Below are 47,822 nucleotides of genomic sequence, written 5' to 3'. Positions count from 1 at the left end.
ACTGCTGCTTCTTTCGAAGCTGCTGTTTTGGTCACTCTTCAAGACTTCTCAAAAATAATATTTTGCGATATGTCCTGTGAGTGCCCACACAGATTGTCTGATAAATTGTTAAAGAGCGTTGCAAACACACGCTGCCGTTGCCGGTCTTCTGCGTTGTTGCGAGGCTGCGTATATTACGTTTCCAGCCCCTTCGAGTCAAGCGTTGTTTTTCAACTTTTTCCGCTTTCCTCTACTGTCGGCGCGCTTGTCGGCGTGTTGTTCCGTGTCAGTGAGGGCGCATTATAGGGAGTTTCTGTCTGACCGCAAGGGGTAATTTCAATTTTTTTTCTGTTTGCAGAGAAATTACCCAATCCGGATGTTTTTTTAGATGATTTTGCGATTTTTTTATACAGCTTTAAGCAGTGCCGGTAGATCTGCAATACTATTAATGACTATGTCCGCTGCCGCTTCGGCTTCTTCCGTCAGTGGTTTACCGGTGCGTACCAGAACCGTTTTCCCCACTTTCGCTGCACGACCGGCCTGCATGTCTTCAAATTTATCGCCTACCATATAAGAGTTACTCATATCTATATCAAGCTGCTGCTGTGCATCCAGTAACATGCCCGGCTCAGGTTTGCGGCAATTACATACCTGGCGGTACTCTTCAACGGTGCCTTCAGGATGATGAGGACAATAATAGATACCATCCAAATCAACGCCGCGGTCAGCCAGTGACCAGTCCATCCACTCAGTAAGGTGCATGAATTGATCTTCGGTAAACATACCGCGTGCGATGCCTGACTGGTTTGTGACTATAATTAATGCGTAGCCCATTTGTTTGATGGTCTGCATTGCTTCAATGGCGTTATCAATAAACTGAAAATCATCACTCTCATGGAGATAGCCGGTATCAATATTAATTGTGCCGTCTCTGTCCAGAAATACTGCGGGGATACCCATGGTTACACTCTTATTTCGTCATCAATAATGCGTTTAGTATCGCTTATTTGAGAACGAATGAGAATGCGGCCGGATAACTAAATCCTGTTGACTTGGACGTCCAGACATCTTAACATCCGGAAATCATCTGGTGAAAACCGGTTTCACGTAACAAGGTAATAATAATTACATGATAAAGCTGACAAATATAAATAAGGTTTTTCAGCAGGGTCATCGCGAGATTCAGGCGCTTTCTGATATTAACCTGCACGTCCCGAAAGGGCAGATTTATGGTGTGATTGGGGCATCCGGTGCCGGAAAAAGTACACTTATCCGCTGCGTGAATATGCTGGAACGTCCTACCTCGGGTCAGGTGCTCGTGGGGGAACGTGACCTTACAAAGATGAACGATAAAGAGTTAACCCGAGCCCGCCGCGGGATCGGGATGATTTTTCAGCACTTCAATCTGCTTTCTTCCCGCACCGTGTTCGGTAACATTTCATTACCGCTCGAGCTGGATCGCGTACCTGCCGCAGAGATTGAAAAGCGGGTTGCCACTTTACTGGATCTGGTTGGTTTGTCTGACAAGCGGGATGCCTATGCAGCAAATTTGTCCGGCGGGCAAAAACAGCGTGTTGCCATTGCCCGCGCACTGGCAAATGAGCCGGATGTTTTACTGTGTGATGAAGCCACCAGCGCCCTGGATCCTGCGACAACCCGCTCGATTCTGGCGCTGTTAAAAGATATCAACCGCCGTCTGGGGCTGACCATTCTGCTTATCACTCATGAAATGGATGTGGTCAAACGGATTTGTGATCAGGTTGCGGTTATCAGTGGCGGACAGCTTATTGAGCAAAATAGTGTGAGCGAAGTGTTCTCTCACCCGAAAACGCCTGTCGCGCAAGCCTTTATTGAATCCACCCTGCACCTGGATGTTCCGGAAGATTATCTTGTCCGGTTACAGCCGGAGCCGGCTGAAGGTCTGGGACCGTTACTAAAACTGGAGTTTACCGGGCAATCTGTTGATGCGCCTCTGATTTCCATTGCATCACGCCGGTTTAATATCGATATCAGTATATTGAGTTCGCAGATGGATTACGCAGGTGGTGTGAAGTTTGGTGTCATGCTGGCTGAGCTGGACGGCAACAGTCCGCAGGATGTTCAGGCGGCAATCGCCTTCCTGAAAGAACACCATGTCAAAGCAGAGGTTCTCGGTTATGTCTGAAGGAATGATTTTACTGTTAGTTAAAGGCATATGGGAAACACTGGTGATGACATTTTCATCGGGCTTTCTCGGGTTTCTGATCGGCCTGCCGGTCGGTGTACTGTTATATATCACGCGTTCCGGACAGATTGCAGACAATAAGAGTCTGTATCATACCCTGTCAACACTGGTGAATATTTTCCGGGCCATCCCGTTCATTATTTTACTGGTGTGGATGATCCCGTTTACCCGGATAATCATCGGTACGTCTATCGGGTTAGAAGCGGCGATTGTACCGCTGACAGTCGGTGCGGCGCCGTTTATTGCCCGCATGGTGGAGAATGCATTATTAGAGATCCCGTCAGCTGATTGAAGCTTCCCGTGCAATGGGTGCAACGCCGTTACAAATCGTCAGAAAGATTTTACTGCCGGAAGCGTTACCCGGACTGATTAACGCCGCAACCATTACCCTGATAACACTTGTGGGTTACTCCGCAATGGGGGGGCGCTGTCGGTGCAGGCGGACTGGGACAAATAGGGTATCAGTACGGTTATGTCGGTTATAACGCAGTAGTAATGAATACGGTATTAGCATTATTAGTTGTTTTGGTCTTTATTATTCAGGTATGTGGTGACCGTTTAGTTAAAGCTGTTACACACAAGTAAGCGTCTCTTTGCGCCGCACAAACTGCGGATGCACCTTAAACAGAACGAGGAAAAAATAATGGCTTTTAAATTAAAATCGGTTGTCATTGCAGGTGCTTTGCTGGGGTCATTGGTTCTGGCGGGCTGCGGACAAAATGAAAAAGACCCGAAGAGTATTAAAGTGGGCGTTATTGTCGGGGCTGAACAGCAAGTTGCTGAAGTCGCACAAAAAGTCGCAAAAGATAAGTATGGCCTGAATGTTGAGTTAGTCACATTCAATGATTACGTCATGCCGAATGAAGCGCTCAGCCGCGGGGATATTGACCTTAATGCTTTCCAGCATAAGCCGTATCTTGATCAGCAGATTAAAGATCGCAACTATAAATTAGTGCCGGCGGGCAACACGTTTGTTTATCCGATTGCCGGATATTCAAAAAAAATCAAATCACTGGATGAATTACAGGACGGCGCTCAGGTTGCTCTGCCAAATGATCCGACTAATTTAGGCCGCTCTCTGCTGCTGTTGCAGCAACAGGGATTAATCACACTGAAAGAAGGTACAGGTCTGCTGCCGACCGTGCTGGATGTGGCTGAAAACCCGAAAGGATTGAAACTGATTGAGCTGGAAGCCCCTCAGTTACCACGCTCTCTGGATGATAACAAAATCGACCTGGCCATCATCAACACGACCTACGCCAGCCAAATCAACTTAACACCGGCGAAAGACGGTCTGTTCGTTGAAGATAAAAATTCACCTTACGTAAACATTATTGTCTCACGCGAAGATAATAAAGACAGTGAGAATGTGAAGCAGTTTGTTAAGGCATATCAATCAGATGAAGTGTTTCAGGCTGCTGATAAAGTCTTTAACGGTGGTGCGGTAAAAGGCTGGTAATAAGAATAACCGGCAAGTTCTTCCATCTTGAATTGAAGAATATTACACTAAGGGCGAACAATAGTTCGCCCTTTTTATTTCAATAATGATCATCAAATGCTTGCCATATAAATAATAATACTTATTTTGTTTTAATTACTTGTTTTGTATAGCCAGAGGATCCTATTTCCATGCGTGTGCTTATCGTCAGCCTGCTCACTTTTTTTTATGGTGGGGTGTTCTGTCCGTGAAACACCCCGAGAACCGGAGCAACCCCAATATGCTGACCTGCGACTGAAAAAGCCGGTAAGTAAAAAAAACCAAAACAACATCCTCATCATCCCGGGTCAGGCTCTATACTCAAACGGAAGATCTGCTTGGCAAACCTTTCCGTGACCTGGGCGTTGTTTTAGGTCAGAATTGCCGGGGAGCGGCAAAATCAGTGCCTGCCAGTATTCCGGCTGCCCGTAAACAAATGTTACGTCACGCCGGGAAAATGAAAGCCGATGCCGTGTTACTCCATCAGTGTGAAATAATCACCAGCAAAGATTGTGAACAACTGGCGGTTTGTGAAGGTACTGCGATTAAGGTTGATGATGTCTGAGTTTTCGTTTTCACCCATTGGTTTTATCCGGTCACCCTGGCAGGAGAAATTTGCGATCCCGCGCCAGCCCGGTCTGGTTGAAGACGGAACCGGCGAGCTGCATTTTGTTGCACCTTATAATCACGCCGATTGTGTCCGCGGACTGGAACAGTTCAGCCATGTGTGGATTATCTTTGTTTTTCATGAAATTCCCGCCGACAGTTGGCGCCCGTTAGTCCGTCCCCCGCGCCTGGGCGGCAATGCAAAACTCGGCGTATTCGCCACCCGTTCCACCTACCGTCCTAATCCGGTTGGTATGTCACTGGTCAGACTCAACGAAATTCGTTACGAAGGCGAAACCGCCTACCTGTCACTTGGCAGCCTCGATCTCCTGAACGGCACACCAGTGCTGGATATCAAACCGTATCTGCCTTATGCTGAGTCAGTGCCCGACGCTCAGGCCGGGTTTGCGCAGGAAGAACCGGCCGCTGATATGCCGGTGATATTCAGTTCTGCCGCACAGCACTTCATGACAGCTCAGTCCGCCCGTTATCCTGATTTAGCCCGCTTTATTACTCAGGTACTGGCGCAGGATCCGCGTCCGGCATATAAAAAGCAGCAGACTGATGACAAAATTTATGCTGTTCATCTGCTGGATTTTGATGTCCGCTGGCAGATCCGTAACGGCGTAACAGAAGTCATTAGTCTGGAAAACCGTTAAAAATATTTCCTCCCTCTTTTGGGGCGTGTCAGTCACTGGTAAACTGTCAGGCTTAATCTCACTTCTGCGCAGAATAACTCTGCGATAAGACATGTATTGTCGTTCTAATGGAACCTAAATAATGCGTACTACCCAATATCTGCTCTCTACTCTGAAAGAGACCCCTGCTGACGCCGAAGTGATCAGCCACCAGCTGATGCTGCGCGCCGGGATGATCCGTAAACTTGCTTCAGGTCTGTACAACTGGATGCCGACAGGCGTGCGCGTATTACGCAAAGTTGAAAAGATCGTGCGCGAAGAGATGGAAAATGCCGGTTCCCTGGAAATTTCCATGCCGGTTGTTCAGCCTGCGGATTTATGGCTGGAGAGCGGGCGCTGGGAACAATATGGTCCGGAACTGCTGCGTATTACCGATCGCGGTGATCGTCAGTTCGTTCTGGGGCCGACACACGAAGAAGTGGTCACGGATATCATCCGTAACGAAGTCACCTCTTATAAACAACTGCCACTGAATGTGTTCCAGATCCAGACTAAGTTCCGTGATGAAGTCCGCCCGCGTTTTGGTGTGATGCGCTCGCGTGAATTTATCATGAAAGATGCGTATTCCTTCCATCTGACACAGGATTCACTTCAGGAAACCTATGACCTGATGTATCAGGCGTACAGCAAAATTTTCACCCGCATCGGGCTGGATTTCCGTGCTGTTTTGGCAGACACAGGCTCTATCGGCGGCAGTGCTTCTCACGAATTCCAGGTTCTGGCACAGAGCGGTGAAGATGATGTGATTTTCTCCTCTGAATCAGACTATGCGGCAAATATCGAGCTGGCCGAAGCAGTCTGCAATATCACTGAACGTCCGGCTGCACAGAAAGCAATGGAACTGATTGATACACCGGATGCAAAAACAATTGCAGAACTGGTTGAGCAATTCAGTCTGCCAATCGAAAAAACAGTGAAAACCCTGATTGTCCGCGCCAGCAAAGAAAGTGGTCATAAACTGGTTGCTCTGCTGGTTCGTGGTGACCATGAACTCAATGAAGTTAAAGCAGAAAAACATCCGTTAGTTGCTTCTCCGTTTGAGTTTGCAACAGAAGAAGAGATCCGCGCAGAGCTGAACGCGGGTCCGGGTTCATTAGGACCGGTAAATCTGCCGCTGCCGGTTGTTGCTGACCGCACAGTTGCCATGATGAGTGATTTCGGCGCCGGGGCTAACACCGACGGAAAACATTATTTCGGTATCAACTGGGAGCGCGATGTTGCACTCCCGGATGTGGCTGATATCCGTAATGTTGTTGCCGGTGACCCGAGCCCGGATGGCAAAGGCACGCTGATGATCAAACGCGGAATTGAAGTCGGTCATATCTTCCAGCTCGGTAAAAAATATTCCGAAGCACTGAAAGCGACTGTTCAGAACGAAGCCGGTCATAACGAAGTGGTCTTTATGGGTTGTTACGGCATCGGGGTTACCCGTATTGTTGCGGCGGCGATTGAACAAAACTTTGATGATCGCGGAATAATCTGGCCGGATGCTATCGCACCATTCCAGGTTGCGTTACTGCCGATGAATATGCACAAGTCATACCGCGTGAAAGAAGTTGCGGAAAAACTCTATGCAGACCTGACAGCGCAAGGCATTGAAGTGCTCTTTGATGATCGTAAAGAGCGTCCGGGTGTGATGTTTGCTGATATGGAACTGCTCGGCATACCGCATACCATTGTTATCGGTGATCGCAATCTCGACAGCGGTGTTATCGAATACAAATATCGCCGCAGCGAAGACAAATCACTGATCGCACTGGATGATGCTGTCAGTATTCTGAAAGAAAAAATCATTAACGCCTGATTGTTAAGGTGCTGAATGTCAAAAGGCTGAGCGGATGCTCAGCCTTTTTTGTACCGGTCACACAACGGATGACTTATTTACAGCCGCGTGATTTATCTAAAACAGATTTACCGGTCTGGATAAGCGCCTGATCAAACTGACCATCTTCCATGGATGGGCGGATACTGTAATACCCTTCCGCTTCCATATAAACCGGTGTACCGCCTTCCACGCCCAGTTTACTGTAACCGCGCTCTAACCCAAGATTATCTGCCACCGCATAAACAACGCCGGTTTCACAATCTTTAAAGGTTGCGGCATCGGCAAGATAACGGTATTCCCCTTTCAACGGCACAGGTTTTACCATTCTCAGGGTATAGTTCAGATCAGATTCGATCGGATTTCCTTCGGTATCCAGCATCACCAGGGATTTATCCTGTGGATCGTAATAAGATCGCTGCCCCGTGGTATCGGTGAAACGGAATTTGTCTCCGTCTTTCGCCCAGGTACCGGTTTCAAAAAACGTTTTGTTCCCGTCACGGGTTTCCAGATAGGTCCGCTGCATCACATAAGTGCCATCAGTTTCCAGCAGCACAGTCACACCCATTCCGCTGCAATCGGCGCACGGAACAACACCCGAATAGGCGCGATCAAGTACGTGTACTTCTGCTGTCGGTGTTACTGATACTGTAGAACTACAGGCGGTTATGCTGAAAATACCCACCGCCAGCAAGAATTTTGTCAGATTTTTCATATTTATCCTCCTGAACATCAAGTGAGTTAATGTTAACAAATTGATTGTCAGTTTTTGTATATTCCCGATTTTTCAGACTATTACGCATTTCTTTTTCAGCTTATCAGCGATTTGAAAGAAAACAGTGATAAACAATACGTTTGCTCATAATAAAATATAATCATTAATAGCCAATATGCTAACTATGATATAATCTGCCGGAAGCGATGAGGCTATTTGAATAACCATCAGCGGATGATACCGCGATCAGAAGTATGGTGAGGGAATATGTCTACAGAAAATGAGTATCAACCAATTAATTGCGATGATTATGATAACCTCGAACTGGCCTGCCAGAACCATATGGTACTGGAAGTGACCTTACAGGGAGGGGATGTTCTGACAGGAAAAGCAACCGATCTGGTACTCAGAAAAAAAGTGGAGTACCTCGTTGTCAGTATTGACAACGAATTGCGCGAGCTTCGTCTGGACGCGATTATCAGTTACAATCATCCCGACCTGGGAACAGTGGTTATTGATCACTCACCGTCCTGAATCTATCCACAACCCCGCCAGCGGGGTTGTCTTTTGTCCGCACGACATATAATTTTTCCTCATTCGCTTCCCCTTCCCGCGTCACAAATATTCCGGGTGCTGCAATCAATGTGTCGTTATACCAGAGCAGCGGTGTGCGATCGCGCAACCAGGGGGCAATTTGCAGCTCTTGCCACAGTTTTTTCGCTGATCGTCTGCGATCACGCCCCGAAATATGATGATTTCCCTGCAAGCCGAAACGAACAGTAACCTGTTCATCTGCTTTTGGCGGACGCACGACTGAAAACAGATCCGCAGGATCAGGCGTCTCTGTTACGCATAAATATCCGGTATCATCCGGTAATGTCAACACAGACGCCATATTCCATTGCAGGCAATTCCCTGATAACCCTGTCGTTTTATCAACAGCAAACAGTTTCCCCTGATAGCGGCAAATAGTCCGGGGCTTCACAACGTACCGCGGTTCCGCATCCGGTTTTGCCAGTGCCACTTCCTGCCAGATAAGCGCGAGCTGATGCTGTGACGGCATCAGAGCCCCACATTGATCCAGCCAGCGGCGTAATATTGCATTTCGTTTTACCGCAGACATTGCCGGCAGCGGACTGACAGATAATCCGTGGTTACTGTCTGTCAGCTGAGCCAGTTCAGGTAAGAGCAGTTCATCAAGCAGCGCTTCCTGCTCCGCACAAAGTGAGGCACTGCGGGAAACGGCATGAGCAAAGTGTGGCCAGCGGGTATTGAGATGCGGCAGAACAGAATGGCGGAGAAAATTGCGGTCATAGCGAACATCGCCGTTGCTGTCATCCTCAACCCAGGTCAGGTGATTGATTTCAGCATAATGCTCAAGCTGTACACGACTGAAAGAGAGTAACGGGCGGATAAGTGAATGCCCGCCGAAGTTCATATTTTCTGCCATTGCAGAAAGACCGGCAGGACCGCTGCCGCGCTTTAATGCCAGAAAAAAAAGTCTCGCTCTGGTCATCAAGATGCTGTGCGGTGACCAGCGCTTCATCCGGGGTAATTATATCGCGGAAGGCCTGATAACGCGCCTCACGGGCTGCCGCTTCAATTCCTTTCTGACTGGGATCAACCTGTACCGGACACATAAGAAAAGGAACAGAACGTTCCTCACAAAATGCACGGCAATGCGCAGCCCAGCTATCCGCCAGCGGATTTAATCCGTGGTGAATATACACCGCTCGCAGCCGGAGATCCGGCCGCTCCGTTATCTGCCACCGGCGCAGAGCATGCAGCAGGACAGTCGAATCCAGCCCGCCGCTCAGACCCGCCAGCAATGCCCGCTGTGTGCTGAACACACGGCGGAACGTGGCAAAAAGCTGATCGTCAAAGGCTGTATTCACAACAAATTATCAGCAGTAACCGTAGCTCATCAGGCGCTCATAGCGACGATTTGCCAGAGATTCACTGTCCAGTTTATCAAGATCAGCTAAATCCGCCAGGATCTGCGCTTTCAGTGACGCGGCTACCGCATCATAGTTCCGGTGCGCGCCGCCCAGCGGCTCAGGGATCACGCTGTCGATCAGTTTCAGCTCTTTCAGACGCGGTGCGGTAATGCCCATTGCTTCTGCGGCAATCGGTGCTTTATCGGCACTTTTCCACAAAATAGAAGCACAGCCTTCCGGCGAAATAACAGAATAGGTGCTGTATTGCAGCATGTTTACTTTATCACCAACCGCAATCGCCAGCGCACCACCAGAGCCACCCTCGCCCACAACAGTACAGATAGTCGGGACTTTCAGGCGGGACATTTCACGCAGGTTACGGGCAATCGCTTCTGACTGACCACGCTCTTCCGCACCCACACCAGGATATGCGCCCGGTGTATCAATAAAGGTGATAATCGGCAGCTTAAAGCGCTCAGCCAATTCCATCAGACGCAGTGCTTTGCGGTAGCCTTCCGGTGCCGGCATACCAAAGTTGCGGCGGATTTTTTCTTTGGTTTCGCGTCCTTTCTGGTGCCCGATAATCATGACCGGACGACCTTCAAGACGGGCGATTCCGCCGACAATGGCTTTATCATCCGCATACGCGCGATCGCCTGCTAACTCCTGAAAATCGGTAAAGATTAGTCTGACATAATCCAGGGTATACGGACGACGCGGATGGCGTGCCAGTTGTGCAATCTGCCATGCGCCCAAGTCTGCAAAAATTTTACGCGTCAGTTCCAGACTCTTAGCCCGTAAGCGTTCAACTTCTTCATCCAGGTTAATATCGAGTGATTCATCCTGGCGGCTAACCGCGGTCAGCGAATCAATTTTCGCCTCTAACTCGGCAATCGGCTGTTCAAAATCCAGAAAATTAAGACTCATAATGTTCCTATTTTAGTCAAATTCTAATTCTACCTGCTCATTACCCAGCAGAGTTCGCAGATCAGTCAGAAGGGTATCGGTTGGTGTTACCCGCCATGTTGCGCCGAATCGCATCCGCGCTCTGGCATCTTCCTTCTGATAATAAAGATGAACCGGTATTGTCCCGGAACGGTGCGGTTCAAGCGCACCGCGCAACCGGTGCAGCAGTTGTTCGTCAATTTGCCCGTCCGTGAGCGAGATAGCAAGCCCCCGCGCATATTTTTCGCGCGCTTCGCTGATATCCAGCAGTTCCCTGACCACCATTTTAAGCCCGCCGCTGAAATCATCAAAGCTGACCTGTCCGGAGGCAATCAGAATGCGATCTTGTTCAAGCAGGTGCTGGTAGCGTTCCAGTGCATCAGAAAATAACATAATATCCAGCCGGCCGGAACGATCATCCAGTGTACACACGCCGATCCGGTTACCCCGTTTCGTGGTGATCACTTTTGACGCCAGCACCAGCCCGACGACTGTTGTCATTTGTCCGCGCGGTGTCGGATTCACATCTTTCAGCCGCAGACCATTAGTATAGCGTTCAATCTCTTTAAGGTAGCGGTTTATCGGATGCCCGGTCAGATAAAGACCCAGCGTTTCCCGCTCACCTTCCAGAATGATTTCTTCCTGCCATTTCGGGACATTGGCATAAGAGCGTTCCACCTGCTCCGGCGCTTCGGCTAATACCCCGAACATGTCCGCCTGACCAATCGCTTCCGCTTTGGCATGCTGATCCGCCGCTTTCAGCGCATCTTCCAGCGCTGACATCAGTGCTGCGCGATGCGGTCCCAGCCGGTCAAATGCCCCGGACATAATGAGTTTTTCCATCATGCGCCGGTTCAGTTTTTTGGTTTCCGTGCGGGCGCATAAATCAAAGATATCTTTGAAGTGTCCCTCTTCGCGGGCTTCCAGAATGGCTTCTATAGGCCCTTCACCAACACCTTTAATCGCCCCGATACCATAAACTATCTCACCTTCATCATTCACATGGAAGTGATACAGTCCGCTGTTGATATCCGGCGGTAATACTTTCAGTCCCATCCGCCAGCATTCATCCACCAGCCCGACGACTTTTTCCGTGTTATCCATATCAGCAGTCATTACCGCTGCCATAAATTCCGCCGGATAGTGCGCCTTGAGCCACAGAGTCTGGTAAGACACCAGTGCATAGGCAGCGGAGTGAGATTTGTTAAATCCGTACCCGGCGAATTTTTCCACCAGGTCAAAGATTTTCATCGACAGCTCAGCATCAACGCCATTTTTTATCGCGCCGTCCCGGAATACCGAGCGCTGCTTCGCCATCTCTTCCGGCTTTTTCTTACCCATTGCACGGCGCAGCATATCCGCGCCGCCCAGAGTATAGCCCGCCAGCACCTGCGCAATCTGCATCACCTGCTCCTGATAGAGGATGATGCCGTAGGTTGGTTCAAGCACGGGTTGCAGAGATTCATGCTGCCATTCCACGTCCGGATACGAAATCGCTTCCCGTCCGTGTTTGCGGTCGATAAAGTTATCTACCATGCCCGATTGCAGCGGCCCCGGGCGGAACAATGCCACCAGGGCTATCATATCTTCAAAGCTGTCCGGACGCAGGCGTTTGATCAGATCTTTCATCCCGCGGGATTCAAGCTGGAAAACAGCCGTTGTCTCCGAACGTTGCAGCATGTCAAAACTTTTCTGGTCATGCAGCGGGATCGTCGTAATATCAATCAGCGGCTTACCGTTCTTCAGGTTGCGCGGGTTAATCATTCCCAGCGCCCAGTCGATAATAGTCAGAGTCCGCAGCCCGAGGAAGTCAAACTTCACCAGACCGGCGTATTCCACATCATTTTTATCAAACTGCGTAACCGGGTTTCCCCCTTCCGCATCACAATAAAGCGGGGCGAAATCGGTAATTTTTGTCGGAGCAATAACCACACCACCGGCGTGTTTACCGGCGTTACGCGTGACACCTTCAAGTATCCGCGCCATATCAATCAGCGATCTGACTTCCTCATCGGCTTCATACACTTCACCAAGCTGAGGTTCTGCGGCAAACGCTTTTTCCAGTGTCATACCCGGATCCGGCGGTACCAGTTTTGAAATGCGATCAACAAAGCCGTACGGATGACCCAGCACACGGCCGACATCACGGATAACCGCTTTTGCCGCCATCGTACCAAAGGTAATAATCTGCGAAACCGCATCCCGCCCGTACATGTCGGCGACATGATCAATAACCATGTCGCGTTTTTCCATACAGAAGTCGACGTCAAAGTCAGGCATGGAAACACGTTCCGGGTTCAGGAACCGCTCAAACAGAAGATCAAACTCCAGCGGATCCAGATCGGTAATTTTCAGGGCGTACGCCACCAGCGAACCGGCACCGGAACCACGACCGGGACCGACCGGAACATCATTATCTTTTGACCACTGGATAAACTCCATCACGATCAGGAAGTAACCGGGGAACCCCATCTGGTTAATAACTTTCAGTTCAATTTCCAGACGCTCGTCATACTCCGGACGCCGCTTTACGCGTTCATCCGGATCAGGGAACAAGGACGCCAGACGCTCTTCCAGACCTTCCAGTGAGCATTTGACCAGGAAATCTTCCGTGCTCATATCCCCGGTCGGGAATTGCGGCAGGAAATACTCGCCGAGACGGATGGTGACGTTACAACGCTTAGCAATCTCAACGCTGTTTTGCAGGGCTTCCGGGATGTCTGCGAATAACTCGCACATCTCTTCTTCACTGCGCAGGTATTGCTGAGGGCTGTAGTTTTTCGGGCGTTTCGGATCGACTAATGTAAAGCCGTCATGGATAGCCACGCGGATCTCATGAGCATCAAAATCGTCACTCTTAATGAAGCGGACATCGTTTGTCGCCACGACCGGCAGCGATTTTGCTGTCGCAAGTTCAACGGCAGCGTGCAGATAACTCTCTTCATCCGGACGTCCTGTGCGGATAAGTTCCAGATAATAACTGTCAGGGAAATGTGTCTGCCAGAATTCCAATGCCTGCTCTGCCAGCACATTATTGCCGCGCAGCAGGAATTTACCCACATCGCCCATACGACCACCGGAGAGAATGAGCAATCCCTCTTTGTGATTGACCAGCAATTCACGCAGAATAGTCGGCCCCTGTGCGCCATACCCTTTCTGATACGCTTCAGAGATAAGTAATGTCAGATTCTGATAGCCGATATTATTACGGGCAAGAATAGTTAATGACGCAAGTTCATCACCGAGCAGCTCACTTTCCATCAGGAAATCAGCCCCGACAATCGGTTTGACGCCCGCACCATGGGCGCTGCCATAGAATTTCACCAGCCCGCACAGGTTGGTGAAGTCAGTGATAGCCAACGCCGGCATATTCATGGACGCGACTTTTTTGACCAACGCACCGGTTTTTGCCAGTCCGTCAATCATGGAATAATCACTGTGGATATTCAGGTGAACAAAACGCGGATCCGCCATTACACAATCCTCACTTACTTACCCCGGTCAGCACACGGCGAACCGGCGCAAAACTGGTGCGGTGATGCTCTGTCGCGCCATATTTTTCCAGCATGGCAAAGTGCAGTGCGGTCGGGTATCCCTTGTGTTTTGCAAAACCATACTGCGGATACAGTTTGTCCAGCTCTGCCATTTCGCGGTCACGCGTCACTTTTGCCAGTATTGATGCAGCACTGATTTCCGGAACTAATCCGTCACCTTTAATCACTGCCAGTGCCGGGACACCAAAGTCCGGAGCTTTATTGCCATCGACCAGCACAAATCCCGGGTGGATAGCCAACCCGGCAACTGCGCGCTGCATGGCAACAAATGTCGCCTGCAAAATATTGATCTGATCAATTTCTGCCGCTTCTGCGCGACCCAGGCTCCAGTACAGTGCTTTTTCCTGAATCTCAATAAACAAACGCTCACGTTTTTTTTCACTGAGCTTTTTAGAATCCATTAATCCGTCAATCGGATTTGCCGGATCGAGGATCACGGCAGCGGTAACCACGGCGCCGACTAACGGCCCGCGTCCGACTTCATCCACACCGGCAATGAATGTGGCTTTCGGATAAATAAAATCCATTATTGACTCGCTATATCTAATACGGCCTGTGCAGCCTGATTGTCTGCATCCAGACGGATTTTCTGATGTAATTCCAGGAATGTCTCTCTGAGTCCGTCTACCGCGTCACCGCCCTGTAACAAGGGCAGCAGGGCTGCAGCCAGCAGATCACTGCGGCACTCGTCCTGTAACAGCTCCGGCACAATTTCCCGCCCGGCTAACAGGTTCGGCAGTGATACATAGGGCGTTTTCACCAGACGCTTCGCCAGCCAGAAAGTAAAGGGTTTCATACGGTAGCCCACGACCATCGGGCATTTTGCCAGCATGCATTCCAGCGCAGCCGTTCCGGATGCAAGCAAAGCGGCATCCGATGCGATCATGGCATCGCGGGCACGACCATCCAGCAGATGAACAGTAAGATCAGGTGCAACCTCCTGTTTTATCGCTTCAAATTCTGCGCGGCGCTTTGCATTTACCAACGGAACCACAATCTGTAAATCCGGCAGTGTTTCACGCAACTGCTGTGCTGTTTTCAGGAAATCACTGCTGAGCATAGAGACTTCAGCGTGACGGCTTCCCGGCAACATCGCCAGACAAGGCGCGGTGAGAGAGAGTCCCAGCGCATCACGGGCAGCCGTTTTATCGGGTTGCAGTGGCAGAGAGTCCGCCATGGTGTGACCGATAAAGCGGCACGGCACGTTGTATTTATCATAAAACGCTTTTTCAAACGGCAAAAACGCCAGCACCAGGTTGGTTGATTTGCCGATTTTAAAGACCCGTTTCTGCCGCCACGCCCAGACGGACGGACTGACATAATGGATTGTTTTAATGTCTGATGATTTTAAACGGCCTTCCAGCGTGATATTGAAATCAGGCGCATCAATGCCGACAAACACATCCGGCTTCAGTGCGCGGAAACGCCGGGTAAGGTCACGGCGGACAGAAAGCAGCCGTGGCAGACGCCCCAGTACTTCCACAATCCCCATGACTGCCAGCTCTTCCATTTCATACCAGGTTTCGCAGCCTTCGGCCTGCATCAGCGGGCCGGCAACGCCGACAAAACGGACATCCGGACATTTTTCTCTGAGTGCGCGCATTAAACCTGCGCCAAGAATGTCACCGGAGGTTTCTCCGGCAACTATACCTATCGTGAGCGGACGAGGTGATACCGACATGGCAGCCCCCGAAATTACGGACGGATGATGCCGCGTTCTGCGGAATCCAGGAAATCAGCGAAGGTTTTAACGTGAACGTTTTCTTTCGCCAGTTCAGCCAACTGCTCTTTGGCTTCTGCCAGCGTCAGATTGTTGCGGTACAGTACTTTATAGGCATTCTGTAACGCACTGATATCTTCTTTGGTAAAACCACGACGTTTCAGACCTATAGCATTCAGGCCATACGCAGTAACATGATTTCCCTGTGCAATCAGGAACGGCGGGACATCCTGCGCCACACCTGAACAACCGCCGATCATCGCATGGGCACCAATACGGCAGAACTGATGAACCGCTGATAAACCGCCGAGAATGACATAGTCATCCAGCGTAACGTGTCCTGCCAGCGTACCGTTGTTGGCAATGATGCAGTGGTTGCCGACAACACAGTCGTGAGCAACGTGCGCATTGATCATCAGCAGGTTATCGTTACCGATGCGGGTAACACCCGTATCCTGCGCCGTACCCCGGTGAATAGTGACACTTTCACGGATGCGGTTACGATCACCAATCTCAACACGGGTCGGCTCACCGTTGTATTTCAGATCCTGGTTTACTTCACCAATGGAGGCAAACTGGAAGATCTGGTTATCGCGGCCAATTTTAGTGTGGCCATTGATAACAACGTGGGATTTGATATCAGTCCCTTCGCCGATTTCAACATCTGCCCCGATACAGCAAAAAGGACCGATGCGAACGTTAGCACCAATAACAGCACCATCTTCAATGATTGAAGAAGGATGGATCGCGGCGGTTTTATCAATCATTTATCAGCCCTCACGGCGGCGTGCGCACATCATCGTGGCTTCGCAGGCAACTTCTCCGTCAACTTTCGCGACACCCGTAAAACGGGCGACTCCGCGTCGTTCTTTCAGGAAAGTCACTTCAAGGATCATTTGATCTCCCGGCAGTACCGGGCGCTTGAAGCGGCAATCATCAATCGCTGCAAAATAATAAAGCTCGCCGGGTTCTAATTTACCGAGCTTTTAAATGCCAGAATACCTGTGGCCTGAGCCATAGCTTCCAGAATCAGGACGCCCGGAAAAATCGGTTTACCCGGGAAATGCCCCTGGAAGAACGGCTCATTAAACGATACGTTTTTAACCGCACGTAAAAAACGACCTTCTTCAAAATTCAGCACGCGATCCACTAATAAAAATGGGTAACGGTGCGGAAGGAGCTCTAAAATTTCATCAATATTGAGAGTATGGTTATCACTCATCAGAATACTCTTCCTGTCTCTTTGTCATATTTATTATGAATAACACGGCCTGCTATACCCTTATTCATTCAAACCGCAGGTTCGTTGGCAGCACTCAGCCCGCCGGGTCACATAGTTTACCTATGCTCCCCGGCGGTCTGAGCTTGCCGCCTTCCTGCATCCTGAATGACGTTGGCTATATACCCGTAATATGGTCAGCAGGCCGCAAAAATCGCTGAATACGCGGTTACTTTTCGTCGTTATCCATCTGCCGTTCAACCGCCTTGAGGCGCTTGTTGATTTCGTTGATATTCATTACCAACGCAGCAGTTTTACGCCAGGTTTTATTTGGCTGTAACGGAATACCGGAGGAGTACACACCCGGCTCAGTGATAGGACGCATGACCATTCCCATGCCTGTCACAACGACGCGATCGCAAATTTCCATATGACCATTAATGACGCTTGCCCCGCCAATCATACAGTTACGACCGATTTTCAGACTCCCCGCCATAATCACACCACCGGCAACTGCCGTGTTATCACCGATTATAACGTTATGCGCAATCTGGCACTGGTTATCAATGATAACACCATTACCGATCACTGTATTTTCTAATGCACCCCGGTCAATCGTGGTACAGGAGCCGATTTCAACCCGGTCGCCGATAATAACGGAACCAAGCTGAGGAATTTTAACCCACTGACCGCGATCATTTGCATAGCCAAATCCGTCCGCACCAATAACGGTATTCGAATGAACAAGACAGGCTTCGCCGATCACAATCTCATGGTAAACAGTGACATTCGCCCAGATACGGGTTTTGGCACCAATTTGTGTATTTTTGCCGACAAACGAACCGGCACCGATAATGACATCATCACCCAGCACAACGCCGGATTCAATCACTGCATTTGCACCAACGCAGACATTGCTCCCGAGGGATGCTGACGGGTCAATCACCGCAGAAGGATGGATATTCACCGCCGGAGCCGGCGTGGTGTCCATGATCTGAGCCATGTATGCATACGCCAGGTACGGGTCTTTGACAACCAGTGCAGCGACCTGACAAAACGGTAAATCACCTTCACGCAATACTACCGCGCCAGCCTGACAACCGGTCAGTTTTTCACGGTAACGGGCATCAGACAGGAAAGTAATTTGCCCGCTGTTTGCTGAATGCATGGGTGCGATACCGGTGATGGCAATATCGCCATCACCGTGTAACGTTGCATTCAACTGCTGAGCGAGGTCAGCTAATCGAATGGAAGACATTAATTATTTAACCTGTTTCAGAACATCAGCAGTGATATCAATACCGGATACAGAATACGCTACTGCATTTGCATCGATAACAACGTCATATCCGCCTTTGGCTGCAACAGATTTCACTGCATCTTCAACACGTTTCATGACTTTGCCGCGCTCTTCCATCTGACGCTTCTGGAAATCCTGGTCAAATGTCTGGGCTTTTTTAGCGAAATCAGCACGTTTGGTGTCGAACTCACCAGCCAGTTTCTGACGCTCACTGTCTTTCATAGTGGCGCCGTCTTTCTGCAGTTTCTGAGCACGGGTTTGCAGATCTTTTTCTAAGCTCTGCAGATCAGTACCACGGCTTTTGAATTCACTTTCCAGCTGTTTAGCTGCCGCTTCACGGCCCGGCATCTTCTGAACAACTTCACCGATATTCACAACCGCGATTTTATCAGCAGCCTGAGCAGCACCGGCAGACATCGCTAACACCATTCCCACGCTGGCAGCAGTTAATAACTTTTTCACAATAAAACCCCTTAAACCCATTCATTGGTTGGATATTAAACCCAATGGTAAAGATTCTCTTTGCACACTGAGCGGACTGGCTATTACGCATGACAATTACGCCTATACCCTTATTCATTCAGACTGCAGGTTCGTTGCCTGCATTCCGAATGACATCGGGTATCGTAATTACCAGGTCTTACCGATATTAAACTGGAACTGTTCGGTACGGTCACCCTCGTAGTCTTTGATTGGTCTTGCATAAGAGAAGACCAACGGCCCGAGCGGAGAAATCCACTGAAGCGCGACACCGGAGGAGACACGAATATTTCCTGCTTTGCTGTAATCCGGAATACCAAGTTTTTGCATTTCTGCCGTATTATCCCAGTTGGTATCCCACACTGTACCAGCATCCACAAACAGAGATGTCCGGACAGAGTTTGTGTATTTCTCGTCGATAAACGGTGTTGGCGTAATCAGCTCAAGGCTGGCCACTGCCATTGCGTTACCGCCGATAGCATCACGCGACGGACTGTCTGATTTCGGTGTACCGCTACTATCCAGATAAATCGCTTTCGGACCAATAGTATTGGAGCGGAAGCCACGAACAGTACCGGAACCCCCTGCATAGAAGTTCTCATAGAACGGCAGTTCTTTGCCGCCGAGTCCGTCACCAAAGCCTAAACGACCACGTCCCATCACAACCCAACTGTTATTATCATCAATCGGATAATAACCGGTGGTATCGGCGATCAGCTTGTAGTATTCGTTATCAGAGCCCGGCACTGTCACTTTCGCACTGACGGTGGATTTCACCCCGGACGTCGGGAAGAACCCGCGGTCAAGGTTGTTGTACACCCATGCAGTGGTAAGGGTGAAGTCATCCGCACGGAATTCTTCACGACCTTCAAAGCCCGGAGTCTCACCCATTGATTCCAGGTAGCGCCACATAGCAACCTGTGGCTCCATACGGGACAGGGTATTATGCACGTAGCCCAGACCTAAACGGAATGAGTTGTTTTCGTTGACAGGGAAGCCGAGTGTTCCGTCCACACCATAGGTTTTATTGGTATAGCCGGACAGGTCTGCATCATCAGCACGGAAGTCGTTATAGAAAATACGACCACCCAGGCTCACACCATCCACCGTGAAGTACGGGTCTGTCAGTGACAGTTCCGCGTAAGTGGAGTAGTCATTTTTGCTGGCGTTAGCTGCAACCTGATAACCCGTACCTAACCAGTTATCCTGAGTCACACCGACCTGGAAGCTGACGCCGCTTTCTGTCCCGAAGCCCACACCAAAGTTCAGGGAACCGGTGTTTCGCTCTTTGACTTTATAGACAACATCAACCTGATCCGGCACGCCCGGTACACGCTGAGTTTCCACTTCGACGGTTTCAAAGAAACCGGTACGGTTCAGGCGCTCTTTCCCGGTTTCCACCAGGTCATTACCTAACCACGCACCTTCCATCTGACGCATTTCACGGCGCAGAACGGAGTCTTTACTCACGTCATTACCGGCAAAACGGATCTGGCGGACATAGAAACGGTTACCGGCATCTACATTGACATGCAGTGTAACGGTTTTATCTGCTTCATTAATTTCCGGCTGAGTCATGACGCGCGGATAAGCATAGCCATAACGGCCAAGCATATTTTTGACATCATTCTCCATCTTGGTGACTTGCGTACCATTATAGAGTGAGCCCGGCTCAATCATGGTCAGTTCGGTGATTTCAGCAGAATGTCCGGCTGTTTCACCGGCAACCTGAACGCCGGCAATCTGATACTGCTCGCCTTCGGTCACGTTAACCGTGATATAAATGCCTTTTTTATCCGGTGTCAGACTGACCTGAGTCGAATCAATATTAAATTTGGCGTAACCGCGATCCAGATAAAAGCTGCGTAACGTTTCAAGGTCACCAGCCAGTTTTTGTTTCTGGTACTTCTGGTCAGCCGCCAGGTTCCACCACGGTACATCATCACGCAGCTGGAAACGGTTCACCAGTTCTGCGGTAGTAAACGTGTCGTTACCCACGATATTGATTTGCTGAATAGTGGCAGAAACCCCTTCAGCGAAAACAAATTTAACATCAATACGGTTACGCGGAAGCGGTGTTACAACGGCTTTAACTGTCGCATTGTATTTACCGACACTGTGATAGAAATCTTCCAGCCCCTTTTCAATGTTTGCCAACATCGTCCGGTCAAGCGCTTCACCAACACGGATGTTGGAGGCTTCCAGATTCTGTTTGAGCATGTCATCCTTCACGGATTTATTGCCCGAGAAAGTAATATTTGCAATGGTCGGACGTTCTTTTACCTGAACCAGCAATGCATTACCATCACGCAGGACGCGGACATCTTCAAAGTTACCTGTCGCGAAGAGTGCGCGAATGGTACGACCGATATCTTCGTCACTGGCCGTGTCTCCGACACGAACAGGCATGTTCAGTAATGCAGCACCAACGGCGACGCGCTGAAGACCTTCAAACTGAATGTCCTGAACCACGAATCCGTCTGAACCGTATGCAGTGAAGCTGCCAAGCAGCAGCGACGCTATGAGCAACTTTTTCATCGCCATCGTTGTTATGCGTTTTCCTTACCGGTCCCCTGCTTCTTCAGAAGCGGGAGAAATCATTAAAAAGTGCAAGCCCCATCAACAATATCAGTGCAATTACACCAATACGATAACTGAAGTCTTGTACACGCTCGGACACCGGCCCGCCTTTTATCTTCTCGATAAGCAGGAATAACAGGTGTCCACCATCTAAAACGGGCAGCGGGAACAGGTTAATGATCCCTAAATTGACGCTAATCAGCGCCAGAAACATCAGATAATACACTAAGCCGGAATCGGCGGAAATACCGGCGCCTTTCGCAATTGATACCGGGCCGCTCAAATTATTGAGTTTCACATCACCGGTAATCAGTTTGCCGGTCATTTTCACCGTCAGCTGCATTAACTGCCAGGTCTTCCCGGTTGCCTCCGCAATCGCTTCTACCGGCCCGTACTGGTGCTCGGTAATATATTGCGGATCCAACGGAATGACATTTAATTCGACACCGGCAAAACCAATTTGTTTACTGCCTGTGCCACTTTTTACATCCGGTGTCAGCGGCACAATAATATGCTCACCACCACGCTCAATCAGTAAATCGAGCGTTTTACCGGGGTTATTACGCACAAATAATGTAAACGGTTGCCACGTAGTAACCGGCTCACCGCTCACTTTAACTATCCTGTCCCCCGCTTGTAAACCTGCTTTTTCAGCCGGTGCTCCGGGCGTCAGTGCTTTAATCAGATTTTCTGCCTTTGCTGATACCGGCATAATACCCAGCGCCAGGATAGGGTCTTGTTTTTCAGGATCAAATTTCCAGCGGGTGAGATCCAGGCGTTTTTCAGCCGGAGCAGAACCCGGCTCCGGGGTCACATTCAAAACAGTGAAATCATCACCGATTTTACTGACCATCGCCATACGCACACTATTCCAGTCAGGCGTTTCGATACCATCAACGGAATTTAGTTCCATTCCGGGTAAAATATTTGCCTGTTCTGCAACCGAACCGGGCCGGATATCAGCCACAACCGGGCGGATTGCCGGAACACCAATCATGAACACAATCCAGTAAGCCACAATGGCTAACAGGAAATTAGCAATGGGTCCCGCGCTGACAACGGCGGCCCGTTGCCCGATCGTTTTATTATTAAACGCCATATGCCGCAGCTCCGGTGCAACCGGTGCCACGCGTTCATCCAGCATTTTGACATAACCACCCAGCGGAATTAATGCGAGAACAAACTCAGTACCCTGTTTGTCTGTCCGCCGCCAGAGTGCTTTGCCGAAACCGACAGAAAACCGCTCGACGAAAATGCCGCAGCGCCGCGCCACCCAAAAGTGCCCGAATTCATGTACGGTAACTAAGATCCCCAGCGCAACAATGAATGCCGCTAAGTTCCAAATAAAAGTCATCATGCGCCTTTTGTCTGCACCGGCTTGTTATTAAAAGCCGGAGAATACTAACAAAATCAGACCGGCAAATACCGGTACTGCTGCCGTCAGGCTGTCTATGCGATCCATCACACCGCCGTGTCCGGGAATAAGCTGACTGCTGTCTTTCACGCCGGACTGGCGCTTAAACATGCTCTCTGTCAGGTCGCCGAATACGGAGATCAGAACCACAATGACAGAGACCGGGATCAGATGCTCCGGTAAATTTTGTAACGGCGAATAGTGGCTGAATAACCAGGACACCAGCCCGGCGGTAATCAATCCGCCCGCAAGACCTTCCAGGGTTTTACCCGGAGAAACACGGGGTGCCATTTTGTGTTTACCCGTCAGGCGTCCGAATGCATACGCACCGGAATCGGCCGCCCAGACCAGCAACATGACATACAACAGCCACCAGGATCCCTGATAGATATCACCCCCCGCATAACCCTGCGTGCGCAATACCATCATTCCGCTGTAAAACGGCACGATTGTCACGACGCCGAAGAGCAGACGGATAACCACTGAATTCTTCCACAATGCTGCTGATTTCGGGAAAGTGACCACTAACAGCACAGCACAAACCCACCAAACCAGCGCCACCCACAGGCTGCCTGTTACGGCAGAATCTGCCGTCAGATAATTCATATTCAGCGTCAGCTGCCACGCAGTCAGACCGGCGGCAAACACAAGCCCGGTCACAATCCGTTGTCCCGTACCAAATAAACCAGCGAATTGCGCCCACTCCCAGCCACCCAGACCACACACGGCAATCACGACAAAACCAAAGGCTGCCGGCGGTAACATAAACAGCGCCAGAATGACCAGCGGAATTAAAATAATGGCAGTAATAAGGCGGTATTTAAGCAACGTATCCTCCCGGTGTTTGCTCAGAATGTTCGTCCGGCGTGGTTCCGCCGAAGCGACGCTCACGCTGAGTAAAGGCCGTCACAGCATCACCAAACGCTGTTTCATTAAAATCCGGCCACAGAACCTCAGTAAAATAAAACTCCGCGTACGCCACCTGCCAAAGCAGGAAGTTACTGATACGATGCTCGCCACCGGTCCGGATAACTAAATCGATAGCAGGCTGTTCATGGAGAGAAATATAACGGTTGATGTCCAGCTCGCTGACATCTTCAAGTGCCAGTTCACCGCGCTGAACTTCTGCGATGACCTGCTTCATACTGTTGGCAATATCCCAGCGCCCGCCATAATTGGCGGCAATATTAAGTTGTAATCCGGTATTGCCGGCAGTCAGAACCTGCCCGCGGCGGATCCGTTCCTGCAAACGCGGACTGAAGCGGCTGACATCACCAATAACGGACAGTCTGACATTGTGTTTATGCAGACTTTTTACTTCATTATCCAGCGCAAAGACAAACAATTCCATCAGTGAATGGACTTCCTGTTCGGGACGGTTCCAGTTTTCACTGCTGAAAGCATAAAGTGTCAGCGATTTTATCTGATGTTTGATTGCAAAACTGACAGAGCTGCGGACTGATTTGATCCCTGCGCGGTGGCCGGAAACACGCAGTTTTCCGCGTTTTTTTGCCCAGCGGCCGTTGCCGTCCATAATAATGGCGACATGCTGTGGTCCCGGCTTATCTGAGGCATTTTCACTGGATACTGTCACGCAAGTTAATCCTTTGAGATATCGGCTAATGCAGGGCGTCTGACACAAAAACACCGTGTGAGGTCACGGTGCGGGTATCTGTCAGTCAATGATGACGTCATGCGGTTATTAACCGGTCATTAAAATTCAAATTTATAGAAATCGTAACGCTGAACTATACCACTTGCGCTATTCACCCACAAACGCAACCCGTTAATATAAATTAATTACTTCGCGATATTTCTGATTGATTTCCGGGTCATCTCACGCGCTTCTTTATCAATAATAAGGACATCATCAATCGACTGAGGTTCCGTAAACCGGTGATTTTCTACCACCATCCGGTTTATCTGTGCAATATCTGTGAAGCGGATTCTGTTTTGCAAAAATGCCTGAACGGTTTCTTCATTGGCTGCATTCATCGCGGTTGTCGCCGCCTGTCCGTCATCACAGGCCTCAATAGCCAGCTTCAGGCAAGGGTAGCGCTCATAATCCGGTGTTTCAAATGTCAGCCCGCCCATGCGGGTAAAATCCAGTCGTTCGGCACCGGCAGTCATGCGTGTCGGGTAACTCATCGAGTAACTGATAGGTGTACGCATATCAGGGGTGCCCAGTTGCGCGATAATACTGCCGTCAGTGTAGCGCACCATGGAATGGATAACGGACTGCGGGTGAATAATCACTTCCATCTGCGCGGGAGATGCATTGAAGAAATAACGTGCCTCAATGTATTCAAGACCTTTATTCATCATAGTTGCGGAATCAACGGAGATTTTGCGCCCCATCGACCAGTTCGGATGCGCACAGGCCTGATCCGGTGTCATATTGACCAAGTCAGCAAGTGCCGTTTCACGGAAAGGTCCGCCGGAGCCCGTCAGAATGATGGAATCAATCCCTGCGGCCTGTAAATCAGCATGGCCCAGTGATAACTGAACGTTCGTCGGCAGAGACTGAAAAATAGCATTGTGTTCGCTGTCGATTGGAAACAGCTCAGCACGGCTGGCACTCATTGCAGCAAAAAAGAGGCGTCCGCTGGTAATAAGCGCTTCTTTGTTAGCTAACAGAATGCGCTTGTCTGCACGAATCGCCGCTAATGTCGGTAATAAGCCCGCCACGCCGGTTATCGCCGCCATGACCTGGTCTATCTCATCCAGCTGAACCAGCTCGCAAATTGCATGGCTTCCGCTCAGCACGTCTGTTGCACTGCCATGAAGTTTCAGCTGTATCCGTAATTCACCGGCAGCCACTTCGTCAGATAACACCGCGTAGCGGGGTTTAAATTCCAGACACTGTTCAAACATTATCTGAACGTTTTTCCCGGCCGCCAGAACAACGACACGGAACAGATCAGGATGCTGACGAACAAGGGAGAGTGTGCTTTTACCGATAGATCCCGTAGAGCCGAGGATTGCCAAACCTTTCATGGATAAATTACTCAATGTTGCTTTATACCCTTATTCATTCAAACTGCAGGTTCGTTGGCTGTATCCTGAATGACGTTGGGTATATCGTTATTTCGAATCGCGAAAGTATAGCACTTTGGTGAACAGACAGTGAGTAGTCATTTCTCTGACTAATAGGTAAAAAAATAGTGCCATGAGGCACTATTTTTTTTTATATGTTCTGTTCAAAATCACGTCCGGATTAGAAATCCATCAGCTCTTTTTCTTTTGCTGCCAGTGACTCATCGATTTTTTTGATAAACATATCAGTCATTTTCTGAATGTCATCCTGTGAACGACGATCTTCATCTTCACTGATTTCTTTGTCTTTCAGTAACGCTTTGACTTTGTCGTTTGCGTCACGGCGAACGTTACGCACAGCAATGCGTCCCTGTTCTGCCTCATTACGGACCACTTTGATAAGGTCTTTACGACGCTCTTCAGTCAGTGCAGGAAGCGGAACACGGATAACCGTACCGGCAGAAGACGGGTTCAGGCCGAGATCGGATGCCATAATCGCTTTTTCAACTGCCGGAGACAGTGAACGATCAAATACAGTCAGCGCTAATGTACGCGAATCTTCAACAACGACGTTAGCTAACTGACGCAGTGGTGTCGGTGTGCCGTAATATTCAACAATAATACCGTCAAGCAGGCTCGGAGATGCTCGGCCGGTACGGATTTTGCTGATTTGGGATTTCAGCGACTCAACGCATTTGTCCATGCGTTCCTGCGCGTCTTTCTGGATGTCATTAATCACGTTATGAGTCCTTGGAAACGGGTAGTTTTTCAGACCGCACTGGTCGCGCAGCCCGCGTTATTAGTTTGGCGAATCTATATAAATGATACCGTCAAATGCCGCCGGTGTCCCGGCGTTTAGTCACGCGCAATCAAGGTACCTTCTTTCTCACCCATCACAACACGGCGTAATGCACCGGGTTTGTTCATGTTGAAAACACGGATTGGCAGGTTGTGATCGCGCGCCAGCGTAAAGGCCGCTAAATCCATCACCTTCAGTTCGCGCTCCAGCACATCCTGATAGTTGAGTTTTTCATACAGTACGGCATCCGGATCTTTCGCCGGATCCGCCGAGTAAACGCCGTCCACTTTTGTGGCTTTCAGCACAACATCGGCTTCAATTTCGATTCCGCGCAGACAGGCCGCAGAATCCGTAGTAAAGAATGGGTTGCCTGTTCCGGCTGAGAAAATAACCACACGGCCATGACGTAAGAGGCTGATTGCTTCAGCCCAGCTGTAATTGTCACAAACACCGTTCAGCGGGATAGCGGACATCAGTCGTACGTTAACATAAGCACGATGAAGCGCATCACGCATTGCCAGCCCGTTCATAACGGTTGCCAGCATCCCCATGTGGTCACCGACGACACGGTTCATACCGGCCTCGGCAAGTCCTGCGCCACGAAACAGATTGCCCCCGCCAATAACGACACCGACCTGAATTTGCAGCTCAACCAGCTCCTTGATTTCCTGTGCCATACGGTCAAGTACAGTCGCATCAATCCCGAAACCTTCATTCCCTTGTAAAGCTTCGCCACTGAGCTTCAGCAGAATACGTTGATATACAGGTTTTGCATTGGTAGCCATGGTGTTCTGTCCTAAACAGATGATTTATTGCCAGAGATACCCGGACGATTGCCGGATAATAAACAGAGGTACTATTACAGATACAGATAAAACAGAACCGCCTTCCGGCGGCTCTGGTGCAATGATTATTTACCGCTCATTGCCGCAACTTCAGCAGCGAAGTCAGCTTCAGCTTTCTCGATACCTTCACCCACTTCAAAGCGGATAAATGCAGTCACGTCAGCGCCGTTTTCTTTTAACAGCTCACCAACAGACTTGCTTGGCTCCATGACGAACGGCTGACCGGTCAGAGAGATTTCGCCGGTGAATTTATTCATACGGCCGAGAACCATTTTCTCTGCGATTTCTTGTGGTTTACCGGATTGCATAGCAATATCCAGCTGAATTTGTTTCTCGTGAGCAACAACATCAGCAGGAACATCACCCGGTTTCACGTATTCTGGTTTGCTTGCAGCAACGTGCATTGCGATGTGCTTGAGCAGCTCTTCATTAGCGTTGGTACCTGCAACCAGAACACCAATACGTGCGCCGTGCATATAAGTACCGACCATGTCGCTTTCTAAAACAGCTACACGACGAAAACCAATGTTTTCACCGATTTTAGTAACCAGTGTTACACGCTGATCTTCAAATTTTGCCGTGATTTGTTCAACATCAGCTGTTTTTTCAGCCATAACGAAGTTCAGGATATCCTGAGCAAACGCAATGAAACCTGCATCTTTGGCAACGAAGTCTGTTTCGCAGTTAACTTCAATCAGTGCGCCAAATTTTGCATCTGCGCTGACCGCAGATAAGATAATACCTTCAGCAGCAACGCGACCTGCTTTTTTCGCTGCTTTTGCCTGGCCGGATTTGCGCATGTTATCGATAGCTAATTCGATATCACCGTTTGCTTCAACCAGTGCTTTTTTTACATTCCATCATACCTGCGGCTGTACGCTCACGCAGTTCTTTTACCAATGCAGCGGTAATTCCAGACATGTGTTTATTTCCTCGATGAGCTCGCAGAAACTGTTTCTGCGGGGAGTTGTTCGTATATCAGATGCGTATAGGGAGCCATGAAGGCTCCCTAACCATTTGCAGCAATACCTGGTTAATAAGAGCGCTCTGAGAGCGAACCTCTATTATTCAGTAACTGTTTCTTCAGCCTGAACAACCAGATCCTGTGAACGACCTTCGCGGATAGTTGTCGCTACAGCGCCCAGGTACAGCTTGATTGCACGAATTGCATCGTCGTTACCCGGAACGATGAAATCAATTCCGTCAGGATCAGAGTTAGTATCAACGATAGCAAATACCGGGATACCCAGGTTGTTTGCTTCTTTGATTGCAATGTGCTCGTGCTCTGCATCGATAACAAACAGAGCGTCAGGTAAACCGCCCATGTCTTTGATACCACCCAGGCTGTTTTCTAACTTACCAAGTTCACGCGTACGCATCAGCGCTTCTTTCTTGGTCAGTTTTTCAAAAGTACCGTCCTGAGACTGTGCTTCTAAATCTTTCAGGCGTTTGATTGACTGACGCACTGTTTTCCAGTTAGTCAGCATACCGCCTAACCAGCGATGGTTAACAAAGTACTGGTCACAGCTGATTGCTGATTCCTGAATTGCTTCCACAGCAGCACGCTTAGTACCGACAAACAGAATTTTGCCTTTACGTGAAGCGATTTTGTTCAGTTCAGCCAGCGCGTGGTTGAACATAGGAACAGTTTTTTCCAGGTTGATGATATGCACTTTGTTACGGGCACCAAAGATGAATGGTTTCATTTTCGGGTTCCAGTAACGTGTCTGGTGACCGAAGTGAACGCCCGCCTGGAGCATATCGCGCATGGAAACAGTTGCCATTTTAAACCTCTGTAAATAGTTAGTTGGGGTTATGCCTCCACGGATCCCATGCTACCGACTCCCTGTCAGCTGAACGCTTCGGAGCACCCCGGCGCATGTGCCGATCCGTGTGTGTTATACACAGTTGAGTTATTAAAAGTTCGGCTCCCGGGCAAAAATACACGGAATACCGGCGCGCTTTATACCATAAATACCCCGGCGATACCACTTTTTCTGCATTTTTCACCTGAAAAACGACGGTGTATTACTCAACTCCCGGCGCACAATGATTGGCATCCTTTTCTCCGGCTGTTAACATACCGCCGACTTAATTCCCACTTTCCTAAGTAACGGGATAATCCCGGTTCGGATACCTACAATTATGGCAATCACAATCAAAACAGAAGACGACATCCGGAAAATGCGTGTCGCCGGTCGTCTCGCAGCCGACGTTCTCGAGATGATAAAACCGCATGTTGTGCCGGGCGTCAGCACCGGTGAACTGGACAGACTCTGCCACGAGCATATTACCGTTAAACAGGACGCGATTTCTGCCTGTCTCGGCTATCACGGCTTCCCGAAATCAGTCTGTATCTCCGTGAATGATGTGGTCTGCCACGGAATACCGGACAATGACAAAATCTTAAAAAACGGCGATATCGTTAATATCGATGTGACCGTAATAAAAGACGGTTTCCACGGTGATACCTCTGCGATGTTTATTGCAGGAACCCCGTCAATTCAGGCTGAACGTCTGTGCAAAGTGACTCAGGAGAGCCTTTATCTCGCACTGCGTATGGTCAGACCCGGGATTCGCCTGCGTACCCTGGGGGCCGCTATCCAGAAATTTGTGGAAGGGCATGATTACTCCGTTGTCCGTGATTACTGCGGGCACGGGATCGGCGAAGGTTTCCACGAAGAGCCACAGGTTCTGCACTATGACGGTGATGACGGCGGCGTGGTACTGAAAAAAGGCATGGCGTTCACTATCGAGCCGATGGTTAACACAGGTGATTACCGCATCCGGACAATGAAAGATGGCTGGACGGTGAAAACCAAAGATCACGGTCTGTCCGCGCAGTATGAACACACCCTGGTCGTTACCGACGACGGTTGTGAGATAATGACACTGCGTAGTGATGAAGAAGGCGCACTTTCGCGTATTCTTATCGCGCAATAATCGCACAACAAGTGTCTCTTCGGTTCCGTCCGGCGCTGTTGCCGGGCGGGATAACAACCCAAAATCCCCCCGCCCTCTTACCCGCTCCGTTCCCTGACGATAATCCCCCCTGAACGCTGGTTATTTCCCTGCTGACGCAGTAACCTTATTAAAAATATCGTCCCCGATAAGGATCCCTCATGGATATAGCCCGGTCTGCGGCATCAGCCCTCAAACCCGCCTCGCCGCTGTCATTTACTGATGATGATTTGCAGCTTTCTGTGTTGCGGGAACACCTTGAACACTACCACCGCTGGCAGGCAGAAGCTTTCCGTGAAGGACAGCCCGTGCATTCCCTGCTGCTGACCCGCAGTGATTATATTGATCAGTTGCTTATCCGCCTGTGGCAGTTTACCGGGTTTGAGGATATTGCCGGATTTTCACTGATTGCTGTCGGCGGTTACGGGCGACGGGAGCTGCATCCGTTATCTGATGTGGATATTCTGCTGCTCAGCGAAGCGTCGCTGCCGGACGCACTCACACCGAAAATCGGTGAGTTTATCGCGCTGCTGTGGGATCTGAAACTTGTCGTCGGGCACAGTGTCCGTGACCTTGACGAGTGCATCCGTGAGGGACTGAACGACCTGACTATCGCGACCAATCTGATTGAATCACGCCTTATCTGCGGTTCACTGCCGCTGTTTCTGCAACTGCAAAAACGGGTATTCAATGATGATTTCTGGCCGTCACCGCGTTTTTTTGCTGCCAAACTGGAAGAGCAAAATGCACGCCATGCCCGCTATCACAGCACCAGTTACAACCTGGAGCCGGATATCAAAAGCAGCCCCGGCGGCCTGCGGGATATCCATACGCTGCTCTGGGTCGCCCGCCGTCATTTTGGCGCAACCTCGCTCAGTGAAATGGCCGGTTCCGGTTTTCTGACAAATGCAGAGCGCGAAGAGCTGAATGAATGCCTGGATACGCTCTGGCGGATCCGTTTCGCCCTGCATCTGTCACTGACCCGTTACGACAACCGCCTGCTGTTTGACCGCCAGCTCAGTGTGGCGGAGCAGCTTGGTTATGACGGGGAACGCAATCAGCCCGTTGAACGGATGATGAAAGCCTATTACCGCGTTACCCGCCGTGTATCTGAACTCAATGAGATGCTGTTGCAACTGTTTGATGAGGCGATTTTACACGCCGGTCATCACGAAGCCCCCGGCCCGCTCGATAATGAGTTTCAGTTATACGGACACCGAATCGGCTTAATTAACAGCGATACATTCAGCAACGATCCCGCCGCGATAATGCGGATGTTTTATCTGATGGCCTGTGACGAACGTATTACCGGGATTGATTCCGCGACATTGCGCCAGTTGCGCCATGCCCGCCGCCACCTCGCCCGCCCGCTGATGGAATACCCGCAGGCGCGGAAACTGTTTATTGCTATCCTCCGCCATCCGCGCGGGGTAAGTGCGGCGTTTGTTCCGATGCACCGCCACGGCGTACTGAGCGCCTATATGCCGCTGTGGAGTAATATTGTCGGGCAAATGCAGTTCGATTTATTTCATGCCTATACGGTCGATGAGCACACGCTCCGCGTGCTGGGAAAAATAGACACATTTAAGCGGGAATCTGAACGTGTAAACCACCCGGTTTGTGTGGATGTTTATCCGACGCTTGCGCAGCCGGAGCTGCTGCGCCTTGCTGCACTGTTCCATGATATCGCCAAGGGCAGACAGGGTGACCATGCTGTCGCCGGTGCAGCCGATGCCCGTCAGTTCTGTGAATATCACTCGTTGAGTGAAGAAGATACCTGCCTTGTCAGCTGGCTGGTTGAACAACACCTTCTGATGTCAGTCACAGCGCAGCGCCGCGATATTCAGGATCCGGAAGTGATCCGCACCTTTGCCGACGAGGTCCGGACAGTTGATCGCCTGCGCTATCTTATTTGTCTGACAGTCGCGGATATCTGGGCGACCAATGCCTCGCTGTGGAACAGTTGGCGGCGCAGCCTGCTTCAGGAGCTGTTTATCAGTACGGAAAACCAGCTGCTGCGCGGGGTACATAACAAACCCAATCTGCGCCAGCGTATCCGCCACCACCGCGATCGCGCCCTGGCACTGCTGCGCCAGTACGGTACGGATGAACATCGCCTTCAGTTGCTCTGGTCGCGCTGCCATGCGGATTATTTTCTGCGTCACACTCCGGAACAGCTTGCCTGGCATGCAAAAGCCCTGATCAATCATGATACGGACTCACCGCTGATCCTTATCAGCAACCAGCGCAGCCACGGCGGCAGCGAGATTTTTATCTGGTGCCACGACCGGCCCTCGCTGTTTGCCTCTGTGGTCAGTGAGTTGGATCGCCGCAATCTGAGTGTTCAGAATGCGCAGATTTTTACTAACCGGGACAATATGGCGATGGACTCCTTTGTTGTACTGGAGCCGGATGGTAAACAGCTTGCCGCCGACCGCCACGAAAGCATCCGTCACGCACTCGCCGCTGCGGTGACCACCGGTTTTATTCCCAATCACCGCACCCGCACCGCTCCGGCAAAACTGCGCCATTTCGATGTGCCGACCCGCATCAGATTTATCCACAACAAACGGGGATTGCGCAGCTATATGGAACTGTACGCATTAGACAAGCCCGGATTGCTGGCGCAGGTCGGACAAATTTTTGCCGGGCTGGGTTTGCAACTGCATGGTGCGCGGATCACCACAACCGGCGAAAAAGTGGAGGATATCTTCATTCTGACGGATAAGGATAATAAAGCGCTGAATAAAAACATTCAGGAAGAACTGGCTAAAAGGTTGACAAAAGCCCTCAATTCAAAGGATAAAACAGAGTAAATTTGTCAAATCACCCGATAAAAGGAAAACGACGTCAATGCAGCAATTACAGGCCATTATTGAATCCGCCTTTGAAGACCGCGCCGCTATCACTCCGGCAACCACCACACCAGCACTGCGCGAAGCAGTCAATCAGGTGATTGAGTTACTGGATTGCGGGAAACTGCGGGTCGCAGAAAAAATCGGCGGCACCTGGGTAACCCATCAGTGGCTGAAAAAAGCAGTGCTGCTCTCTTTCCGTATCAGTGATAATCAGGTCATGGATGGCGCAGAGTCCCGCTATTTTGATAAAGTCCCGATGAAATTCGCCGGATACGACCAGGCACGTTTTGAGCGCGAAGGCTTTCGTGTCGTACCACCGGCAGCCGCCCGCCGTGGCGCTTATATTGCCCGCAACACCGTACTGATGCCGTCTTATGTCAATATCGGGGCTTATGTGGATGAAGGCACAATGGTCGATACCTGGGCGACCGTCGGCTCATGTGCGCAGATCGGGAAAAACGTACATCTCTCCGGTGGTGTCGGCATTGGCGGCGTGTTAGAACCGTTACAGGCAAATCCGACTATTATTGAAGATAACTGTTTTGTCGGCGCGCGTTCAGAAGTGGTTGAAGGCGTGATCGTGGAAACCGGCTCGGTCATTTCGATGGGCGTTTTCATCGGACAGAGCACCAAAATTTACGATCGTGAAACCGGCGAAATTCACTACGGACGTGTACCGGCCGGCTCAGTGGTTGTCTCCGGCAATCTGCCGTCAAAAGATGGCAGCTACAGTCTCTATTGTGCGGTAATTGTCAAAAAAGTGGATGAAAAAACCAGGGGTAAAGTCGGGATTAATGAATTGTTACGCACCATAGACTAATCTCAGAAATAGCGGATAATAACTCCGCTATTTTATTATCCGTGCAGTTTATCTTTCGCCGAATCCGGCGAAAACAGAACAGAATATACTCTAAATAGGTGACGCACATGTATGACAATTTAAAAAGTCTGGGAATTACGCATCCTGAAGATATTGATCGCTATACCCTTCGTCAGGAAGCGAACAATGACATTCTGAAAATCTATTTTCGCAAAGATAAAGGTGAGTTTTTTGCCAAAAGCGTGAAGTTTAAATACCCGCGCCAGCGCAAAACTATTCAGGACGCGCAGGGCTTTAAAGAAGTCAACGAAATTAACAGCAATCTTCGTTATGTTATTGAAGAGCTGGATAAAATCTGCAAACAAGATGAAAGCGCGCTGCCGGAAGTTGATCTTAAACGCAAGATCCTCGACGATCTGCGCCATCTGGAGCATGTTGTGTCAAACAAAATCGCTGAGATTGAAAGCGATCTTGAAAAACTGACCCGCAAATAATCCTCAGTCGATACCCTTATTCATGCAGGATGCAGCCAACACACCGGCAGCCTGCATGAATAAGGGTATCTATACTGCGCCGTTGTGCCATACCGGCTTATAACGGCGCTGTTTTTACTGTTACTTAATCTGCGCTGCCCACTCAGTTATCCACGCCAATGCATGCTCTTCAGGCACGGCAACGTCTGCGCCATCAATCACCAGCATCTCACCAATGCGCTGCGCCTGTTGCTCTTGCAACAATTCATCAAACTGCTGACCACCACCGGCAAAGTTATCATAACTGCTGTCACCCAGCGCGATAATGCCGTAACGCAGGGATGGCTGATAGCCTACCTCATCACGCAGCCCGGCAAACAGCGCACGGATATTATCCGGCAAATCGCCCTGCCCGGTCGTAGAGGTAATCACCAGCGCCACATCCGTAAGATACGCTTTCCACTGTGCAAGTTCCGGTTCATCAAATAATGTCACATCATGACCGGCGTCCGTCAGAACAGCCTGTGCTTCTTCACCCACAGCCAGAGAATTGCCATACACTGTGCCGACAAAAATACCGATACGCGCCATCACTTGTCCTTTTCAGTCAGATTTAATTATAAAGATCATATTGTTATACTATTCAGGTCAGGGCAACTCAGGGCAACGTCCAGCCAAACTGTGCCGCAACCTGCTGCCACTGCTCATCAAACGGTGCGCGGAACACTAATGGTGCGCCGGTAACCGGATGCATCAGAGACAGCTCAGAGGCGTGCAGCATCAGTCTGCGGCTGCCGAAATACTCAGTGAAGCCCCGGTTTTGCCGCAGGTCGCCGTGTGCGCTGTCGCCGATAATCGGGTGACGCAAATGGGTCATATGGCGGCGCAGCTGATGTTTTCGCCCGGTTTCCGGTTTCAGCTCCATCAGGGTATAACGGGAGGTCGGATAACGTCCGACAGCGACCGGGCATTCAATCCGCTCCAGCGGGCGGTAGTGAGTCACCGCCGGTTGCGCCGGTTTTTCCGTGGCAAATTTATCGGCAATTTTATCCAGCTCTTCCGCCAGCGCATAATCCAGCGTGGCGGTTTCTTCTATCCAGCCGCGCACAACAGCATGATAGGTTTTCTGCATTTCGTGGCGTTCAAGCTGCTGAGACAGCAGCCTTGCCACATCGGAAGAGAGTGCCATCAGCAATACACCCGATGTCGGGCGATCCAGGCGGTGGACGGGAAAAACATGCTGACCAATCTGGTCGCGCAGTGTCTGCATCACAAAAACCGTCTCATGGCGGTCAAGCCAGCTGCGGTGAACTAACCATCCGGCAGGCTTATTGATTGCGATGAGATATTCATCCTGATAACAGATTTCTAATAACTGAGTCACGCGAAAAGCCCGTCCAATGTCCGCAGATGATTTAATAATGTCAGATAGCGAGGCGCATCCGCATCATTGCGGTAATGCTCTTCAAAATACGGGGTTATCTGAAAAGCGGACGGTAATGCTGAACCCTGCTCAATCACGGCATACAGGCGCGGGATAAGTATCCACTGCAACCATTCGTGGGCATTCATGGTATCCACAGCAAACGGCAGTTTACTCTCAAATGCATCCGCCGCCGGCGGCTGCCCCTGCCACAGATCAACTGCGCGCATTTCTTCTTCAATACCGGTAAGAATATCAACAATCTGCTGACGTTTTTTCATAGCTGAAACCTGCTCACTCTGCACAATTAGTTCATCTCAGGAAGGCGGAGCTTGCTGCCTGCCTGCATCCTGAATGACGTTGGGTATAGCGTAACATTGGTGTCAGGTAAGTAAAAATCAATTCCCGCGATCCGGGTACAAAAAAACGCAATAAAAAAGAGGGGGGAAAATCCCCCCTCTTTTTTAATGAAATAACATCCTGTCCCTGAAGAAAATACGTCCGTTTATTTCCGTCCATTTCCTTATGAACACAAACAGGATGCCGGAACCCGCAGGGATAAACAACACAACCACCGGCAACTATCTGTAGCACCAACGTGTAACAAAAAATAACCTGATGAATTATCTGATTATTTTTAACAAACCGTCATAGTTCCCGGACAGAGTTCACCGGATAAAGCGACAGAATCCCACACGGATGTCAGTTATCGTTATGCTGTAAATTCAACGGTTAACAGCGAAAGAAATGTGGCAATATCCGCAGCAAGCACCCGGCGTTTTTTAGTACCGAATGTTTCCAGGAGAACTTCCCCGCTCAGGTTGCAGACAGAAATTATGTCAAACTCTGACGCCAGCGTGGCGATAAACAGGGTCGGCGGAAGCTTGAGACGCCGCTGTGTCACCAGGTGACCTATCAGGTTTTCCTGAAGACGGATAAAATCGTCTTCACTCCAGACCTGTACCAGGCTGAGCGGCAGTCCCTCAAAGTTCGCCTGCATATCCCCGGCGAACTGCTGTGTATAATATTGCACCGCATCCGGATGCACTTCAATTTCCAGCGCATTTTCAACCGGCTGTAAATGCAGATCAGCCGTGAATGCTGCCGGCATCCAGTACACGCACTCATCACCTGTACGAATAATACACGGAGACGGAATACTGTAAAGTTCATAACTGACCGGCGCTAAGCCTGTTTTTTCCTGACATAAACCGACATAATGTTGGGTAAACTGATGTAACGCCTGAGAAACCATTCGGGTCATTTCGCAAAACCTGATAAAAATAAGTGTGCCATATCGCTATAGTAACGTATGACAGGCTATATTGGCGACAGGCCGTACAATTTCGTCATCTGATGTTAAAGGGTTAAATATGTCTCTGTATGAAGGAAAGGCTGAGTTAGCGTCTCTGACGCTGGGTAAAAAAACCGGCTACGAGCAGCACTACAATCCTGCATTATTGCAGGGCGTACCGCGCAGCCTGAACCGGGATGCACTGCATCTGCATGCAGATAACCTGCCTTTTCGCGGTGCTGATCTCTGGACACTGTATGAGCTCTCCTGGTTGCAACCCAACGGGATCCCCTGTATCGCGCTGGGTTATGTCTCACTCGATGCCCGCGGACTGAATCTGATTGAATCAAAAAGCTTTAAACTCTATCTCAACAGCTTTAATCAGACTGTTTTTGCCTCTGCTGATGATGTACAAAAAACGCTGGAGCAGGATTTGAGCACCTGCGCACAGGGCGAGGTAACAGTGGAGCTTCTGCGACCGGAACAGTTCGCCGAACAAAAAATCGTTGATTTTACCGGCGAATGTCTTGATTATCAGGATATTACTATTGCAGATTATCAGTTTAGCAGCGAGTATCTTATTGATGCGGTCAATGACAATGACGATTTCGTTGAAGAAACGTTAGTCAGCCACCTGTTAAAATCAAACTGCCTGATTACACAGCAGCCTGATTGGGGATCTGTCTCAATCCAATACCGTGGTCCGCAGATCGATCGCGCCAAACTGCTGCGCTATCTGGTGTCATTCCGCAACCATAACGAATTTCATGAACAGTGTGTTGAGCGTATTTTTACCGATATCAATACACACTGTCGCCCGGCAACCCTGACCGTCTACGCCCGTTACACCCGGCGCGGCGGGCTGGATATCAATCCGTGGCGTACAAATACGGACTTTACACCGTCCGCAGCCCGTCTGGCGCGCCAATAAGGCAGACAGCGCGGAACGTGTAGAATGAACATATTTTATCCACGGGATAACAAGGAGTTCTGCTTGATCACACATATCAGCCCGTTAGGTTCGATGGACCTGCTCTCTCAGTTCGAAGTTGATGTTTTAAAACGAACTGCGAGCAGCCACCTTTACCGGCTTTACCGCAATTGCTCGCTGGCGGTACTGAACTCCGGCAGCCAGACAGACAACAGCCACGCATTGCTGTCTAAATTTCAGGATTTTGATATCAACGTGCTGCGCCGTGAGCGCGGTGTGAAACTCGAACTGGTGAATCCGCCGCAGAATGCCTTTGTTGACGGAAAAATTATCCGTTCGCTCCAGGCAAACCTGTTTGCTGTATTGCGTGACATTCTGTTTGTTCAGACACAAATTACGGACGCCCAGCGCTGCCGCGGTCTGAACCTGGATGACGGTGCGCATCTGACCAACCTGATCTTCTTTATTCTGCGCAACGCCCGCGCCCTGCATATTGATGAAGATCCGAATATGATTGTCTGCTGGGGCGGTCACTCCATCAATGAAACAGAATACCTGTACGGGCGCAAAGTCGGTAATGAACTGGGGCTGCGCGAACTGAATATCTGTACCGGCTGCGGACCGGGTGCCATGGAAGCGCCGATGAAAGGTGCTGCTGTCGGTCACGCGCAACAAGGCTACAAAAACAGCCGTTTTATCGGTCTGACAGAGCCGTCGATTATCGCCGCTGAGCCACCTAATCCGCTGGTCAATGAACTGATCATCATGCCGGATATCGAAAAACGCCTTGAGAGCTTTGTCCGCCTCGCACACGGGATAATTATCTTCCCGGGTGGTGTGGGTACGGCAGAAGAGCTGCTTTATCTGCTGGGAATACTGATGCATCCTGATAATAAAGAGCAGGTACTGCCGCTGGTCTTAACCGGCCCGAAAGAGAGCGCGGACTACTTCCGTGTCCTCAATGATTTTGTGATCAATACCCTGGGCGAAGACGCCACGCGCCATTATCAGATTATTATTGACGATCCGGTTGAAGTCGCCCGTGTCATGAAGCACGCCATGCCGATGGTAAAAGATAACCGCCGCAGCACCGGCGATGCTTACAGCTTCAACTGGTCGATTAAAATTGCCGATGATTTACAGCACCCGTTTGATCCGACCCATGAAAACATGGCGGCGCTGAATCTTTACCGTAACCAGGCGCCGGAAAAACTGGCGGCTGACCTGCGCCGTGCCTTCTCCGGCATTGTCGCCGGTAACGTAAAAGAAAACGGCTTGCAGGCGATTGCACAGCACGGACCATTTAAAATTCATGGAGAAGAAAGCATTATGCAACGCATGGATGTCATGCTGCGCGGATTCGTCGACCAGCACCGGATGAAGCTGCCGGGCAGCTCCGCTTACGAGCCGTGCTACGAAATCGTCCGCTGATGATTACCTTTCTCTGAACTGACTTCCCCGCCTCCGGCGGGGAAATTCTATATATAAAGCGATTATGATCCATTTACTGATTATCGATGCAATGAATCTGATCCGCCGGATCTACGCGGTACAAAGCCAGTCCGGTCTGGTTATCTGTGAGCAGGCGCTGATGCAGATTCTGGGGCATGCACAGCCCACCCATGCTGTCGCTGTCTTTGATGAGGATGACCGCAGCCACAGTTGGCGGCATCAGTTACTGCCCGGTTATAAGGCCGGACGCAGCGAGATGCCGGATATCGTCAGGCAGGAGTTGCCGCTGCTGCGGGAGATGTTTGCCCGCCACGGCATCAATGCATGGCACTCCGAGGGCGATGAAGCCGATGACCTGGCGGCAACACTGGCGCATAAAGTCGGTCAGGCGGGACATCAGGCAACCATCGTCTCCACAGACAAAGGTTACTGTCAGTTGCTCTCTCCGCATATTCAGATCCGCGATTATTTCCAGAAACGCTGGCTTGATATGCCATTTATTGCCGCAGAGTTTGGTGTTACCTCACAACAACTACCTGATTTTTGGGGATTAAGTGGTATCAGCAGCAGTAAAATCCCGGGCATTGCGGGGATCGGGCCCAAAACTGCGGCTACACTACTCAGCACCTTTACGGATTTGGATACCCTCTATAACAACACAGAACAGGTACCGGAAAAGTGGCGTAAAAAAAATTATCGACGGAAAAGATATCGCTTACTGCTGCCGCGATATTGCCACTCTGAAACGGGATCTTGAATTGCAGGGAAATTTAAATCAGTTGAGATTGCACTAAGGGAACAAGCATTAGCTATCTCTACATAATTCGTTTCTGCCAAAAGTGAAATAATACAAAAAATAATCCCGGCAATATTAGCCGGGATTATTTATATCGCGAAGTAATCAGTCAGGCTATACCCAACGTCATTCAGGATGCAGCCAACGCACCTGCGGTTTGAATGAATAAGGGTATAATCAGAAGACCCGATCCGGATTGTACGCACCCCAAACACGCTGAATATGAACCGTTATCTCTTCGCGGTCATGATATAGCTGCTTGGCATGAATAAGCACATTAATATCCTGAGCTTTCAGCTCTGCAGCCATCTTTTCCAGGATATGTGACACTTCTTCATAGCGCTTTTTCATCGGCAGTTTTAAATTGAAAATAGATTCGCGACACCAGCCGTTCGCCATCCAGGTTGTCATTAACGCCGCAACTTTTGCCGGTTTTTCAACCATATCACACACCAGCCAGGTGATATTTTTCGACGACGGTTCAAACTTAAATCCGTCCTCGCGAAGATGGCGTACCTGTCCGGTATCCATCAGGCTTTCTGCCATCGTGCCGTTATCCACAGCCTGTACGCGCATACTGTGTTTCACCAGCTGATACGTCCAGCCGCCGGGGCAAGCGCCCAGATCCACCGCATGCAGCCCGCCTTCCAGACGCTCTTCCCACTCTTCGTAAGGAATAAACATGTGGAAAGCCTCTTCCAGCTTCAGTGTGGAACGGCTCGGCGCATCTGACGGGAATTTCAGGCGCGGGATGCCCATATAGAATGAAGAGTTATTATTAGAATATGAATAACCCGCATAGCAACAACCCGGCGCAATAAATAAGATGTGAATAACCGGACGACCACGGTTCTCTTTTGCCAGCAGTAATTTCTCCTGACGCAGTGCTGAACGCAGCGGAACGGTAAACTTACGGCAGAACTTCATCAGCTCTTTCGCTTCGTCATTATCCGGCACTTCAACACGCAGTTCACCCGCGCGATCCACAATTCCGGTCAGCATTCCGATAATCGGTGTAATGCGATCGTTTTCCGGTAAATGCTTGAGTAATTCACCCACCACAATCATCTGGCGGGCAAAAATCAATTCTTTAAACGGGATCTCTTTTACAATGCGATCAGCATCATCCGGCTGATAACATTCAAAAATGACATACCCGCTGTTCTCTTTGACACGCGGGAATCCGAAAATCTCAAGGCGTCCGGCTTTATCCGTGATCTCGGCTGCACACTCTTTTTCAAAGCCCGGACGGCAATATAATGCAATTTTATTCATGGCCGGAAGCCACTTTCCTTAGACGCACTGCGCCGATTAATACACAAACCCAGCCTAACAGGAAACTTACCCCGCCAACCGGCGTGAAATAGGCAAAGTATTTCATCTGTAAAAGCGCCATACAATACAGGCTGCCGCTGAACAGTAAAATACCGATCCCAAAAAATAATCCACTCCAGTAGAACCACAATACCACTTTGCGCATCAGTAATGCGGCAAGCCCCATCATCGCCAGCGTGTGGGAGATTTGGTATTGCAGACCTAAATTAATCCAGTCCATCTGATGCTTTGCTAACAAAGGTGTTAAGAGATGGGAGCCTATCGCGCCGAATGCAACATAAAAAAAGCCGCTGAAACCGGCAAAAATTAACATCAACCGACTATTCATTTGCCATTACCTTTTGTGATGATCAGGTTAATCCTGCTCACTTGTCATCCATCCTAATTTTTCCTGCTCACTCGCTGCCTGCGCCATAATCCACTGACGGAACGCAGCGATTTTTCCGGAATCTGCCTGACTGTCCTGGCACACCAGATAAAACGCATTTTTACTGACTAAGATATCTTTAAACGGGCACACCAGTCTGCCGCCATCCAGCTCATTCTTAGCCATCACATTATTGACCAGCGCCACGCCCTGCCCGTGTACCGCAGCCTGGATAACCATTGCGCTATGGCTGAATATCGGGCCATGCTGCACATTTACCTGCTGTTGCAGGTCCGCCTGGCGGATATACGCCTGCCAGTCCCGGCGGGACGAATCATGCAAAAGCGTATGATACGATAAATCGGTCAGCATTTTCAGTGGTCGTTCACCGGTCATCAGTGACGGCGCACACACCGGTATCAGATATTCCGCATATAACCGGTCTGTCCGCAGACCCGGCCAGTTACCCCGCCCGTAAAAAATCGCCACATCCACATCATCAGCCAGTTTATCCTCTTCCCTGTCCACCGCCTGGATGCGGACATCAATGGCCGGATACGCCTGGTGAAAACCCGATAAACGCGGAACCAGCCACTGAATGGCAAAACTCGGCGATAAACTGACGGTCAGTGCCCCTTTTGCACTGCGCGCCAGAAGCTTGCGGGTTGCATCATTAATAGAGGAGAAAATCTCTTTGATGTCGAGATAATAACTCTGCCCCTCTTCCGTCAGCAACAACGAACGATTCCGGCGGCGAAATAACTTCAGCCCGAGGAAATCTTCCAGGCTTTTCATCTGGTGGCTCACGGCGGCTTGTGTGACAAATAACTCTTCTGCCGCTTTAGTAAAACTTAAATGACGGGCGGCAGCATCAAAAACACGCAAAGCATTGAGCGGAGGCAATCGTTTGGACATTTTCAGGCTTATTTATCAGAACCGGATACCGGTAACATGGTTTATACCCTTATTCATTCAAACTGCAGGTTCGTTAGCTGCGCTCAGCTAGCCGGGTCACATACTGATGTATGCTCCCCGTCTATCTTCCCTTGCCGCCTGCCTGCATCCTGAATGACGTTGGGTATAGAATAGGATTAGTTTTTTTTAATCCGAAGCATTATAATTTGTCCCTTGATGATACACCAGTAAATACCTATAGTATGCCCACTTCCTGAGCCGGAACGAAAAGTCGGGCAGTAGCGATACTGCAAAACTTTTGGCTATGTGGTTGTGATGTTGTGTTTGCAAGTTGTCCGGAAATTCCGGACATAGTAGCTTAAGCTACTGTTTTTTTCACTTCCTGTACATTTACCCTGTCTGTCCATAGTGATTTTTTGTATGCACCGCCGATTGCGGTGCTTTTTTTTTATTCTTCTCCCGCAAAATTCCCCCAAACGCTACCTGAACTATGCCGGAAATCTGGAAAGACAGCGCAATCTTGATTATAGTAAACTGTCGCTGACGGTGCTACCCGAAGCACTCAGGCCGGTCGCCGGCTGATTTACGCCGCAGATGTACCGGATACCGCACATTTTGCATAAGCTCTGTTTATCTCAGACCCCGATTAATTAAACTGATGAAAACCTTCTCTCCCGACACATTCCGCACCTGCTTTTCCGGCATAGTAAGTGACACCGTTTTTCTCGACAGTGCCGCCACCGCCCTCAAACCGGACGTGATGTCACAGACAACGCACTACTATTATCAGCATAACAGCGGTGCAACGGTTCACCGCAGCCACCATCAGCAGGCACAAACAGCAACGGAGCAGTTTGAACAGGCACGTGATGCCGTCTGCCGGCTGATTAATGCAGATGATGCCCGCCACTGTATCTGGACAAAAGGCACCACGGAATCCATCAATCTGGTCACACAGGGCTATTTCCGCCCGCGCCTGCAACCGGGTGATGAAATCATTGTCAGCGAACTGGAACACCACTCTAATCTGATCCCGTGGATAATTCTGGCGCAGCAAACCGGCGCAACTCTGGTGAAATGGCCGCTGACCAAAGACCGCACACTCTGTTACGCTCAGCTTCAAACACTGCTTACACCGCAGACCCGCGTGGTGGCTGTCACTCAGATGTCAAATGTCACCGGTTTTCAGCCGGATATTGACCGCACCGCCCGGCTGGCACATCAGCATGGTGCGCTGATTGTTGTCGACGGCGCACAAGGTGTTGTCCATCATCCGGCTGATGTCACACAAAGTGATATCGATTTTTACGCTTTTTCAGCACACAAAATATACGGCCCGAACGGGCTCGGTGTACTGTACGGACGCGGTGAATTGCTTGATGCCATGCAACCCTGGCAGGGCGGCGGAAAAATGCTGACAGATACTGATTTTTTCAGTTTTACCCCGGCACCGGTTCCCGCACGGTTTGAAGCCGGCACACCAAACGTGGCGGGCGTTATCGCTTTCGGCGCAACACTCCGCTGGCTTGAAACCTGTGACCTGAGTGCCGCGCACCATCATACCATTGCCTTATGTGACAGTGCAGAACAACAACTCGCCGCACTGCCCGGTTTTCGCAGCTACCGCGCTCCCGGCAGTCCGCTGCTGGCATTCAATTTTGATAATATTCATCACAGTGATATCGCCATATTACTGGCGGAGAAAGGCATTGCGCTGCGCCACGGGCAACACTGCGCACAGCCGCTTTGTCAGGCGCTGAATACAGACGGCTGCCTGCGTGTTTCATTTATGCCGTATAATCAATCGAATGATATAGATAAGCTGGTACAAGCAATCCGGTTTGCGCTCGATATCCTGGCTGAATGACCAGCCGATGACACAAGAGACACAGATGACACATGTATTTCCGGCACATCCTTTTGGTCACAGCATTCGTCGTGAACAACTCGCAAAAATATTTTCCGCCTGTCACTCCCGGGAAGAAAAGTACCGTCAGTTAGTGATCCTTTCCCGTCAGTTACCGGCACTGCCGCCGGAAAACAGAACCGGGGATACCGAAATTAAAGGCTGTGAAAACCGGGTCTGGCTGGATGGCGTACGGAATAATGACGGCACACTGCATTTTTGGGGTGACAGTGACGGGCGGATTGTCAAAGGGCTGCTGGCGGTTCTGCTGACAGAGATTGAAGGATTGACGCCCGCAGAGCTGCTATCTCTTGATCTGCCGGTCATTTTTGAACAATACAAACTAAGCGATCAGCTTAGTCAGTCGCGGCGCAACGGTATTGCGGCACTGATTGATGCCGCACGTATTATCGCACAAAAATTCAGCGACTGACCGGCACGTTATTCAGCCGCCGCACGCGCGGCTTTTGCCATCAGTTTTTTCAGGGCGTGAGATACCGCAACAAACCCGAATGAGGCCGTCACAACGGTGGCGGCACCAAAACCCGCTGCACAATCCATCCGCATACTGCCTTCTGCGGTATTTTTCATGCCACAGACTGCACTGCCGTCTGCCTGCGGGTAACGTAATGCTTCTGTTGAGAAAACACACTCAATTCCCAACCGTCCTTTGCTGTTTTTAAGCACGCCATGCTCTGATTTCAGGCGCTCACGCAGTTTTGCAGCCAGCGGATCCTGAAGTGTTTTCGCCAAATCAGCGACCTGAATCTGTGTCGGATCAATCTGTCCGCCCGCCCCGCCGGTTGTGACCAACGGAATTTTATTGCGGCGGCAATACGCCAGCAGCGCGGCTTTCGGGCGAATGCTGTCAATCGCATCAATCACGTAATCAAACCCTGGCTGCATCATTTCCGGTACATTATCCACCGTCACAAAATCATCCACACAATGCACCTGACATTCAGGATTGATCGCAAGTATCCGCTCACGCATCACCTCAATCTTAGGCTGTCCGATTGTTCCCTGCATCGCGTGGATCTGCCGGTTAATATTTGTCACGCAAACATCATCCATATCAATCAATGTAATCGCCCCGATCCCGGTACGTGCCAGTGCTTCTGCCGCCCAGGAGCCGACACCGCCGATGCCGATGACACAGAAATGAGAACGGGCAAATAAATGAAGCGCCTGCTGACCATAAAGGCGGCCAATACCCGCAAAGCGTTGCAGGTAAGCATCAGATAAAAGGTTTTGCATAATCGGGAACCTGAGGTGAAAAAGTCACGGAAACAACGGAGAAATGATCCCGGTGCATACCTTTGCAAGTATACACCGGACAGAAAAAAGACTACAGAACCGGGTTTAAGATAGGCGGAGTGCCTTTCTTCAGTACCCACACGCGCCCGTAATGGTTATAAAATCCGGCCATCATCCCGGCATCATGCCCGATACCATGGTAAATATCGAAATGGTGCCCTTTAATAGCACCGCCGACATCCAGCGCAACCATCAGGCGCATATCATAACGTCCGGTAAAGTTACCCTGGTTATCCAGCACCGGAATTTCTGCCAGCAAAGTGGTTCCCGGCGGGATCAGATTTTTGTCTGATGCCACAGAGGCTTTTGCAATCAAAGGAACAGCACTCGCGCCCTTCACCGGCGCAAACTGTTTTGGTGAGAAAAAGACAAAAGACGCGTTTTGCTCCAGCAGTTCCTGTACTTCCTGCGGGGAGTGATTGTCTGCCCACTGGCGGATAGCCAGCATCGACATATCTTTCTTTTCGACCTCGCCACGTTCAATCAGTACCCGTCCGATACTGGTATAGCCGTGTCCGTTCTTCCCGGCATAGGCAAAAAAGTTCAGCTCAGAACCATCACCGAAATCAATGTAAGCACTGCCCTGCACATCCATAAGGAAGTTATCCATCAGTGAGTTACTGTATGCCAGCACATAATTGTCACTCAGTGCACCTGCATAGATTTGCGCCCGACTCGGCAGGCGGCTGCCTTTTTTCGGCGGCATACGATAAATAGGATACTGAAACTCACCCTGACGGGTGTGGCGCGCCTGAACAACCGGGGTGTAATAGCCGGTAAACTGGACGTTTCCGTAGTTGTCCTTTCCTTCCATCTGATAACTGTGAAGATTGAACTGACGCAACTGCGCGGGATCTGCACCTGAACGCAGCCAGTTTTCGACCGCACGGAAGTTTTCATTATTCGCATTGTACAAACGCGGCGACGCCGTTTTGACAGCATCAACCTGTTTAAGGAAATCGGCCGCATTCACCGGGTTCCCGGGACTGTTAATACCCGCTACTTCCTGTAAATTCTGCGTCAGACGACCATCTTTATATTGCTGACCTTTATCTGTCGGATGCGACTGACAACCGACTAACAGAGAAAACACCACGCCGCACAACAAAAACCTGCCGGTTTTGTTCATACTTATATTTATCCGCCAATGAATAATGTGAATTAACTTAATTTAAGTGCGAACGATAGCAAATCACTTTTATTATGCAACCGATTTACGGGTCCACAGATAAACAGTAATCAGGCTATACCCAACGTCATTTAAGATGCAGGCAGGCGGCAAGGGAAGACCGTCGGTGAGCATAGATAACTATGTGACCCGGCGGGCTGAACGCGGCCAACGAACCTGCAGTTTGAATGAATAAGGGTATAATTGTATTCAAAACAAACGATTCGGGGGATAATCAACCGAAACAAGATAATAGATGGCTTTTTATCAATAAATAACTTGCAACAGCGTATTTCCTGAGTATAGTAAGCGCCTCACAGACGCGGGATGGAGCAGTCTGGTAGCTCGTCGGGCTCATAACCCGAAGGTCGTCGGTTCAAATCCGGCTCCCGCAACCAATAGCTTCTGTGAGATGTAATCAGTACCAAGTTAATGATATTCGGACGCGGGATGTGG

The 47,822-nt window shown here is 50.0% G+C and carries 40 protein-coding genes, 1 tRNA gene and 5 pseudogenes; 17 read left to right on the top strand and 29 right to left on the bottom strand.

The annotated features are described in order from the left end of the window. Positions 1 to 384: 384 nt before the first annotated feature. Positions 385 to 939, bottom strand: a complete 555-nt coding sequence (gene gmhB, locus AYY16_RS09800) for a D-glycero-beta-D-manno-heptose 1,7-bisphosphate 7-phosphatase (protein ID WP_067365674.1) — start codon at positions 937 to 939, stop codon at positions 385 to 387. Between the two features lie 169 nt (positions 940 to 1,108). On the opposite strand from gmhB, the gene metN reads away from it, so the two are divergent. From metN to proS, 6 genes and pseudogenes are all read left to right on the top strand, one after another. Beyond that, positions 1,109 to 2,143, top strand: a complete 1,035-nt coding sequence (metN, locus tag AYY16_RS09795; RefSeq protein ID WP_067365671.1) for a methionine ABC transporter ATP-binding protein MetN — start codon at positions 1,109 to 1,111, stop codon at positions 2,141 to 2,143. Then, positions 2,136 to 2,788 (top strand): annotated as a pseudogene (locus AYY16_RS09790) (methionine ABC transporter permease MetI). The gene metN and the pseudogene AYY16_RS09790 overlap by 8 nt, the downstream one beginning before the upstream one ends. Before the next feature lie 58 nt (positions 2,789 to 2,846). After that, on the top strand, positions 2,847 to 3,662 hold the full coding sequence (locus AYY16_RS09785) for a MetQ/NlpA family lipoprotein (protein WP_067365668.1): 816 nt from the start codon (positions 2,847 to 2,849) through the stop codon (positions 3,660 to 3,662). Positions 3,663 to 4,014: 352 nt separating this feature from the next. After that, complete coding sequence (gene rcsF / locus AYY16_RS09780) at positions 4,015 to 4,245, top strand: Rcs stress response system protein RcsF (RefSeq protein WP_235846268.1); 231 nt, start codon at positions 4,015 to 4,017, stop codon at positions 4,243 to 4,245. Next, on the top strand, positions 4,238 to 4,945 hold the full coding sequence (gene tsaA / locus AYY16_RS09775) for a tRNA (N6-threonylcarbamoyladenosine(37)-N6)-methyltransferase TrmO (RefSeq protein ID WP_067365665.1): 708 nt from the start codon (positions 4,238 to 4,240) through the stop codon (positions 4,943 to 4,945). Before rcsF ends, tsaA begins: the two co-directional genes overlap by 8 nt. A gap of 121 nt (positions 4,946 to 5,066) precedes the next feature. Then, positions 5,067 to 6,788 (top strand): proline--tRNA ligase, encoded by a 1,722-nt coding sequence (gene proS / locus AYY16_RS09770; RefSeq protein ID WP_067365662.1) that lies wholly within the window; start codon positions 5,067 to 5,069, stop codon positions 6,786 to 6,788. Between the two features lie 73 nt (positions 6,789 to 6,861). On the opposite strand, the gene nlpE is transcribed toward proS, so the two are convergent. Next, positions 6,862 to 7,521, bottom strand: a complete 660-nt coding sequence (gene nlpE / locus AYY16_RS09765) for an envelope stress response activation lipoprotein NlpE (protein ID WP_067365659.1) — start codon at positions 7,519 to 7,521, stop codon at positions 6,862 to 6,864. Positions 7,522 to 7,788: 267 nt separating this feature from the next. Here nlpE and rof point away from each other — a divergent pair, with 267 nt between their 5' ends. Next, positions 7,789 to 8,055 (top strand): Rho-binding antiterminator, encoded by a 267-nt coding sequence (gene rof / locus AYY16_RS09760; RefSeq protein ID WP_067365656.1) that lies wholly within the window; start codon positions 7,789 to 7,791, stop codon positions 8,053 to 8,055. Here the strand turns inward: rof and tilS are convergent. The 18 genes and pseudogenes from tilS to rpsB form a co-directional block, all read right to left on the bottom strand. Next, a pseudogene (gene tilS, locus AYY16_RS09755) lies at positions 8,033 to 9,416 on the bottom strand (tRNA lysidine(34) synthetase TilS). The gene rof and the pseudogene tilS overlap by 23 nt on opposite strands. 9 nt (positions 9,417 to 9,425) lie before the next feature. After that, positions 9,426 to 10,385, bottom strand: coding sequence for an acetyl-CoA carboxylase carboxyl transferase subunit alpha (gene accA / locus AYY16_RS09750; RefSeq protein ID WP_067365653.1), 960 nt, complete (start codon positions 10,383 to 10,385; stop codon positions 9,426 to 9,428). Positions 10,386 to 10,397: 12 nt separating this feature from the next. Then, the gene (gene dnaE, locus AYY16_RS09745; protein ID WP_067365650.1) at positions 10,398 to 13,877 is read right to left on the bottom strand and encodes a DNA polymerase III subunit alpha; all 3,480 of its coding nucleotides are present in this window, start codon (positions 13,875 to 13,877) and stop codon (positions 10,398 to 10,400) included. Positions 13,878 to 13,887: 10 nt separating this feature from the next. Next, the gene (gene rnhB, locus AYY16_RS09740) at positions 13,888 to 14,484 is read right to left on the bottom strand and encodes a ribonuclease HII (protein ID WP_067365647.1); all 597 of its coding nucleotides are present in this window, start codon (positions 14,482 to 14,484) and stop codon (positions 13,888 to 13,890) included. Then, the gene (gene lpxB / locus AYY16_RS09735; RefSeq protein WP_067365644.1) at positions 14,484 to 15,638 is read right to left on the bottom strand and encodes a lipid-A-disaccharide synthase; all 1,155 of its coding nucleotides are present in this window, start codon (positions 15,636 to 15,638) and stop codon (positions 14,484 to 14,486) included. The genes rnhB and lpxB overlap by 1 nt, the downstream gene beginning before the upstream one ends. A 14-nt stretch (positions 15,639 to 15,652) precedes the next feature. Next, positions 15,653 to 16,444 carry an acyl-ACP--UDP-N-acetylglucosamine O-acyltransferase gene (gene lpxA / locus AYY16_RS09730; RefSeq protein ID WP_067365641.1) on the bottom strand — a complete coding sequence of 264 codons (792 nt, stop codon included), beginning with the start codon at positions 16,442 to 16,444 and terminating at the stop codon, positions 15,653 to 15,655. Between the two features lie 3 nt (positions 16,445 to 16,447). Next, positions 16,448 to 16,899 (bottom strand): annotated as a pseudogene (gene fabZ / locus AYY16_RS09725) (3-hydroxyacyl-ACP dehydratase FabZ). 226 nt (positions 16,900 to 17,125) lie between these two features. Beyond that, positions 17,126 to 18,154, bottom strand: a complete 1,029-nt coding sequence (gene lpxD, locus AYY16_RS09720; protein ID WP_067365637.1) for a UDP-3-O-(3-hydroxymyristoyl)glucosamine N-acyltransferase — start codon at positions 18,152 to 18,154, stop codon at positions 17,126 to 17,128. 3 nt (positions 18,155 to 18,157) lie between these two features. Next, positions 18,158 to 18,658, bottom strand: coding sequence for an OmpH family outer membrane protein (locus tag AYY16_RS09715; RefSeq protein WP_067365634.1), 501 nt, complete (start codon positions 18,656 to 18,658; stop codon positions 18,158 to 18,160). Between the two features lie 168 nt (positions 18,659 to 18,826). Then, positions 18,827 to 21,220, bottom strand: a complete 2,394-nt coding sequence (gene bamA, locus AYY16_RS09710; protein ID WP_067365632.1) for an outer membrane protein assembly factor BamA — start codon at positions 21,218 to 21,220, stop codon at positions 18,827 to 18,829. Positions 21,221 to 21,257: 37 nt separating this feature from the next. After that, positions 21,258 to 22,613, bottom strand: coding sequence for a sigma E protease regulator RseP (gene rseP, locus AYY16_RS09705; RefSeq protein ID WP_150385059.1), 1,356 nt, complete (start codon positions 22,611 to 22,613; stop codon positions 21,258 to 21,260). A 27-nt stretch (positions 22,614 to 22,640) separates the two neighbouring features. After that, positions 22,641 to 23,498: a phosphatidate cytidylyltransferase gene (gene cdsA, locus AYY16_RS09700; RefSeq protein ID WP_067365630.1), complete on the bottom strand. Its 858-nt coding sequence runs from the start codon at positions 23,496 to 23,498 to the stop codon at positions 22,641 to 22,643. After that, positions 23,491 to 24,204: a polyprenyl diphosphate synthase gene (uppS, locus tag AYY16_RS09695; protein WP_067365681.1), complete on the bottom strand. Its 714-nt coding sequence runs from the start codon at positions 24,202 to 24,204 to the stop codon at positions 23,491 to 23,493. Before uppS ends, cdsA begins: the two co-directional genes overlap by 8 nt. A 266-nt stretch (positions 24,205 to 24,470) precedes the next feature. Further along, positions 24,471 to 25,667, bottom strand: coding sequence for a 1-deoxy-D-xylulose-5-phosphate reductoisomerase (gene ispC / locus AYY16_RS09690; RefSeq protein ID WP_067365627.1), 1,197 nt, complete (start codon positions 25,665 to 25,667; stop codon positions 24,471 to 24,473). Positions 25,668 to 25,887: 220 nt separating this feature from the next. Further along, positions 25,888 to 26,445, bottom strand: a complete 558-nt coding sequence (gene frr, locus AYY16_RS09685; RefSeq protein ID WP_067365624.1) for a ribosome recycling factor — start codon at positions 26,443 to 26,445, stop codon at positions 25,888 to 25,890. Positions 26,446 to 26,561: 116 nt separating this feature from the next. Then, positions 26,562 to 27,290: a UMP kinase gene (pyrH, locus tag AYY16_RS09680; RefSeq protein WP_067365621.1), complete on the bottom strand. Its 729-nt coding sequence runs from the start codon at positions 27,288 to 27,290 to the stop codon at positions 26,562 to 26,564. Between the two features lie 125 nt (positions 27,291 to 27,415). Next, positions 27,416 to 28,271: pseudogene (gene tsf, locus AYY16_RS09675) on the bottom strand (translation elongation factor Ts). A 143-nt stretch (positions 28,272 to 28,414) separates the two neighbouring features. Beyond that, complete coding sequence (gene rpsB, locus AYY16_RS09670) at positions 28,415 to 29,134, bottom strand: 30S ribosomal protein S2 (protein ID WP_067365618.1); 720 nt, start codon at positions 29,132 to 29,134, stop codon at positions 28,415 to 28,417. A gap of 361 nt (positions 29,135 to 29,495) precedes the next feature. On the opposite strand from rpsB, the gene map reads away from it, so the two are divergent. The 4 genes from map to AYY16_RS09650 all read left to right on the top strand — a co-directional run bounded on the left by map (position 29,496) and on the right by AYY16_RS09650 (position 34,483). After that, a complete protein-coding gene (map, locus tag AYY16_RS09665; RefSeq protein ID WP_067365615.1) occupies positions 29,496 to 30,293 on the top strand; it encodes a type I methionyl aminopeptidase in 798 nt (265 codons plus the stop codon). Positions 30,294 to 30,472: 179 nt separating this feature from the next. Further along, a complete protein-coding gene (gene glnD, locus AYY16_RS09660; RefSeq protein ID WP_067365612.1) occupies positions 30,473 to 33,127 on the top strand; it encodes a bifunctional uridylyltransferase/uridylyl-removing protein GlnD in 2,655 nt (884 codons plus the stop codon). Positions 33,128 to 33,164: 37 nt separating this feature from the next. Then, positions 33,165 to 33,989 (top strand): 2,3,4,5-tetrahydropyridine-2,6-dicarboxylate N-succinyltransferase, encoded by an 825-nt coding sequence (gene dapD, locus AYY16_RS09655; protein WP_067365607.1) that lies wholly within the window; start codon positions 33,165 to 33,167, stop codon positions 33,987 to 33,989. A 107-nt stretch (positions 33,990 to 34,096) separates the two neighbouring features. After that, positions 34,097 to 34,483: a DUF3461 family protein gene (locus AYY16_RS09650; protein ID WP_067365604.1), complete on the top strand. Its 387-nt coding sequence runs from the start codon at positions 34,097 to 34,099 to the stop codon at positions 34,481 to 34,483. 120 nt (positions 34,484 to 34,603) lie between these two features. Here AYY16_RS09650 and AYY16_RS09645 read toward each other — a convergent pair whose 3' ends face one another. The 4 genes from AYY16_RS09645 to syd all read right to left on the bottom strand — a co-directional run bounded on the left by AYY16_RS09645 (position 34,604) and on the right by syd (position 37,149). Next, positions 34,604 to 35,053, bottom strand: a complete 450-nt coding sequence (locus tag AYY16_RS09645; protein WP_067365601.1) for a flavodoxin — start codon at positions 35,051 to 35,053, stop codon at positions 34,604 to 34,606. A 67-nt stretch (positions 35,054 to 35,120) separates the two neighbouring features. Continuing rightward, positions 35,121 to 35,846: a tRNA pseudouridine(65) synthase TruC gene (gene truC, locus AYY16_RS09640; protein WP_067365598.1), complete on the bottom strand. Its 726-nt coding sequence runs from the start codon at positions 35,844 to 35,846 to the stop codon at positions 35,121 to 35,123. Then, on the bottom strand, positions 35,843 to 36,166 hold the full coding sequence (locus AYY16_RS09635; RefSeq protein ID WP_067365595.1) for a YqcC family protein: 324 nt from the start codon (positions 36,164 to 36,166) through the stop codon (positions 35,843 to 35,845). The genes truC and AYY16_RS09635 overlap by 4 nt, the downstream gene beginning before the upstream one ends. 431 nt (positions 36,167 to 36,597) lie before the next feature. Further along, on the bottom strand, positions 36,598 to 37,149 hold the full coding sequence (gene syd / locus AYY16_RS09630; RefSeq protein ID WP_067365593.1) for a SecY-interacting protein: 552 nt from the start codon (positions 37,147 to 37,149) through the stop codon (positions 36,598 to 36,600). A 109-nt stretch (positions 37,150 to 37,258) separates the two neighbouring features. On the opposite strand from syd, the gene queF reads away from it, so the two are divergent. The 3 genes and pseudogenes from queF (at position 37,259) to xni (ending at position 40,356) form a co-directional block, all read left to right on the top strand. After that, a complete protein-coding gene (gene queF / locus AYY16_RS09625; RefSeq protein ID WP_067365591.1) occupies positions 37,259 to 38,110 on the top strand; it encodes an NADPH-dependent 7-cyano-7-deazaguanine reductase QueF in 852 nt (283 codons plus the stop codon). 63 nt (positions 38,111 to 38,173) lie between these two features. Next, entirely contained in the window at positions 38,174 to 39,541 is a 1,368-nt protein-coding gene (gene ppnN / locus AYY16_RS09620; protein ID WP_067365588.1) for a nucleotide 5'-monophosphate nucleosidase PpnN, read from the top strand. Between the two features lie 61 nt (positions 39,542 to 39,602). Then, a pseudogene (gene xni / locus AYY16_RS09615) lies at positions 39,603 to 40,356 on the top strand (flap endonuclease Xni). Between the two features lie 179 nt (positions 40,357 to 40,535). Here the strand turns inward: xni and rlmM are convergent. Genes rlmM through AYY16_RS09600 form a run of 3 tightly spaced genes read right to left on the bottom strand, consistent with a single transcriptional unit; the run spans position 40,536 to position 42,975 of the window. Beyond that, the gene (gene rlmM / locus AYY16_RS09610) at positions 40,536 to 41,633 is read right to left on the bottom strand and encodes a 23S rRNA (cytidine(2498)-2'-O)-methyltransferase RlmM (protein ID WP_067365585.1); all 1,098 of its coding nucleotides are present in this window, start codon (positions 41,631 to 41,633) and stop codon (positions 40,536 to 40,538) included. Beyond that, the gene (locus tag AYY16_RS09605) at positions 41,626 to 42,021 is read right to left on the bottom strand and encodes a DUF423 domain-containing protein (protein ID WP_067365583.1); all 396 of its coding nucleotides are present in this window, start codon (positions 42,019 to 42,021) and stop codon (positions 41,626 to 41,628) included. Before AYY16_RS09605 ends, rlmM begins: the two co-directional genes overlap by 8 nt. Positions 42,022 to 42,048: 27 nt before the next feature. Then, positions 42,049 to 42,975, bottom strand: a complete 927-nt coding sequence (locus AYY16_RS09600; protein ID WP_067365579.1) for a transcriptional regulator GcvA — start codon at positions 42,973 to 42,975, stop codon at positions 42,049 to 42,051. A gap of 658 nt (positions 42,976 to 43,633) precedes the next feature. Between AYY16_RS09600 and csdA the strand changes: the two genes are divergently transcribed. After that, the gene (gene csdA / locus AYY16_RS09595; protein ID WP_067365576.1) at positions 43,634 to 44,842 is read left to right on the top strand and encodes a cysteine desulfurase CsdA; all 1,209 of its coding nucleotides are present in this window, start codon (positions 43,634 to 43,636) and stop codon (positions 44,840 to 44,842) included. A gap of 25 nt (positions 44,843 to 44,867) precedes the next feature. Continuing rightward, complete coding sequence (gene csdE / locus AYY16_RS09590) at positions 44,868 to 45,314, top strand: cysteine desulfurase sulfur acceptor subunit CsdE (RefSeq protein WP_067365678.1); 447 nt, start codon at positions 44,868 to 44,870, stop codon at positions 45,312 to 45,314. Positions 45,315 to 45,322: 8 nt separating this feature from the next. Here the strand turns inward: csdE and tcdA are convergent, their stop codons facing one another. Continuing rightward, positions 45,323 to 46,138, bottom strand: a complete 816-nt coding sequence (tcdA, locus tag AYY16_RS09585; protein ID WP_067365573.1) for a tRNA cyclic N6-threonylcarbamoyladenosine(37) synthase TcdA — start codon at positions 46,136 to 46,138, stop codon at positions 45,323 to 45,325. A 91-nt stretch (positions 46,139 to 46,229) separates the two neighbouring features. Then, positions 46,230 to 47,327, bottom strand: coding sequence for a murein transglycosylase A (mltA, locus tag AYY16_RS09580; protein ID WP_067365570.1), 1,098 nt, complete (start codon positions 47,325 to 47,327; stop codon positions 46,230 to 46,232). Between the two features lie 360 nt (positions 47,328 to 47,687). Between mltA and AYY16_RS09575 the strand changes: the two genes are divergently transcribed. Then, positions 47,688 to 47,764: transfer RNA gene (locus AYY16_RS09575), tRNA-Met, on the top strand. Positions 47,765 to 47,822 lie beyond the last annotated feature (58 nt).

The organism is Morganella psychrotolerans (assembly GCF_001676155.1).
In the GTDB taxonomy this organism is placed as follows: domain Bacteria; phylum Pseudomonadota; class Gammaproteobacteria; order Enterobacterales; family Enterobacteriaceae; genus Morganella; species Morganella psychrotolerans.
This window is presented reverse-complemented; position numbering and strand designations above follow the sequence as displayed.

Bases quoted from the DNA above. Each gene is read 5' to 3' on its own strand.
- glnD (WP_067365612.1), top strand. From the start codon at position 30,473: ATGGATATAGCCCGGTCTGCGGCATCAGCCCTCAAACCCGCCTCGCCG.
- mltA (WP_067365570.1), bottom strand. From the start codon at position 47,327: ATGAACAAAACCGGCAGGTTTTTGTTGTGCGGCGTGGTGTTTTCTCTG.
- AYY16_RS09785 (WP_067365668.1), top strand. From the start codon at position 2,847: ATGGCTTTTAAATTAAAATCGGTTGTCATTGCAGGTGCTTTGCTGGGG.
- rpsB (WP_067365618.1), bottom strand. From the start codon at position 29,134: ATGGCAACTGTTTCCATGCGCGATATGCTCCAGGCGGGCGTTCACTTC.
- rseP (WP_150385059.1), bottom strand. From the start codon at position 22,613: ATGATGACTTTTATTTGGAACTTAGCGGCATTCATTGTTGCGCTGGGG.
- lpxD (WP_067365637.1), bottom strand. From the start codon at position 18,154: ATGTCTTCCATTCGATTAGCTGACCTCGCTCAGCAGTTGAATGCAACG.
- lpxA (WP_067365641.1), bottom strand. From the start codon at position 16,444: ATGATTGATAAAACCGCCGCGATCCATCCTTCTTCAATCATTGAAGAT.
- pyrH (WP_067365621.1), bottom strand. From the start codon at position 27,290: ATGGCTACCAATGCAAAACCTGTATATCAACGTATTCTGCTGAAGCTC.
- queF (WP_067365591.1), top strand. From the start codon at position 37,259: ATGTCTCTGTATGAAGGAAAGGCTGAGTTAGCGTCTCTGACGCTGGGT.
- csdA (WP_067365576.1), top strand. From the start codon at position 43,634: ATGAAAACCTTCTCTCCCGACACATTCCGCACCTGCTTTTCCGGCATA.
- rof (WP_067365656.1), top strand. From the start codon at position 7,789: ATGTCTACAGAAAATGAGTATCAACCAATTAATTGCGATGATTATGAT.
- rnhB (WP_067365647.1), bottom strand. From the start codon at position 14,484: ATGGATTTTATTTATCCGAAAGCCACATTCATTGCCGGTGTGGATGAA.
- bamA (WP_067365632.1), bottom strand. From the start codon at position 21,220: ATGGCGATGAAAAAGTTGCTCATAGCGTCGCTGCTGCTTGGCAGCTTC.
- AYY16_RS09600 (WP_067365579.1), bottom strand. From the start codon at position 42,975: ATGTCCAAACGATTGCCTCCGCTCAATGCTTTGCGTGTTTTTGATGCT.
- accA (WP_067365653.1), bottom strand. From the start codon at position 10,385: ATGAGTCTTAATTTTCTGGATTTTGAACAGCCGATTGCCGAGTTAGAG.
- nlpE (WP_067365659.1), bottom strand. From the start codon at position 7,521: ATGAAAAATCTGACAAAATTCTTGCTGGCGGTGGGTATTTTCAGCATA.
- rlmM (WP_067365585.1), bottom strand. From the start codon at position 41,633: ATGAATAAAATTGCATTATATTGCCGTCCGGGCTTTGAAAAAGAGTGT.
- dapD (WP_067365607.1), top strand. From the start codon at position 33,165: ATGCAGCAATTACAGGCCATTATTGAATCCGCCTTTGAAGACCGCGCC.
- AYY16_RS09605 (WP_067365583.1), bottom strand. From the start codon at position 42,021: ATGAATAGTCGGTTGATGTTAATTTTTGCCGGTTTCAGCGGCTTTTTT.
- metN (WP_067365671.1), top strand. From the start codon at position 1,109: ATGATAAAGCTGACAAATATAAATAAGGTTTTTCAGCAGGGTCATCGC.
- csdE (WP_067365678.1), top strand. From the start codon at position 44,868: ATGACACATGTATTTCCGGCACATCCTTTTGGTCACAGCATTCGTCGT.
- map (WP_067365615.1), top strand. From the start codon at position 29,496: ATGGCAATCACAATCAAAACAGAAGACGACATCCGGAAAATGCGTGTC.
- AYY16_RS09635 (WP_067365595.1), bottom strand. From the start codon at position 36,166: ATGAAAAAACGTCAGCAGATTGTTGATATTCTTACCGGTATTGAAGAA.
- ispC (WP_067365627.1), bottom strand. From the start codon at position 25,667: ATGAAAGGTTTGGCAATCCTCGGCTCTACGGGATCTATCGGTAAAAGC.
- dnaE (WP_067365650.1), bottom strand. From the start codon at position 13,877: ATGGCGGATCCGCGTTTTGTTCACCTGAATATCCACAGTGATTATTCC.
- AYY16_RS09645 (WP_067365601.1), bottom strand. From the start codon at position 35,053: ATGGCGCGTATCGGTATTTTTGTCGGCACAGTGTATGGCAATTCTCTG.
- gmhB (WP_067365674.1), bottom strand. From the start codon at position 939: ATGGGTATCCCCGCAGTATTTCTGGACAGAGACGGCACAATTAATATT.
- lpxB (WP_067365644.1), bottom strand. From the start codon at position 15,638: ATGTCGGTATCACCTCGTCCGCTCACGATAGGTATAGTTGCCGGAGAA.
- syd (WP_067365593.1), bottom strand. From the start codon at position 37,149: ATGACCCGAATGGTTTCTCAGGCGTTACATCAGTTTACCCAACATTAT.
- tsaA (WP_067365665.1), top strand. From the start codon at position 4,238: ATGTCTGAGTTTTCGTTTTCACCCATTGGTTTTATCCGGTCACCCTGG.
- tcdA (WP_067365573.1), bottom strand. From the start codon at position 46,138: ATGCAAAACCTTTTATCTGATGCTTACCTGCAACGCTTTGCGGGTATT.
- uppS (WP_067365681.1), bottom strand. From the start codon at position 24,204: ATGGACGGCAACGGCCGCTGGGCAAAAAAACGCGGAAAACTGCGTGTT.
- AYY16_RS09650 (WP_067365604.1), top strand. From the start codon at position 34,097: ATGTATGACAATTTAAAAAGTCTGGGAATTACGCATCCTGAAGATATT.
- proS (WP_067365662.1), top strand. From the start codon at position 5,067: ATGCGTACTACCCAATATCTGCTCTCTACTCTGAAAGAGACCCCTGCT.